The organism is Bradyrhizobium sp. INPA03-11B (assembly GCF_040446015.1).
Lineage (GTDB): Bacteria > Pseudomonadota > Alphaproteobacteria > Rhizobiales > Xanthobacteraceae > Bradyrhizobium > Bradyrhizobium macuxiense_A.
This window is the reverse complement of the sequence record NZ_JASGSR010000031.1, coordinates 1-55,412: the sequence shown is the minus strand read 5'-3', so window position 1 is coordinate 55,412 and position 55,412 is coordinate 1. Positions and strand designations below refer to the sequence as shown.

General features: G+C 65.6%; 55 protein-coding genes and 1 riboswitch (1 of these 56 running past the window's edge). Of the genes, 33 read left to right on the top strand and 22 right to left on the bottom strand.

Going from position 1 to position 55,412, the window contains the following annotated elements:
* From QMZ05_RS15745 to cobU, 6 genes are all read right to left on the bottom strand, one after another.
* On the bottom strand, window positions 1-483 hold the start of the coding sequence (locus tag QMZ05_RS15745; RefSeq protein WP_353701580.1) for a LacI family DNA-binding transcriptional regulator. It extends 564 nt beyond the left edge of the window; only the first 483 of its 1,047 coding nucleotides appear in the window; it begins with the start codon at window positions 481-483; its stop codon lies off the left edge, out of view.
* 132 nt (window positions 484-615) lie between these two features.
* On the bottom strand, window positions 616-1,353 hold the full coding sequence (locus QMZ05_RS15740; protein WP_353701579.1) for a CbtA family protein: 738 nt from the start codon (window positions 1,351-1,353) through the stop codon (window positions 616-618).
* A 10-nt stretch (window positions 1,354-1,363) separates the two neighbouring features.
* Window positions 1,364-1,555 carry a CbtB-domain containing protein gene (locus tag QMZ05_RS15735; protein WP_021082128.1) on the bottom strand — a complete coding sequence of 64 codons (192 nt, stop codon included), beginning with the start codon at window positions 1,553-1,555 and terminating at the stop codon, window positions 1,364-1,366.
* Complete coding sequence (locus tag QMZ05_RS15730) at window positions 1,552-1,896, bottom strand: hypothetical protein (RefSeq protein WP_353701578.1); 345 nt, start codon at window positions 1,894-1,896, stop codon at window positions 1,552-1,554. Before QMZ05_RS15730 ends, QMZ05_RS15735 begins: the two co-directional genes overlap by 4 nt.
* A complete protein-coding gene (bluB, locus tag QMZ05_RS15725; RefSeq protein WP_353701577.1) occupies window positions 1,874-2,506 on the bottom strand; it encodes a 5,6-dimethylbenzimidazole synthase in 633 nt (210 codons plus the stop codon). The genes QMZ05_RS15730 and bluB overlap by 23 nt, the downstream gene beginning before the upstream one ends.
* A 31-nt stretch (window positions 2,507-2,537) precedes the next feature.
* Window positions 2,538-3,041, bottom strand: coding sequence for a bifunctional adenosylcobinamide kinase/adenosylcobinamide-phosphate guanylyltransferase (gene cobU / locus QMZ05_RS15720; protein ID WP_353701576.1), 504 nt, complete (start codon window positions 3,039-3,041; stop codon window positions 2,538-2,540).
* Between the two features lie 169 nt (window positions 3,042-3,210).
* Between cobU and cbiB the strand changes: the two genes are divergently transcribed.
* A complete protein-coding gene (gene cbiB, locus QMZ05_RS15715) occupies window positions 3,211-4,134 on the top strand; it encodes an adenosylcobinamide-phosphate synthase CbiB (protein ID WP_353701597.1) in 924 nt (307 codons plus the stop codon).
* An 11-nt stretch (window positions 4,135-4,145) separates the two neighbouring features.
* The gene (gene cobD, locus QMZ05_RS15710) at window positions 4,146-5,111 is read left to right on the top strand and encodes a threonine-phosphate decarboxylase CobD (protein ID WP_353701575.1); all 966 of its coding nucleotides are present in this window, start codon (window positions 4,146-4,148) and stop codon (window positions 5,109-5,111) included.
* Between the two features lie 54 nt (window positions 5,112-5,165).
* Here cobD and QMZ05_RS15705 read toward each other — a convergent pair whose 3' ends face one another.
* Both QMZ05_RS15705 and cobO read right to left on the bottom strand, forming a co-directional pair.
* A complete protein-coding gene (locus QMZ05_RS15705; protein ID WP_353701574.1) occupies window positions 5,166-6,614 on the bottom strand; it encodes a cobyric acid synthase in 1,449 nt (482 codons plus the stop codon).
* 11 nt (window positions 6,615-6,625) lie between these two features.
* Window positions 6,626-7,279 carry a cob(I)yrinic acid a,c-diamide adenosyltransferase gene (gene cobO, locus QMZ05_RS15700; protein ID WP_353701573.1) on the bottom strand — a complete coding sequence of 218 codons (654 nt, stop codon included), beginning with the start codon at window positions 7,277-7,279 and terminating at the stop codon, window positions 6,626-6,628.
* A 36-nt stretch (window positions 7,280-7,315) separates the two neighbouring features.
* A riboswitch (cobalamin riboswitch) is annotated at window positions 7,316-7,531 on the top strand.
* 93 nt (window positions 7,532-7,624) lie between these two features.
* On the opposite strand from cobO, the gene QMZ05_RS15695 reads away from it, so the two are divergent.
* The 7 genes from QMZ05_RS15695 to cobJ are packed head-to-tail and all read left to right on the top strand — an operon-like array spanning window position 7,625 to window position 15,532.
* Complete coding sequence (locus tag QMZ05_RS15695) at window positions 7,625-7,999, top strand: DUF1636 domain-containing protein (RefSeq protein WP_353701572.1); 375 nt, start codon at window positions 7,625-7,627, stop codon at window positions 7,997-7,999.
* Entirely contained in the window at window positions 7,996-9,030 is a 1,035-nt protein-coding gene (gene cobW / locus QMZ05_RS15690) for a cobalamin biosynthesis protein CobW (RefSeq protein WP_353701571.1), read from the top strand. The genes QMZ05_RS15695 and cobW overlap by 4 nt, the downstream gene beginning before the upstream one ends.
* A complete protein-coding gene (gene cobN, locus QMZ05_RS15685) occupies window positions 9,030-12,278 on the top strand; it encodes a cobaltochelatase subunit CobN (protein ID WP_353701570.1) in 3,249 nt (1,082 codons plus the stop codon). Before cobW ends, cobN begins: the two co-directional genes overlap by 1 nt.
* The gene (cobG, locus tag QMZ05_RS15680) at window positions 12,275-13,438 is read left to right on the top strand and encodes a precorrin-3B synthase (protein WP_353701569.1); all 1,164 of its coding nucleotides are present in this window, start codon (window positions 12,275-12,277) and stop codon (window positions 13,436-13,438) included. Before cobN ends, cobG begins: the two co-directional genes overlap by 4 nt.
* A complete protein-coding gene (locus QMZ05_RS15675; RefSeq protein ID WP_353701568.1) occupies window positions 13,438-14,067 on the top strand; it encodes a precorrin-8X methylmutase in 630 nt (209 codons plus the stop codon). Before cobG ends, QMZ05_RS15675 begins: the two co-directional genes overlap by 1 nt.
* Before the next feature lie 2 nt (window positions 14,068-14,069).
* Window positions 14,070-14,801 (top strand): precorrin-2 C(20)-methyltransferase, encoded by a 732-nt coding sequence (locus tag QMZ05_RS15670; protein ID WP_353701567.1) that lies wholly within the window; start codon window positions 14,070-14,072, stop codon window positions 14,799-14,801.
* Complete coding sequence (cobJ, locus tag QMZ05_RS15665) at window positions 14,798-15,532, top strand: precorrin-3B C(17)-methyltransferase (RefSeq protein WP_353701566.1); 735 nt, start codon at window positions 14,798-14,800, stop codon at window positions 15,530-15,532. The genes QMZ05_RS15670 and cobJ overlap by 4 nt, the downstream gene beginning before the upstream one ends.
* Here cobJ and QMZ05_RS15660 read toward each other — a convergent pair.
* Window positions 15,508-16,257 carry a cobalt-precorrin-6A reductase gene (locus QMZ05_RS15660; protein WP_353701565.1) on the bottom strand — a complete coding sequence of 250 codons (750 nt, stop codon included), beginning with the start codon at window positions 16,255-16,257 and terminating at the stop codon, window positions 15,508-15,510. The genes cobJ and QMZ05_RS15660 overlap by 25 nt on opposite strands.
* Between QMZ05_RS15660 and cbiE the strand changes: the two genes are divergently transcribed.
* Genes cbiE through cobF form a run of 6 tightly spaced genes read left to right on the top strand, consistent with a single transcriptional unit; the run spans window position 16,256 to window position 21,385 of the window.
* On the top strand, window positions 16,256-17,437 hold the full coding sequence (gene cbiE / locus QMZ05_RS15655) for a precorrin-6y C5,15-methyltransferase (decarboxylating) subunit CbiE (RefSeq protein ID WP_353701564.1): 1,182 nt from the start codon (window positions 16,256-16,258) through the stop codon (window positions 17,435-17,437). The genes QMZ05_RS15660 and cbiE overlap by 2 nt on opposite strands.
* Window positions 17,434-17,802, top strand: a complete 369-nt coding sequence (locus QMZ05_RS15650; RefSeq protein WP_353701596.1) for a cobalamin biosynthesis protein — start codon at window positions 17,434-17,436, stop codon at window positions 17,800-17,802. The genes cbiE and QMZ05_RS15650 overlap by 4 nt, the downstream gene beginning before the upstream one ends.
* Window positions 17,799-18,596, top strand: coding sequence for a precorrin-4 C(11)-methyltransferase (cobM, locus tag QMZ05_RS15645; RefSeq protein WP_353701563.1), 798 nt, complete (start codon window positions 17,799-17,801; stop codon window positions 18,594-18,596). The genes QMZ05_RS15650 and cobM overlap by 4 nt, the downstream gene beginning before the upstream one ends.
* Entirely contained in the window at window positions 18,593-19,903 is a 1,311-nt protein-coding gene (locus tag QMZ05_RS15640) for a cobyrinate a,c-diamide synthase (RefSeq protein WP_353701562.1), read from the top strand. Before cobM ends, QMZ05_RS15640 begins: the two co-directional genes overlap by 4 nt.
* A complete protein-coding gene (cobA, locus tag QMZ05_RS15635; protein WP_353701561.1) occupies window positions 19,900-20,628 on the top strand; it encodes a uroporphyrinogen-III C-methyltransferase in 729 nt (242 codons plus the stop codon). The genes QMZ05_RS15640 and cobA overlap by 4 nt, the downstream gene beginning before the upstream one ends.
* A 7-nt stretch (window positions 20,629-20,635) precedes the next feature.
* Window positions 20,636-21,385, top strand: coding sequence for a precorrin-6A synthase (deacetylating) (cobF, locus tag QMZ05_RS15630; protein WP_353701560.1), 750 nt, complete (start codon window positions 20,636-20,638; stop codon window positions 21,383-21,385).
* Between the two features lie 128 nt (window positions 21,386-21,513).
* On the opposite strand, the gene QMZ05_RS15625 is transcribed toward cobF, so the two are convergent.
* From QMZ05_RS15625 to QMZ05_RS15615, 3 genes are all read right to left on the bottom strand, one after another.
* Window positions 21,514-21,705: a hypothetical protein gene (locus tag QMZ05_RS15625; RefSeq protein ID WP_353701559.1), complete on the bottom strand. Its 192-nt coding sequence runs from the start codon at window positions 21,703-21,705 to the stop codon at window positions 21,514-21,516.
* A 362-nt stretch (window positions 21,706-22,067) separates the two neighbouring features.
* On the bottom strand, window positions 22,068-22,574 hold the full coding sequence (locus QMZ05_RS15620) for a DUF417 family protein (protein WP_353701558.1): 507 nt from the start codon (window positions 22,572-22,574) through the stop codon (window positions 22,068-22,070).
* Between the two features lie 35 nt (window positions 22,575-22,609).
* Window positions 22,610-23,146 carry a peroxidase-related enzyme gene (locus tag QMZ05_RS15615; RefSeq protein WP_353701557.1) on the bottom strand — a complete coding sequence of 179 codons (537 nt, stop codon included), beginning with the start codon at window positions 23,144-23,146 and terminating at the stop codon, window positions 22,610-22,612.
* Between the two features lie 133 nt (window positions 23,147-23,279).
* On the opposite strand from QMZ05_RS15615, the gene QMZ05_RS15610 reads away from it, so the two are divergent.
* The gene (locus QMZ05_RS15610; RefSeq protein WP_353701556.1) at window positions 23,280-24,242 is read left to right on the top strand and encodes an AraC family transcriptional regulator; all 963 of its coding nucleotides are present in this window, start codon (window positions 23,280-23,282) and stop codon (window positions 24,240-24,242) included.
* A gap of 8 nt (window positions 24,243-24,250) precedes the next feature.
* On the opposite strand, the gene QMZ05_RS15605 is transcribed toward QMZ05_RS15610, so the two are convergent.
* Together QMZ05_RS15605 and QMZ05_RS15600 are read right to left on the bottom strand one after the other, a co-directional pair.
* Window positions 24,251-25,177: a response regulator gene (locus tag QMZ05_RS15605; RefSeq protein ID WP_353701555.1), complete on the bottom strand. Its 927-nt coding sequence runs from the start codon at window positions 25,175-25,177 to the stop codon at window positions 24,251-24,253.
* Window positions 25,167-28,538 carry an ATP-binding protein gene (locus QMZ05_RS15600; protein WP_353701554.1) on the bottom strand — a complete coding sequence of 1,124 codons (3,372 nt, stop codon included), beginning with the start codon at window positions 28,536-28,538 and terminating at the stop codon, window positions 25,167-25,169. Before QMZ05_RS15600 ends, QMZ05_RS15605 begins: the two co-directional genes overlap by 11 nt.
* A gap of 169 nt (window positions 28,539-28,707) precedes the next feature.
* On the opposite strand from QMZ05_RS15600, the gene urtA reads away from it, so the two are divergent.
* The 7 genes from urtA (at window position 28,708) to QMZ05_RS15565 (ending at window position 35,569) form a co-directional block, all read left to right on the top strand.
* Window positions 28,708-29,970 (top strand): urea ABC transporter substrate-binding protein, encoded by a 1,263-nt coding sequence (gene urtA, locus QMZ05_RS15595; RefSeq protein ID WP_028331438.1) that lies wholly within the window; start codon window positions 28,708-28,710, stop codon window positions 29,968-29,970.
* 119 nt (window positions 29,971-30,089) lie between these two features.
* A complete protein-coding gene (gene urtB, locus QMZ05_RS15590) occupies window positions 30,090-31,016 on the top strand; it encodes an urea ABC transporter permease subunit UrtB (RefSeq protein ID WP_353701553.1) in 927 nt (308 codons plus the stop codon).
* 17 nt (window positions 31,017-31,033) lie between these two features.
* Window positions 31,034-32,167 carry an urea ABC transporter permease subunit UrtC gene (gene urtC, locus QMZ05_RS15585; RefSeq protein ID WP_076866856.1) on the top strand — a complete coding sequence of 378 codons (1,134 nt, stop codon included), beginning with the start codon at window positions 31,034-31,036 and terminating at the stop codon, window positions 32,165-32,167.
* Window positions 32,168-32,179: 12 nt separating this feature from the next.
* The gene (gene urtD / locus QMZ05_RS15580; protein ID WP_146991973.1) at window positions 32,180-32,935 is read left to right on the top strand and encodes an urea ABC transporter ATP-binding protein UrtD; all 756 of its coding nucleotides are present in this window, start codon (window positions 32,180-32,182) and stop codon (window positions 32,933-32,935) included.
* A 189-nt stretch (window positions 32,936-33,124) separates the two neighbouring features.
* Window positions 33,125-33,814: an urea ABC transporter ATP-binding subunit UrtE gene (gene urtE, locus QMZ05_RS15575; RefSeq protein ID WP_146991974.1), complete on the top strand. Its 690-nt coding sequence runs from the start codon at window positions 33,125-33,127 to the stop codon at window positions 33,812-33,814.
* 89 nt (window positions 33,815-33,903) lie between these two features.
* Window positions 33,904-35,133, top strand: a complete 1,230-nt coding sequence (gene fmdA / locus QMZ05_RS15570; protein ID WP_050400074.1) for a formamidase — start codon at window positions 33,904-33,906, stop codon at window positions 35,131-35,133.
* 88 nt (window positions 35,134-35,221) lie between these two features.
* On the top strand, window positions 35,222-35,569 hold the full coding sequence (locus QMZ05_RS15565; protein WP_353701552.1) for a zinc ribbon domain-containing protein: 348 nt from the start codon (window positions 35,222-35,224) through the stop codon (window positions 35,567-35,569).
* A 15-nt stretch (window positions 35,570-35,584) separates the two neighbouring features.
* Here QMZ05_RS15565 and QMZ05_RS15560 read toward each other — a convergent pair whose 3' ends face one another.
* The 5 genes from QMZ05_RS15560 to QMZ05_RS15540 form a co-directional block, all read right to left on the bottom strand.
* Window positions 35,585-36,370 (bottom strand): ABC transporter ATP-binding protein, encoded by a 786-nt coding sequence (locus QMZ05_RS15560; RefSeq protein WP_353701551.1) that lies wholly within the window; start codon window positions 36,368-36,370, stop codon window positions 35,585-35,587.
* On the bottom strand, window positions 36,367-37,140 hold the full coding sequence (locus QMZ05_RS15555; RefSeq protein ID WP_353701550.1) for an ABC transporter permease: 774 nt from the start codon (window positions 37,138-37,140) through the stop codon (window positions 36,367-36,369). Before QMZ05_RS15555 ends, QMZ05_RS15560 begins: the two co-directional genes overlap by 4 nt.
* Window positions 37,140-38,084: an ABC transporter substrate-binding protein gene (locus QMZ05_RS15550; protein WP_353701549.1), complete on the bottom strand. Its 945-nt coding sequence runs from the start codon at window positions 38,082-38,084 to the stop codon at window positions 37,140-37,142. The genes QMZ05_RS15555 and QMZ05_RS15550 overlap by 1 nt, the downstream gene beginning before the upstream one ends.
* A gap of 135 nt (window positions 38,085-38,219) precedes the next feature.
* Window positions 38,220-38,963, bottom strand: coding sequence for a histidine utilization repressor (gene hutC / locus QMZ05_RS15545; RefSeq protein WP_353701548.1), 744 nt, complete (start codon window positions 38,961-38,963; stop codon window positions 38,220-38,222).
* The gene (locus QMZ05_RS15540) at window positions 38,960-40,318 is read right to left on the bottom strand and encodes a formimidoylglutamate deiminase (protein WP_353701547.1); all 1,359 of its coding nucleotides are present in this window, start codon (window positions 40,316-40,318) and stop codon (window positions 38,960-38,962) included. The genes hutC and QMZ05_RS15540 overlap by 4 nt, the downstream gene beginning before the upstream one ends.
* A gap of 85 nt (window positions 40,319-40,403) precedes the next feature.
* Here QMZ05_RS15540 and hutI point away from each other — a divergent pair, with 85 nt between their 5' ends.
* The 3 genes from hutI to hutU are packed head-to-tail and all read left to right on the top strand — an operon-like array spanning window position 40,404 to window position 44,863.
* Window positions 40,404-41,618: an imidazolonepropionase gene (gene hutI, locus QMZ05_RS15535; protein WP_353701546.1), complete on the top strand. Its 1,215-nt coding sequence runs from the start codon at window positions 40,404-40,406 to the stop codon at window positions 41,616-41,618.
* Entirely contained in the window at window positions 41,615-43,174 is a 1,560-nt protein-coding gene (hutH, locus tag QMZ05_RS15530) for a histidine ammonia-lyase (RefSeq protein WP_353701545.1), read from the top strand. Before hutI ends, hutH begins: the two co-directional genes overlap by 4 nt.
* Before the next feature lie 18 nt (window positions 43,175-43,192).
* Window positions 43,193-44,863 carry a urocanate hydratase gene (gene hutU, locus QMZ05_RS15525; protein ID WP_353701544.1) on the top strand — a complete coding sequence of 557 codons (1,671 nt, stop codon included), beginning with the start codon at window positions 43,193-43,195 and terminating at the stop codon, window positions 44,861-44,863.
* Between the two features lie 45 nt (window positions 44,864-44,908).
* On the opposite strand, the gene QMZ05_RS15520 is transcribed toward hutU, so the two are convergent.
* Together QMZ05_RS15520 and QMZ05_RS15515 are read right to left on the bottom strand one after the other, a co-directional pair.
* Window positions 44,909-46,120 carry an ABC transporter substrate-binding protein gene (locus QMZ05_RS15520; RefSeq protein WP_353701543.1) on the bottom strand — a complete coding sequence of 404 codons (1,212 nt, stop codon included), beginning with the start codon at window positions 46,118-46,120 and terminating at the stop codon, window positions 44,909-44,911.
* A 41-nt stretch (window positions 46,121-46,161) separates the two neighbouring features.
* Window positions 46,162-47,301, bottom strand: a complete 1,140-nt coding sequence (locus QMZ05_RS15515; protein ID WP_353701542.1) for an acyl-CoA dehydrogenase family protein — start codon at window positions 47,299-47,301, stop codon at window positions 46,162-46,164.
* Between the two features lie 82 nt (window positions 47,302-47,383).
* On the opposite strand from QMZ05_RS15515, the gene QMZ05_RS15510 reads away from it, so the two are divergent.
* Genes QMZ05_RS15510 through QMZ05_RS15495 form a run of 4 tightly spaced genes read left to right on the top strand, consistent with a single transcriptional unit; the run spans window position 47,384 to window position 52,566 of the window.
* Window positions 47,384-48,250, top strand: coding sequence for a GntR family transcriptional regulator (locus QMZ05_RS15510; RefSeq protein WP_353701541.1), 867 nt, complete (start codon window positions 47,384-47,386; stop codon window positions 48,248-48,250).
* 55 nt (window positions 48,251-48,305) lie between these two features.
* Window positions 48,306-49,115: an enoyl-CoA hydratase-related protein gene (locus QMZ05_RS15505; protein WP_353701540.1), complete on the top strand. Its 810-nt coding sequence runs from the start codon at window positions 48,306-48,308 to the stop codon at window positions 49,113-49,115.
* A gap of 9 nt (window positions 49,116-49,124) precedes the next feature.
* Window positions 49,125-51,362 (top strand): acyl-CoA dehydrogenase, encoded by a 2,238-nt coding sequence (locus QMZ05_RS15500; protein WP_353701539.1) that lies wholly within the window; start codon window positions 49,125-49,127, stop codon window positions 51,360-51,362.
* 10 nt (window positions 51,363-51,372) lie between these two features.
* Entirely contained in the window at window positions 51,373-52,566 is a 1,194-nt protein-coding gene (locus QMZ05_RS15495) for a CoA transferase (protein ID WP_353701538.1), read from the top strand.
* An 8-nt stretch (window positions 52,567-52,574) separates the two neighbouring features.
* Here QMZ05_RS15495 and QMZ05_RS15490 read toward each other — a convergent pair whose 3' ends face one another.
* A complete protein-coding gene (locus tag QMZ05_RS15490) occupies window positions 52,575-53,069 on the bottom strand; it encodes a MarR family winged helix-turn-helix transcriptional regulator (RefSeq protein ID WP_353701537.1) in 495 nt (164 codons plus the stop codon).
* 194 nt (window positions 53,070-53,263) lie between these two features.
* Here QMZ05_RS15490 and QMZ05_RS15485 point away from each other — a divergent pair, with 194 nt between their 5' ends.
* The 3 genes from QMZ05_RS15485 to QMZ05_RS15475 form a co-directional block, all read left to right on the top strand.
* Window positions 53,264-53,590 (top strand): hypothetical protein, encoded by a 327-nt coding sequence (locus tag QMZ05_RS15485; RefSeq protein ID WP_353701536.1) that lies wholly within the window; start codon window positions 53,264-53,266, stop codon window positions 53,588-53,590.
* A 13-nt stretch (window positions 53,591-53,603) separates the two neighbouring features.
* The gene (locus tag QMZ05_RS15480) at window positions 53,604-54,923 is read left to right on the top strand and encodes a Rieske 2Fe-2S domain-containing protein (protein WP_353701535.1); all 1,320 of its coding nucleotides are present in this window, start codon (window positions 53,604-53,606) and stop codon (window positions 54,921-54,923) included.
* Window positions 54,920-55,412, top strand: a 493-nt coding sequence (locus tag QMZ05_RS15475) for a ferredoxin reductase (RefSeq protein ID WP_353701534.1), incomplete at its 3' end; no start/stop codon positions are given. The genes QMZ05_RS15480 and QMZ05_RS15475, both read left to right, overlap by 4 nt.

Here is a 55,412-nt window from a genome sequence, read left to right as displayed (position 1 = left end):
CGGGACGCTGCCCGGGACCTCACGGTCGACGGTGACGCAGGGCAGGTCGAGCGTCGCGAGCCCCTTCATGAAATCCTTGTGCGAATTGTCGCCGGCGAACAGCAGCAATCCATCCATCTGGCGGCGCCGCACCGCCGACAGGAACGCGGCCTCGCGCGCCTCCTCATGCTTGGTCGCGGCCAGCATCAGGAGGAAGCCGGCGCGCTGGAATTCCTCCTCCGCCGCGCTCACCATGCCGGTGTAGTGCGGATTGGAGAAATCGGCCACCATGCAGCCGATCGTGTTGGAGGCCCGCGAGCGCAGCGCCTGCGCTGCCTGGTCGGGCTCGAAGCCGAGACGCTTCACCGCGCGCATGATGCGGGCATGCAGCTCCGCGCTGGTGTAGATGCCGCCGTTGAGCGTGCGGCTGACGCTTGAGACGGAGACGCCGGCCTCCGCCGCGACGTCACGAATCGTCGGTCGTGTCCGTCGCGCCTTTGTCATTCGTGGTGGTCCTGTCGGTTCGGCGTTGCCGTAGGCAGGCGCGGCGATTGCGGCGCGTGCGGACGACGTAGCCGATCCTAATCAGGCTCGGCCACGAATCTCAAATGATTCCTGTCGCTGCGGTTGCGGCGCTTAAGCCGACGCGGGCCGGTCGAAATAGGCGAACGCGGCGCTGGTCAGGCTGCCCAGCAGCGACCAGAACACCAGGCTGGTCAGCGTGACCGCGACCACGAACTGATGCGACAGCGACGACGGCACGTTGGTCTCGACATGCTCGAGCTCCGGCGCGCCGATCAGATGCGGCAGCATGATCAGGACCACGCCCGCGACGGCGGCCGGCATCGAGCGGCGGAACACGATCAGCCCGAGGCCGGCTGCTGTCGCCAGCACCGCAATCGTCCACCAGATCTGGCGCGACAGCAGCGGGGCAGCAGGCACGCCGGGCAGTTCAGGCGGCAGCCCAAGGCCCGGCGCAATTGTGAAAACAGCAAAACCCGCGAGGCCCCACATCAGGCCTTCGTGCCACGAGATCGGCTCGCCGGTCGCGCCACTGCGGACCGCAAGGAAGCCGCAGAGCAGAAGCGCAAAACCGATCGCAGTCAGGATGTTCGCGCCGGCCGTATAGAGATTGCGCTCCAGCCCGTCCTTCGGCTCCCAGGCCTCGGCGCCGTGATCATGATCGGCATGATCGTGGACGAGGATGGCCTGCGGCTGCGCTGAGGCTTCGTGCTTGTGCTCGGCCGCCTTCTCATAGACCTCGGCCCTGAGGATCAGGGGAACGGTGCCGAACTGCTGGGCCGCGGTGACGATCAGGCCGACGATGAAACCCGCGATGACCGACGAGAAGACGATCGAGCGAAACGTGCTCATGCCGACGAGGTCAGTGGCAGGGGAATGCGTTGGAGTGGCGCACATCGTGCGCGGCGTTGTGGATCACGTCGATGTGCGAGAAGCCGACCACGCCGACGATGAACAGGCCGAGCGTCATCGCCATCAGGGACTGGGCAAGCCTGCCGACCTGTCGGGTGGCGACCGGCAGATGCTGGGCTTGCGCGGTCTGGGACTGGCTCATGATCGTTCTCCACGTTCGATTTGGTCGGCTTCTAGCAGCTTTCGGGCGATGTCGCGACTGGTAAGATGCAGATTTGTTCCAACAGGGATGCGCTTGCGCAGGATCTTGGCGTGAGCCGCGGCCCTGAATGCGTCTGTATGGCGCTCGAAATAGCCGAGGCAGGCCTCCGGCACCGGCTCTGCGCCGAGCAGAGTCCGAAACGCGCCCCGATGCACCGCGCAGATCGCTTGGTGCTCCGGGATGGGAAACGCCAGCGAGGCGATGTCGGCGCGCCAGTGGGCGGAGCTGTTCGCAGCGCCGCTGCCGGCCGGAGATTGGTCAGCGCCGGATGGTGAATTCACCGGGACCTCGCCGCGATTCCCACTTGGCCTGCTCGAGCTCGGGACGGTCGCACTCTGCCTGGGGGTAGCCGATGCAGAGGTAGCCGATAAACTTCCAGCCGTCCGGTAGCTCCAGGATCTCACGAACGCGGCCCGGATTGAGGATCGATACCCAGCCGAGTCCGATACCTTCGGCACGTGCGGCAAGCCACATCGAGCAGATCGCGGCCACCACGGAATATTCGGATGTCTCCGGCATCGTCGCGCGGCCGAGACCGGCGCCGATCTGGTCGCTCTTGTCGGCAAACACGGCGAGATGGCCCGGCGCCTCTTCGAGGCCCGATAGCTTCAGTGATGCGTATTTTGCGGCACGCTCGCCGGAATAGGAGCGCAGGGCGTCAGCGTTGCAGGCCTTGAAGTCCTCGATCACAGCACGGCGCCGTGCTGCGTCGTTGACGATGACGAACCGCCAGGGCTGGCTCAATCCCACCGAAGGCGACAGGCAGGCGATCTCGATCAGCCGCTCGATTGACCCATCCGGCAGTGGATCGGTCCGGAAGCGCCGCACGTCGCGCCGCCACACGAACAGCTCATGCAGTTGCCGGCGAAACGTATCGTCGAATGAGATCATCGCGGGGCCTTGATCCGCTCGATAGCGGACATCATTTGAGCTTCATCGGCAAGCCTGCCACGACGAATTCCACTTCCTCAGCCACACCTGCGATGGTCTGGTTCATGAGGCCGGCGGCGTCGCGAAAAGTTCGCGCCAGTGCGTTGTCGGGCACGATGCCGAGGCCGACCTCGTTGGTGACCAGGATGACCGGGCTGTGCTGGCGCGGCAACGCCTGCGCAAGGCGCGTCACCTCCTGCGACCAGTCGCGCTCCGCATGCAGCAGGTTGGACAGCCACAGCGTCAGGCAATCCACCAGCCTGGCGCCGGCACGATCGGTCTCGGACAGCACGTCAACCAGATCGAGCGGCACCTCGCGTTCGATCCAGTCGCCGCCGCGCCGTGCGCGATGCCCGGCGATCCGTTCGTCCATTTCAGCATCGAGTGCTTCGGCGGTCGCAACATAGACCGGCTGACCTGGAAAGCTGCGCGCGCGAAGTTCGGCGCGCCGGCTCTTTCCGGACCGGGCTCCGCCGGTGATCAGAATGACGGTCATATGGTCTCCTGTTGCGAACCGGGACCCGCTTCGCTCGAAAACGCTCTAACCACCAATCGCGGTAAAATACAAAGCCGAAATCCGCCCGCGGAGGGCTTGCGCTCGCTCGATGTCTTGCGCATCAGGGGGATCGCGGCGAGGAGAGGGTCAAGTGGGATTTGCGGGAGCGATGGCGGTGGCGATGGCTGTGGATGCCTTGATCGGCTGGCCGGCGTGGCTGTTTGCCCGCATCGGTCATCCCGTGACCTGGCTCGGCCGCTTGATCCATTTCCTCGATACCAGCTGGAACCGGGCCTCCGATCCTCCGGCGCTGCGTCGCACCGCCGGTGTTGCGGCGGCCGTGCTGGTGATCGCGCTGGCGACGGCGCTGGGCTGGGTCGTTCAGTCCGCGCTCGCATCCGGATGGCTGCATGTCGTTGTTGTCGGTATGCTGGCATGGCCGCTGGTGGCGCTGCGCTCACTGCATGACCATGTCGCCGCGGTGGCCCATCCGCTTGTCTCTGGCGACATCGCGGCCGCGCGTTCAGCAGTCGCGCAGATTGTCGGGCGCGATCCGGCCACGCTCGATGACGCCGGCATCGCGCGCGCGACCATCGAGAGCCTTGCCGAGAATGCATCCGACGGCATCGTGGCGCCGGTGTTCTGGGGCGCGCTGTTCGGGTTGCCGGGAATCCTCGGCTACAAGGCGATCAACACGCTGGACTCCATGATCGGCCATCGCACCGAGCGGCACGAAGCCTTTGGCTGGGCCGCGGCGCGGATCGACGATGTTGCCAATCTCATTCCGGCGCGGCTGACCGCTGTCTTGTTCGTGCTGCTCGCGCCAAACCGCTCGCAGGCGTGGTCATGCATGCTGCGCGATGCGCATCGGCATCGCTCGCCCAATGCCGGGTGGCCGGAAGCGGCGATGGCCGGCGCGCTCGGCGTCCGGCTCAGCGGGCCGCGCATCTATCACGGCAGCGTCGCGCACGAGCCTTGGCTGAACGAGGGTGCGCGCGATCCGGCTGCTGCTGACGTCCTCACCGGGCTGAAACTCTATCGTTACGCCATGATGCTGCTGGCCGCGGCCTTCGTGGCCCTGGCGCTGGCGTGAAGGAGCGGCGCATGCGTGAGCATGGCGGGAATCTCGACGTCGCCCAGCAACGCTACGGCGGCGCAGCGGAAGACTGGATTGATCTGTCGACCGGGATCAATCGCGTGCCTTATCCAGACGTCAGTGTGGAGGCGCGGCAATGGAGCGTGTTGCCGTCGCGATCCGAAATCGAATCCCTGCACGACGCGGCGCGGCGGGCCTACGCTACCAGTGCGCCGATCGTGGCGATGGGCGGTGCGCAGGCCGCCATTCAGTTGCTGCCTAGTCTGGCGTCGCGCGGGCGAGCGCGCATCCTGGCGCCCACATATAATGAGTATGCCGGCGTGTTGTCGGCGGCGGGCTGGGAGGTTGCCGAGGTGTCCGAGGTTGCGGCGCTTGCGGGAGCCGATGTTGCCGTCGTCGTCAATCCGAACAACCCCGACGGAAGACGCCATGATCGGGACGAACTGCTTGCGCTGTTGCCACGTGTTGGCCGGCTCGTGATCGACGAGAGTTTTGCGGACGCCGTACCCGGCATCTCGCTTGCAGCAGAAGCAGGACGCGCGGGGCTCGTGATCCTGCGCTCATTCGGCAAGTTTTACGGGCTTGCCGGCTTGCGGCTCGGCTTCGCTGTTGGCGGCGCAGCTGATATCGCCGCGCTCTCCGCAATGACCGGGCCATGGCCGGTTTCGGGGGCCGCGATCGCGATCGGGCGGCGGGCCTTGCTCGACCACGACTGGGCGAGGGCAACGACCGCACGGCTGGCGGACGACTGCGTCAAGCTCGACGCGGCGGCGCAATCGCGGGGTTGGACGCTGGTCGGCGGCACGCCGCTGTTCCGGCTTTACGAGACCGGCGATGCGCTCGCCGCGCAGGAGACGCTTGCCCGCGGACGGATCTGGTCGCGCGTCTTCCAGCACAAGCCGGGATGGCTGCGCCTCGGTCTGCCCGGCAATGAGGCTGAATGGTCCCGGCTTTCCGCCGTGTTGTCGCGCTGATTTCTTGACGCGTTTTCTTCACGCGAACTGGTGTCGACTTCGCTCGAAACGCCCTTAGCGCGCCAGCGCGAGCAGGCCGTCGACATCGAGATGGGTCTCGATGTGCTCGGCAAGCGCGTCGAGCGCGCTCTCGACCCTGGCGCCGTAAGGCTGATCCGCCGCAGGGATATCGAGCTGCGCAAGGAAGGCCTTACGAAATTCGTCCGACGTGAACAGGCCGTGCAGATAGCTGCCGTGAACGCGTCCGTCAGGCGACATGGCACCTTCCGGCGAGCCGTCAAGTATTGAAAACGGCCGGACGCGATCCGGGCCGTCGGTGCGTCCGATGTGGATTTCGTAGGCGCTGATCGGCTGACCGGTCGCAGCATGCACGGCGCTGACGCGGGTCAGCGTCTTCTGCTCGGTCATGGTGGTGGTGACATCGAGCAGCCCGAGCCCGCGCGTTTCGCCCGCGGGACCCTCGATCCCATCGGGATCGGCGACCGCTTGTCCGAGCATCTGGTATCCGCCGCACAGGCCGAGCACGTGCCCGCCGCGGCGATGATGCGCCAGGAGATCGATGTCCCAGCCCTGCGCGCGCAGGAAGGCGAGGTCGCCGCGGGTCGATTTCGAGCCGGGCAGGATGACGAGCCTGGCATCACCGGGGATGGCTTCGCCCGGACGGACCATCACCAGATCGACGCCGGGTTCGAGCTTCAGCGGATCGAGGTCGTCGAAATTCGCAATCCGCGACAGGGCCAGAAACGCGATCTTGCACTGGCCGGGCTTGCGCGCGTCGCCGAGCCCGAGCGCGTCTTCGGCCGGTAATTCGCCGGCGCGAGCGAACCAGGGCAGCACGCCAAAGCCGCGCCACGCGGTGCGGTCCTCGATCAGGCGGTAGCCGTCGTCGAACAGCGAGGGATCGCCGCGGAATTTGTTGATGACGAAGCCCTGGATCATCGCGGCATCGTCGGGATCGATCACGGTCTTGATGCCGACGAGCTGCGCGATCACGCCGCCGCGGTCGATGTCGCCGACCAGCACCACGGGCACGTCGGCCCGGCGCGCAAAGCCCATATTGGCGATGTCGGCCTTGCGCAGGTTGACCTCGGCGGGACTGCCGGCGCCTTCGACCAGCACGAGGTCTGCGCGCGCCTTCAGGCGCTCAAAACTCTCCAGCACTGCGCCCATCAGCTGTGGCTTCATGCCGGCATATTCCCGCGCGCGGGCGGTCGCGATCCGCTTGCCGTGCACGATGATCTGGGCGCCGACATCGGTTTCGGGCTTGAGCAGCACCGGGTTCATGTCGGTGTGCGGCTCGACGCCGGCGGCGAGCGCCTGCAACGCCTGCGCGCGTCCGATCTCGCCGCCATCGATGGTCACGGCCGCATTGTTCGACATGTTCTGAGGTTTGAACGGCAGCACGCGCAGGCCGCGCCGCGTGGCGGCGCGCGCAAGCCCCGCGACGATGAGCGATTTGCCCACGTCCGAGCCGGCTCCCTGGATCATCAATGCGCGCGCCATGGCGATGTCTGTCAGAATTCGACGCCCGGCTGGGCCTTGATGCCGGAGCGGAACGGATGCTTCACCAATGTCATCTCGGTGACGAGATCGGCAATCTCGATCAGCTCCTTCTTGGCGTTGCGACCGGTGAGCACGACATGCGTCATCGGCGGCTTCGACGTCGTCAGGAATTCCACGACGTCAGCGACCGCGAGATAGTCGTAGCGCAGCGCGATGTTGATCTCGTCGAGCACGACCATGCGCAGGCTCGGATCTGCGATCAGCTGCTTGGCCTTTTCCCACCCGGCTTGCGCTGCTGCGATATCGCGGGCGCGATCCTGGGTCTCCCAGGTAAAACCTTCGCCCATCGCGTGGAATTGACAGAGCTCGCCGAAATGCCCGGTGAGCAGCCGGCGCTCGCCGGTATCCCAGGCCCCCTTGATGAATTGCACCACGGCACAGGGAAAGCCGTGCGCGACGCAGCGGACGATCATGCCGAAGGCGGAGGACGATTTTCCTTTGCCGGCGCCGGTATGAACGATGATCAGACCCTTTTCGCCGCTCTTGGTCGCCATGATGCGATCCCGGGCGGCCTTCTTTTTCGCCATCTTGTCGGCATGGCGCGCGTCCAGCGATGGGTCGGTGCCGACAGCGCCGTCCTCAGCGTCGTTTCCATCAGAAATCATCACGTTCCTTCGGCTTGACAAGTGCGAGGCTTGGACGAATGGTGGGCCTGCGTTGGTTCCTGTCCTACGACAGGCGAACAGGGAATGCGATAGGGCTGAGACCGCAAGGTCGGCCCAAAACGCAGCCGCCCCCGCGACCGTGACCGGAGAGATGCCCAGGCCACTGATTCCGTAAGGAGTCGGGAAGGTGGGCATCAAAGGAGAAATCCTACTCCGCAAGCCGGGAGACCTGCCAGCGCAGCATGTTGTGAGACCGGCGGACGGGGTGTTCCGCGACGGGGAACGAGCCGATCCACAATCGGTTCGTGTGCCTCATCGCTTCCCGCTGTCAATCCAGGAAGGCCGATGAGCGTTACCCTTCATGTCTGTATCACCTGCCGCGCCGGCCAAACGTTGGCGGAAGGTGACGTCGCGCCCGGTGCGCGCCTGCATGCCGCGCTTCTCGAGGCCGGCGTGCCCGATGGCGTCGATCTGGTTCCCGTCGAATGCCTGTCGGCTTGCAGCCAGGGCTGCTCGGTCGCGCTCAGCGCGCCCGGCCGGTGGTCCTATGTCTATGGGCGCCTGTCCGAAGCCAATGCCGGGGATGTGATCGCAGGCGCCTCCGCCTATGCGGCGGCACCTGACGGCATCGTGCCGTGGCGCAGCCGTCCTGAAATCTTCCGCAAGCAATCGCTTGCCCGCATTCCACCTCTTCCCGTCGTGCCGGAGGCCGCAGAATGACTACACTCGCCAAGGTTCCGGTTACCGTCGTGACCGGCTTTCTCGGGTCCGGCAAGACGACGCTGATCCAGCATCTGATCCGGAACGCCAACGGCAAGAAGCTCGCGGTGCTGGTGAATGAATTCGGCAGCGAAGGCGTCGACGGCGACATCCTGAAATCCTGCGCCGATGCCAATTGTCCGACCGAGAACATCGTCGAGCTCGCCAATGGCTGCATCTGCTGCACTGTCGCCGACGATTTCATCCCGGCGATGGAGCAGTTGCTCGCGCGCCCGGTGAAGCCCGATCACATCGTGATCGAGACCTCGGGGCTCGCACTGCCGAAGCCGTTGCTCAAGGCGTTCGACTGGCCGGAGATTCGTTCGCGGATCACGGTCGACGGCGTGATCGCGCTGGCCGATGCGGAAGCCGTTGCAGCCGGCCGCTTTGCGCCGGATCCGGCCGCGGTGGATGCGCAGCGCGCGGCCGACGACAATCTCGATCACGAGACGCCGCTGTCCGAAGTGTTCGAGGACCAGATCGCCTGCGCCGATATCGTGCTGCTGACCAAGGCCGATCTCGCCGGCGCGGAGGGGATCAAGGCGGCCAAGGAGGTGATCGCGGCCGAGATGCCGCGTGAGGTGCCGATGTTGCCCATCGTCGACGGCACCATCGACGCGCGCGTGATCCTGGGGCTCGGAGCTGCGGCGGAAAATGACCTCGCGTCGCGGCCGTCGCATCATGACGGCGAAGAGGAGCACGAGCACGACGATTTCAATTCGGTGGTGATCGATCTTCCGGAGATTGTCGACATCGATGCGCTGGTCGCCTCGATCAAGGGCCTGGCGCGGGAGCAGAACGTGCTGCGCGCCAAGGGCTACATCGCGGTCGAAGGCAAGCCGATGCGCTTGCTGGTGCAATCGGTCGGCGAGCGGGTGCGGCATCAGTTCGACATGCCCTGGGGCGCGCGGACGAGACAGTCGAAGCTCGTCGTGATCGGCGAACACGGCGATATCGATGAAGCCGCCATCAGGGCACGGCTTGGTGTCTGATGCACGTCGTTTTCCGCGAGAGCCGCGGCCTTGAGGAGACCGCGACACCAAGGGACCTCGGCCAGGATCCGGCCGATCTCGTGGTGCTGTCGTTTTCCGACAGTGATCTCGCGGCGTTCGCGGCCGGCTGGCGGCGCGGCCGCGCCGCATTGCCGTCGCTGCGGCTCGCCAATCTCGCGGAACTGCGCCATCCGCTGTCGGTCGACACCTATATCGAGCGGACGCTGTCGCACGCGCGCGGCATTTTGGTACGGCTGATCGGCGGCGAACCTTATTGGGCCTACGGGCTGTCAGCGGTGCATCGGGTGGCGAAGGAGCGCGACATCGCTCTGGTGGTGCTGCCGGCGGATGGCCGCGACGATTTGCGGCTGGATGAATTCTCGACCTTGCCGGTCTCGACGCTGCGCCGTCTGAAGGTGTTGTGCGACAAGGGCGGCCCCGTTGCCGCGCAGGCCGTGATCGCGCAATTGGCACTGGCGTCCGGGCTCTATGCCGGGCCTGTGGTCGGTGAGATCGATCTTCCCGAGATCGGCGCCTACGATTCCCGTCGCGGCGCCATCGCTGCGCTGCCGGCGCCGGATGGCCGGCCGCGGGCGCTGGTGACGTTCTATCGTTCCTATCTCGCGGCCGGCGACGCCGCTCCGGTCGATGCATTGATCGATGCGTTGCGCGCGAAGGGGTTTGATGCCCACGGTGTCTTCGTCACCTCGTTGAGGGCGGCAGGCGTTGCCGACTGGTTGCGCGTTCAGTTCGAGCAGTGCCCGCCTGCCGCCATCGTCAACGCGACTGCGTTCTCCGCGGCCGGTGACGACGGCACGACGCCGTTCGATGCCGTGTCGTGCCCGGTTTTCCAGGTCGCGCTGTCCACGGCGCGGCGCGAGGATTGGGCCCTGTCGTTGCGCGGCCTGTCGCCCGGCGATCTCGCGATGCATGTGGTGTTGCCGGAAGTCGATGGTCGCCTGTTCACTGGTGTCGTAAGCTTCAAGTCGCCCGGCGAGCGCGATCCGGATCTGCAATTCGCGCATCTTGCGCATCGGCCGGACGCCGAACGCGTCGCGGCGATTGCCGCGCGGGTCGCCGCCTGGCACCGGCTTGCCGGCAAGCCGGCGCACGAGAAGCAGCTTGCGCTCGTGCTGTCGAACTATCCGGGCCGCCCACACCAGATCGCGCATGCCGTCGGCCTCGATGCACTTGCCTCGGTCGGGGTTTTGCTGACCGATCTCGCGGCTGCGGGTTTTGATCTTGAACCGACGGCGTCGCTGGGCGACGTGCTCCTGCGCCGGAAGCTGACATGGGACGTGGCCGAATATCGCGCGGTGCTCTCCAGCCTCTCGCAGCAGCTTCAGGACGATCTCGCGCGCGCATGGGGCGCGCCGGAGGATGATCCCGATTGCCGTGACGGCGTGTTTCATTTCGCCGCGATCCAGTGCGGCAAGTCGATCATCGCGGTTCAGCCGGAGCGCGGTGAGGCCAGTCATCGCGACGCCGACTATCACGATCTCTCGCGCACGCCGCGCCATGCCTATGTCGCGTTCTATTTGTGGCTCAGGCAGCAGGGCCTCGACGCCGTCGTCCACATGGGCGCGCATGGCACGCTGGAATGGCTGCCCGGCAAATCGGTTGCGCTGTCATCGGCGTGCTGGCCGGAAGCGCTGATCGGCGATCTGCCCGTCGTCTATCCCTTCATCGTCAACGACCCCGGCGAGGCGGCGCAGGCCAAGCGCCGGATCGGTGCCGTGACGATCGGCCATCTGCCGCCGCCGCTGGCGCAGGCAGCGGTGCCGGAAGGGTTGCGCCGGCTCGAGCGTTTGCTCGATGAATATTCGACCGCCGACGGTCTTGATCCGGCCCGGCGGCAGCGGCTGATTACCGCGATCCGCGAGGAAGCGCGCATTGCCGGACTGGAGGACGATCTCGGTCTCGCCGCGTCGGTCTCGGCGGCTGAGGCCATTCCGCAGATCGATCGCTTCGTCTGCGATCTCAAGGAAAGCCAGTTCGGCGACGGTCTCCATGTGTTCGGGCAGGGCGTCTGCGGCGATGCGGAGAAGGCAGCCTTGCGCGACGCACTCGCCGGCCGGCGTGTCGCGCCGGGGCCGTCGGGCTCGCCCTATCGTGGGCGCAGCGACGTGCTGCCGACCGGGCGCAATCTATTCGCGGTCGATCCGCGCGCGGTGCCGACGCCGTCTGCGCATGCGCAGGGCGTGAAGCTCGCCGAGGAACTGCTGCGTCGTCATTTGCAGGATCATGGCGATTGGCCAAAAGGGCTCGTCGTCGACCTCTGGGGCTCATCGACGATGCGCACCGCGGGCGAGGACTTTGCGATGGCCCTGCATCTTGCCGGCATCGCGCCGCGCTGGGATCACGGATCGGGCCGGGTGTCGGGCTACGACATCATCGCGCCCGCGGAGCTCGGCCGTCCCCGCATCGACGTGACGCTGCGCGTGTCGGGATTGTTCCGCGACGTCTTTGCGGGTCTTGCGCAGTTGTTCGAAGCTGCGACGGAGGCGCTGTCCGAACGCAGCGAGGAGGCGGACGAGAATCCCTATCGGCAGCGCGTCGCGCGCGTGTTCGGTCCGCGCCCCGGGCACTATGGCGCCGGCATTGCGTCGATTCCGGATGTCTTCACACCAGAGGCGCGCGAGGCGGCCGGCGAAGCCTGGCTGTCGGCGTCATCCTGGGCAATCGCGTCCGATGGCGAGATCCGGCCTGATCGCGCCGGTATCGAGGCAAGGCTCGCTGCTGCCGACAGCTTTGTTCATACCCAGGATTTACCGGAGACTGATCTGCTGCTGGCGGCGGACTACGCCGCGCATGAAGCGGGCATTGCAGCGGCGACCCAGCACCTCGGCGCAAAAGTCCCGTCGCTCTATCACCTCGATGCAACGCGGCCGGATCAGCCGCATGCGCGATCGCTGACCGAGGAGATCTCGCGGGTGGTGCGGGCGCGCGCCGCCAATCCGGCATGGATCGCGGGCATGATGCGCCACGGCTTCCGCGGAGCCGCCGAGATCGCGGCAACGCTGGAGCACATGGCCGCGTTCGCGCATCTTGCCGGCGCGGTGCCGCCGCATCTGTTCGACCTCTATTACGACGCGACGCTCGGCAATGACGAGGTTCGCGACTTCATCGCGCGCGAGAATCCGGCGGCGCTGGCGGCGATCGAAACCTGCTTCACCCGGCTGCATGACGCCTCGCTCTGGCAGACGCGGCGCAATTCGATTGCAGCCGCACTGCAGGAGGCCTCATGAGCGCGGTCGCGATCAAGGGCTGGTGCCCCGGCGCGCTGCGGCCGATGCAGTCGGGCGATGGCCTCGTGGTGCGCATTCGCCCGCGCGGCGGACGGCTGGACGCGACGCGGGCGGCGGGAATCGCTGAGCTATCCGCGCGACACGGCAACGGCCTGATCGATCTGACCAGCCGAGCCAATCTCCAGATCCGCGGCGTCAGCGAAGAGGGTTATCCGGCCTTGATCGACGGGCTCGGCGAGCTCGGATTACTGGACGCAGATTCGGAAACCGAAGCGCAACGGAACATTCTGGTCACGCCGTTCTGGACTGCCGGTGACGACACGCACGCGCTCGCTGCCGAGCTTGAGCGGGCGCTCGCCAGCGCGTCACTCGATCTTCCAACCAAGTTCGGCTTCGCAATCGATGACGGCAGCGCGCGGGTGCTGGCTGGCGCATCGGCTGATGTCAGGATCGAGCGCAATCGCAATGGTGGCTTGCTGGTGCGTGCCGATGGCGTGCAGTTCGGGCTCTCCGTCACGCGGGGCGAGGCCGTGCAGGTCGCGTTGGGGCTCGCTGAATGGTTCGTCGCATCCGGCGGACCCCGGGGTGAGAGGCGGCGAATGGCGGCGCATCTGGCAGGAGGCGCGAGCGTGCCCGAGTCTCTTCGCGGCGACGCCGAGCCCGTGGCTCGATCGGCAAGCCCTGTGCCCGGCCTCACTCCGGCCGGTGCGATGGTTGGCGTGGCCTTCGGGCAAATGACGCACGAGATGCTCAGCCATCTCGCCGCGTGCGCGCAGGCGCTGCGCGTGACGCCGTGGCGGATGGTGCTGGCGGAGGGAATGCATGAGATGCCCCGTGGGGCGGACCTCGTCACCGATGCGGACGATCCGGCGCTCCGCGTCATCGCCTGCAGCGGCGCGCCGCGCTGCGGCGAGGCGCATGCCGATACGCGCAAGCTGGCAACGGCGCTCGCACGGCATATCCCACCCGATGCCCGGCTTCACGTCTCCGGCTGCGCCAAGGGCTGTGCCCATTCCGGTACTGCGGATGTCACCCTCGTGGCTACGCATGAAGGCTTTGATCTGATCCGTCACGGCACGGTGCATGATGCGCCTGTCCTGCGCGGGCTGACCGGTGCCGGCATCATCGCAAATCCCTCCGTGCTGACGGGAGGCCATTGATGCCGCATGTCTATGAGACCGATGGCGCGGCGATCTACCGCCAGTCCTTTGCCACCATCCGGTCGGAGGCCAACCTTGCGCGCTTCACGCCCGACGAGGAGCCGGTGGTGGTGCGCATGATCCATGCCGCGGGCATGGTGGGCCTGGAAGCCCATATTCGCTTCACGCCCGGCATGGCCGCGCGCGCACGAGCAGCCTTGCAGGAGGGCGCGCCGATCCTCTGCGACGCGCGCATGGTGTCGGAGGGAATTACGCGCGCGCGGCTGCCGGCCCGCAACGAAGTCATCTGCACGCTCGGTGACGCCAGGGTTCCCGCGCTCGCGCAATCGATGCGCAACACGCGCTCGGCCGCTGCGCTGGAGTTGTGGCGGTCGCATCTGGCCGGGGCGATCGTCGCGATCGGCAACGCGCCGACGGCGCTGTTTCATCTGCTCAACATGCTCGAGGAGGCCGACTGCCCAAGGCCGGCGGCGATCATTGGCTGCCCGGTCGGCTTCGTCGGCGCCGCCGAGTCCAAGGCGGCATTGATGGCCGAGCCGCCGGTGCCGGCGCTGACGGTCGAGGGACGTCTCGGCGGCTCGGCGATCACGGTTGCCGCCGTCAATGCGCTGGCGAGCTGGAGCGAATAGCGATGGGACGCATCATTTGCTGCGGTCTCGGCCCAGGCGATCCGGATCTGATGAGCGTGCGCGCCGACCGGATCGTGCGTGCGGCCAAGCATGTCGCCCATTTTCGCAAGAAGGGGCAGCTCGGACAGGCGCGCCGCATCGTCGAAGGCATGCTCGCGGATGGCGTCAGCGAATATCCGATGGAGTACCCGGTCACCACGGAGATTGCGTTCGACAATCCCGAATACGCGCGGCTACTGGCCGATTTCTACGATGCATGGGCGGAGCGGCTGGCGCGGCTTGCGCGCGAGATCGACGTCGTCGTGCTCTGCGAAGGCGATCCCTATTTCTATGGCTCCTTCATGCATCTTCACGCGCGCTTGCAGGGCCGGGTCGAGATCGAGGTGATCGCCGGCATTCCAGGCATGGTCGGCTGCTGGAATGCGGTCGGCGAGCCGATCGCGCTGGCCGACGATGTCACCACCGTCCTGATGGGCACGCTGCCGGAGCCTGAACTCGTGCAGCGGATGCGCAGTTCCGACGCGCTGGTCGTGATGAAGACCGGCCGCAATCTTCCGAAGATCCGCCGCGCGCTCGTGTCCGCGGGTCGTCTCGACGATGCGTGGCTGGTCGAGCGCGGCACCATGCCGGATCAAAGGGTCACCCGGCTCGCGGATCTCGCCGAGGCCGACTGTCCGTATTTTGCGATCGTGCTGGTGCACGGGCAGGGGCGGCGCCGGGAGGCGGCGCCATGACCGGCACGCTCACCATCGCGGGCCTTGGGCCGGGCGACGAGGCGCTGATCACGCCGGAAGTCTCCGCTGCGCTCGCGGCGGCGACCGACATCATCGGCTATGCATCCTATGTTTCGCGCGTGCCGCCACGCGCCGGCCTGACGCTGCACCCGTCCGACAATCGTGTGGAATTGCAGCGCGCCGGCGAGGCGCTGCGGCTCGCGTCCGAGGGGCGACAGGTCGTCGTGGTGTCGTCGGGCGATCCCGGCGTGTTCGCGATGGCATCCGCCGTGTTCGAAGCGCTGGAGGACATGCCGCAATGGCATGACCTGCCGATTCGCGTGCTGCCTGGTGTCACCGCCATGCTGGCGGCGGCGGCGAGTGCGGGTGCACCGCTCGGCCATGATTTCTGTGCGATCAATCTGTCCGACAATCTCAAGCCGTGGTCGCTGGTCGAGAAGCGCCTGCGGCTCGCAGCCGAAGCAGATTTCGCGATCGCGATGTACAATCCGCGCTCGGCGAGCCGGCCGGAAGGCTTTAGCCGTGCGCTCGATATCTTGCGCGAAGCGGGCTGTGGCGACCGGATCGTGATTTTCGCGCGCGCCGTCTCTACATCAGACCAGCGAATCGAGACGGTCGAACTGCGCGACGCCCGGCCCGAGATGGCCGACATGCGGACGCTCGTGATCGTCGGCAACTCGGCGACGCGGCGGGTCGGCCGCTGGGTCTATGCGCCGAGGCAGGTCCGATGACCGAGCCATTCCATCACGTCGCCGACACTTTCCACCCGCGGCCTCTCGGGCAGCAGCGGCCGCGTGATCATGATGACGGGAAGGCCAAGCGCGCGGGCAGCGTCGATCTTGGCGCGCGCGCCGGTTCCGCCGGAGTTGCGGGCGACGATCCACGCGATGCGACGTGCGCGCATCATCTCGAGCTCGGCCTCGAGTGTGAACGGTCCGCGCGAGACGATGACGTCTGCATCGGGCAATGGCAGCGTTTCGCCGGGCGGGTCGACGAAACGCAACGTGTAGGCATGCTGCGGCCGGGCGACGAAGGGCGCGATGTGCTGGCGGCCGATCGCGAGGAACACATTGGCGCGGCCGTCCGGCAACGCCGCGGCCGCGGCTACGACGTCCGCGACCTCGATCCAATGATCGCCGGAGGTTTTATCCCACGGCGCGCGTTCGAGCGCGAGCAGCGGCGTTGTGGTTTGCGCGCAGGCGGCGATCGCGTTGCGGCTCATCTCGGCCGCGAACGGATGCGTCGCATCGATCACATGCGTGATGCCTTCGCCCCGCAGATAGTCTGCAAGACCGCTGATGCCGCCGAAGCCGCCGATCCGGGTCGGCAGAGGTTGTTCGGCAGGGGCGGCGGTGCGGCCGCCATAGGAATAGACGGCGTCGATCCCGGCGCGCGCGATCGCAGCGGCAAGCAAATTGGCGTCGGCCGTTCCGCCCAGGATCAGGGCGCGTATCATGGGTAATCCCTGGTTGACCATCATCGGCATCGGCGAAGATGGCCTTGCGGGGCTGTCGGACGCAAGCCGAAAGGCGCTTGGTGAAGCCGAAACAGTTTTCGGCGGGGAACGGCACCTTGCGCTGGCCGGCATCACCGACCGTGGCCGCGCGTGGCCGGTGCCGTTCGATGCGGAGATCGTGCTTGAATACCGCGGACGTCCGACCGTGGTGCTCGCCTCGGGCGATCCGTTCTGGCATGGCGTCGGTGGAACCCTTGTCGGGACATTGCGGACAGGCGAATGGATTGCGCATTCCGCGCCATCGACGTTCTCGCTGGCCGCGGCACGGTTGGGTTGGCGGCTCGAGAATGTCGTCTGCCTCGGCCTTCATGCCGCGCCGTTCGAACGGCTGTTGCCGCATCTTTCGCGCGATGCACGGATCATCTGTCTGGTGCGTGACGGTAGAGCGGCTTCCGATCTCGCGCGCTGGCTCGCGGACCATGGCTGGGGATCGTCAGCGATGTGGACGCTGTCCGCGCTGGGCGGCCCGCGTGAATCCATCACGCAGCATTGTGCTGGCTCGTATGCGGGCGATTCGGGCGACAGCCTGGTCGCGGTCGCGCTGGAGGCGAGGGGAGCGCAAGGACTCGCACGCAGCTCGGGTCTTCCCGACGCACTGTTTGTGCATGACGGGCAACTCACAAAGCGACCGGTCCGCGCGCTTGCGCTGTCGGCGCTTTCGCCGCGGCCCGGTGAGCGACTGTGGGATATCGGCGCCGGCTCCGGCTCGATCTCGATCGAATGGGCGCTCTGCGGCGGCACGGCGGTCGCTATCGAGGCGCGCGGCGAACGCGTCGCCAACATCCGCAGCAATGCCGCGAGCTTCGGCCTGAGCCACCGGATCACAATCGTCGAAGGCGAGGCGCTCGGCATCCTGTCGGACCTCGAAGCGCCCGATGCCGTGTTCATCGGTGGCGGCCTCGATGCCGATATGTTCGATGCGATCTGGTCGCGCATCGCTCCGGGCACGCGGCTGGTTGCGCATGCGGTGACGCTGGAAACCGAGGCGCTGCTCTCCGGCCTGCACCAGCGCCGTGGCGGCGAACTGATGCGCGTCGAGATCGCGCAGGCCGAGCCGCTTGGCCGCTTTCGTTCCTGGAAGGCCGCGCGGCCGATCGTGCAATGGAGCGCGATCAGATGAAGGTCGCCGGTCTGGGATTCAGGCGCGATGCCAGTGTCGCGTCCTTGCGCGAAGCGCTCAATGCCGCCGGCGGCTCCGAAGGCCTTGCGGCGGTTGCCACGGTGAGTGACAAGGCGGATGCGGCAGCATTGAGAGCGCTGGCACAGGAATTGGGGTTGCCGATCCGCGGGATTCCCGCCGAGATGTTGGCGGAGATCGAAACGATGACGCAGTCAGAACAGATCGCTGTCAGGTTCGGCACGGGCTCCGTCGCTGAAGCCGCGGCGCTCGCGGCAGTGGGACGAGGTGCACGCCTGACTTCAGCTCGACGCGTCTCGCAGGATCGGATGGCCACCGCAGCGATCGCGGAAGGAGACGGCGAATGACGGTGCATTTCATCGGCGCAGGGCCAGGCGCCGCCGATCTTCTGACCTTGCGCGGACGCGATCTGATCGCCTCGTGCCCGGTCTGTCTCTACGCCGGATCGCTGGTGCCTTCAGGCGTTCTGGCGCATTGCCCGAAGGATGCGCGCATCGTCAACACTGCGCCGCTGTCGCTCGACGACATCATCGCCGAGATCGCCGCAGCGCATGCCGAGGGCAAGGACGTCGCGCGGCTGCATTCGGGCGATCTCTCGATCTGGTCGGCGATGGGCGAACAGCTGCGCCGGTTGCGTGCGTTGAATATTCCGTATTCGGTGACGCCCGGCGTGCCGGCGTTCTCGGCGGCTGCGGCGGCACTGGAGGCCGAGCTCACGCTGCCTGGCCTTGCGCAATCCGTGGTGCTGACGCGCACGCCGGGCAGGGCGAGCGCGATGCCTGATGGTGAGACGCTCGCGGCGTTTGCTGCGACCGGTGCGGTGCTCGCGATCCACCTCTCGATCCATCTGCTCGACAAGGTCATCGCCGAGCTGACGCCGCACTATGGCGCGGACTGTCCGGTGGCGATCGTCTGGCGCGCGAGCTGGCCGGACCAGCGGATCGTGCGGGCCACGCTCGCGGCGCTCGATGCGGCAATCGGCCCCGAACTGGAGCGCACCGCGCTGATCTTGGTCGGCAAGACGCTCGGGTCGGGCGACTTCGCAGAGAGCCGTCTCTATGCCGCCGACTATGACCGCCGCTACCGCCCGGTCGGTGCCGCGCCGCGCTTTCCGGAATCAACGCCGGAATCATCGCAATGACCGCGGGGCTCGTGATCTCGGCACCGGCGTCGGGCGTCGGCAAGACGACGCTGACCCTGGCGTTGGCGCGCGCCTATCGCAGTCGCGGGTTGAAGGTGCAATGCCTGAAGAGCGGGCCCGACTATATCGATCCCGCCTTTCATGCGGTGGCGACCGGACGCGCTTCCGTCAACGTCGATAGCTGGGCGATGGCATCAGATGCGATCGCATCTCTGGCAGGCCGCGGCGCGGATGCCGATCTCGTGCTGGCCGAAGGCTCCATGGGATTGTTCGACGGCGTCGCGGCGCGCGGCGTCTCAGGCACCGGAGCCACTGCCGACATCGCCGAGATGATGGGATGGCCGGTGCTGCTGGTGATCGACCCCTCCGGCCAGGCCCAGACCGCGGCGGCGATCGCGGCGGGGTTGCGCGATTTCCGCGCTGGCGTGCGGCTTGCCGGTGTCGTTCTCAACCGCGTCGCCAGCGCGCGGCACGAAGCGCTGGTGCGCGATGCCATGACAGGGGCGGGCATTCCGGTGCTGGGTGCGCTGCCGCGCCACGCCGAGATCGCCTTGCCGAAGCGTCATCTCGGCCTGGTGCAGGCCGAAGAGCAGGCTCAGATTGACGGTCTGATCGACGAGGCCGCGCGCTTCGTCGTCGCGCATGTCGATCTCGATGCCGTGCTGCAATCGGCGCGCGCTTGGTCGCCGCAATCGGCCGCGCGCGGCCCGAACGTCACGCCGCCTGGCCGGCGCATTGCGCTGGCGCGCGATGCCGCGTTCTCCTTCGTCTACCCGCATATGGTGGAAGCCTGGCGCGCGGCCGGCGCAGAGATCGTGACGTTCTCGCCGCTTGCCGACGAAGGCCCCGATGTGGATGCCGATGTGTGCTGGCTGCCTGGTGGCTACCCTGAACTGCATGCCGGCCGTCTTGCCGCCAACAGGCGATTCCTCGGCGGGTTGCGCGCCTTCGCCGAGATGAAGCCGGTGCATGGCGAGTGCGGCGGCTACATGGTGCTTGGCGCCGCACTCACCGATGCCGAAGGCGCGCGCCACGAGATGGCGGGGCTGCTCGGCCTCGAGACGAGCTATGCCAAGCGTCGCATGCATCTGGGCTACCGGCTCGCCGAGCTTGCCGCGCCGATGCCGGGGCACGGTCCAGGCGTGCGCCTGCGCGGTCACGAATTTCATTACTCGACGATCATCGCGCAGCCGGACACGCCGCTTGCGGTGGTGCGCGATGCGACCGGCGCGATCGTTGCGGAAACCGGATCGCGGCGAGGTAACGCAACGGGGACATTCTTCCATCTGATTGCGGAGGACCGATGAACGGGTTCGTCTCCTTCGTCTCGGCCGGTCCCGGCGATCCCGACCTCCTGACCATGAAGGGAGCCGCGCGGCTGCGCGAGGCCGACGTGGTGCTGTACGACGATCTCGCCTCGGGCGCGATCCTCGATCTCGCGCGCTCCGGCGCCAACCTTGTCGCGGTCGGCAAACGCGCCGGCCGTCTCTCGACGAAGCAGCATCATGTCAGCCGGCTGCTGGTTGACTACGCGGCGGCGGGCGTGCGGGTGGTGCGGCTGAAATCCGGCGACGCCGGCATCTTTGGGCGCCTCGAAGAGGAGATCGAGGCCCTGCGCAACGCAGGCATCGGCTACGAGATCATTCCCGGCGTGACCTCGGCTTCGGTTGCCGCCGCGCAGGCCGGCATTCCGCTGACGCGACGGCTGACCTCGCGCCGGGTGCAGTTTGTCACCGGCGCCGATGTCACCGGCGGGTTGCCCGCGGATCTGAATTGGGCGGCGCTGGCCGACCCGGAAGCGACCACGGTGGTCTATATGGGCCGACGCACGTTCCCGGCTCTGGCCGCAGGACTGATCGCGCATGGTCTCGCCCCCGACACGCCGGCGCTGCTGGCGGAGTCCCTCGGCCATGCCGACGAGCAGCTTCATCGGACCACGATCGCGGGGCTGGCCGAACAGCTCGCGCATGCCGGCGCAGCGACGGCGGCTTCCATTATTCTGTTCGGCGCGCTGGCACCGGAAGAAAAGTGATGCGGCCATGTTGACGCTGACCCTGATCGGTATCGGATGTGGCGATCCGCAGCATCTCACCCTCGCTGCGATCGACGCGATCAACGCTGCCGATTTGATCCTGATCCCGCGCAAGGGCACCGCGAAGTCCGATCTCGCCGAGCTGCGCCGAACGATCTGCGCGCAAGCGTTGAGCAACGATCGCACGCGCATTGCCGAGTTCGACCTGCCGGTACGTGACGCCGGCGAGGAGGACTATCGCAAGGGCGTGGACGATTGGCACGATGCGATTGCCGCGACCTGGTCGCAGGAAATCGCGCGGCATCTCGGCGGCGAGGGGCGCGTCGCCTTGCTGATCTGGGGGGATCCCTCGCTCTACGATTCAAGCCTGCGGATTGCGCAACGGCTCGATCCGTTGCCGTCGATCGAAACGATCCCGGGCATCACGTCGATCCAGGCGCTGTGCGCGGCGCACGCGCTGCCGCTCAACGAGATCGGCGAGCCGTTCATGGTCACGACGGGCCGGCGGCTGCGCGAGGGCGGCTGGCCGGCCGGTGTCGACACCGTCGTCGTGATGCTCGACGGCGGCGCCGCCTTCCAGACGCTCGATCCTGCCGGCATAAGGATCTGGTGGGGCGCCTATCTTGGCATGCCCGATCAGATCATTATGGCGGGGGAGCTCGCGGAGACAGGCCCGCGCATCGTCGCCATTCGCCGGGATGCGCGCGAACAGCACGGCTGGATCATGGACAGCTATGTCTTGAAGCGGAGGTCGTGATCCGGAGATTGCCTGCAGCGGGCGCTGCCAGAGCATGATCCGGAAAAGTGCGAAGCGGTTTTCCGAAAAGATCATGCGCAAACAAAAGGCTAAAGCGCGATGACGATTCAACCCAATCTCATCGCGCTTTAGGTTTTCAACCCGCGAATCGAGGGCTGGATGGTCAGGCGGTAGGCGACGAGCTTGTCACCGTCAAACTGCTCGAGTGTCGTCTCGCAGACCGGGCAGCGATACTCGCCCTTGCTTGCTGATCCGGTTGCCAGCTCAAGGCGTCGGAATCCGGCCCCGCAGCGCGGACACGTGACGTCGTCCTTCTTCATCAACTCACCCCAGAACAACACCGGCGGTCCTTCTTTAGCGCAGACTGCGCGGCGGAACTATGTTCACGAGCAGAGAACTACGGATCATTCCTGCATGGGAATAAACGATGCGTCCGCGTCGAGCGGGAGGCCGCGCGAGTGAACGCGCTGAACGGGTGGTCGATTTCAAGGCATTCCGCAAATTCGGCAATGGGTTACGGCGCGGCCTTAAAGGGCGATAGGCGATCGGATTTGCGCGGCGATACTAGTTGTCATGTTGCGGCGCTCGAGGCAGATGTTGCGTCTGCTCAATCGCTCGGTAACGCGAAATCGCCGGCGAACGCAGGGTTCGCCGGCGATCCATCGCCGTCAGCGGATGCCACCTATTGCCGCGTCAGGCGAACCACGTCCTGCCTCAGCAAATAGAGCGAGACCGCGAGCAGAACGACGTCCTTCATCAGGAAGGGCACGTTGCCCGTCATCGCGGGGAAGCCGCCCGCGGCAACATCCCAGCCGTCCGGCATGAATGGGATGATGGTGACCGTCGCGATGAACGTGCCGGTCGAGCCGAGCGCGCCGAGAATGCCGAGCCGCTTATCCCAGAAGCCTGCCAGAAGCAGCGAGCCGAACGTCCATTCCGATGCGCCGAGGAAATAGCTGGCGCCGGCGTGGCCGAAGACCGGGTATAGCCACCAGATCAGCGGCCCGTTGCTGATGAACGGGACCAGCCGTTCGAATTCGTACGGAAACCATTTCTGGTAACCGAAGAACAGGAACATGATGACCATCGCGGCCCGAACGACGTGGTAGTCGAGATCCTCCGCGAGCAGGCCGGACCTGTAGAGCGCGCGGACAAGCGGATTTTGCGTGGTGATGGAAAGCGTGGTCATGGTCGTGACCCTTTCGTTTGACATCGCCCGCCGCTTCACGCGACTGCAGGGAAGTCGATGTCGGTGTCGTTGATGCGGTTGAAGACGTTGGTGAAGACGATGGTTGCAAACGCCAGGCTGATCTCGACCAGCTGCGCATCGCTGTAGCCGGCGGCCTTGATCGCGGCGAAATCCTCGTCGCTGACGGTGCCGCTCGACTGCGCGAGCTTGCGAACGAAATCGATCAGCACATCGTAGTTGGCATCGCCGGTCGGCTCGCCGTCGCGGATCTGCTTCAGCGCGTCGGCCTTCACGCCGGCGAGCTTGGCGAGGTGAGAATGCGCGGCGACACAGTAGTCGCAACCGCCGGCAGCGCTGACCACGATCTTGATGATCTCCCGATCACGCTTGGACAGGCTGCCGCCGGCGAGCACCGCATCGGCGGCGACCATCGCCTTGAGCGCGGCCGGGCCGTGGGCGGCGATGGCTGCATAGGCATTCGGGACGCTGCCGGCCGCCTTCTTGATCTGGGCGTAGATCTGGCCCGACGGGCCGGTGTCGGTTTCGAGATTGGGGACTGAAAGACGGGACATGGTGGCACTCCTTGTTGGGGTTGGTGAACGATTGCGGAGTGGACAATAGGAGCGGGCTCTGAGACATTGAATGTTCATATATCTCGATTATATGCTCGATCGTCTCATGAAGCCCCTTGAGGGAGGATCGGCCATGGATTGGCTCAGCCGGCTGTTCGAGATGATGCCGGTGCGCGGGCGGCTCGATATTCGCTGCAGCTACAGCGTCCCCTGGCGTATCGAGCAGGGTCCAGGCGCGACCAACGAGATTCCCTATCATGCGGTGCTGGCCGGCTCGGCGATCCTGGACGATCCCGCGGATGGTCGGCCGCTGCTGCTGAAGACCGGCGACATTCTTCTGCTGCCGGGCAACCCGCGACACGTGATGCATGACGGCAGCGGAGCGGCACCGCTGTCGCCGCGTAACCGGGCGGCGCAGAATTTCACGATCAGCGAAAACCTGGGTTCGGACGAACGGCTCGACCTGCTGTGCGGACACTTCGCGATTGCACCTCCGCACGACCGTCTCTTGAGCAGCTATCTGCCGCCGCGTCTTGTCGTGCACGCCGGTCCGCGGATCGGAAAGGGGACAGCCGCACAGCTCGCCGTACTTGTGTCGCTCATGCGCGGCGAAACCGCGGACGATCATCTCGGGGGGCGCGCCATGCTCAACGCGCTGTCCACGGCGATGTTTGCGCTGGTACTGCGGCTCGCGAGCGAGAGCGACGCCACGTCACGCGGTCTGCTTGCGCTGGCCGGTGATCCTCGCCTTGCGCCGGCGGTGGCCGCCATGTTCAACGAGCCCGCGCGCGCATGGTCGCTGCCGGAGCTCGCGCGTCTGTGCAACATGTCGCGCGCTACGCTGGCCCGGCAGTTCCAGGACAAGCTCGGGCGATCGGCCAGCGATCTGCTCACCGATATAAGGATGACGCTTGCGGCGAACGAGTTGCGGAGTTCATCGCTTTCGACCGGCGCGGTTGCCGAGACCGTCGGTTACCAGTCCGAGGCCGCCTTTCAGCGGGCGTTCAAGAGCCACATGGGCGTAACCCCGGCGCAGTGGCGAAAAGCGCAGCCGCCGGAGCAGGACGTGTCGTTGGAGCCTGCCCGCACCAATTGATCCGGACGCTACGACTTGCGATGCCTGGCGTTGACCGCGATCGCGGCGGCGGCGGTGCGGTTCTCGACGCCGAGCTTGGCGTAGATCTGCTCGAGATGCTTGTCGACGGTGCGCGGACTGAGTCCGAGGATCTGCGCAATGTCGCGGTTGGTCTTGCCCTTGGAGAGCCAGGACAGCACCTCGCCCTCACGGGTGGTCAGGCCGAGCTCGCTGGAGAACTCGGCCGGCATGTCGCCGCTGGTGTCCTTGGCGAGCCGCAGCAGGAATTCGTTCGGACCAAGCTTGCCCATATACTGCAGCCGCAGCTGCTCATTGCCGGGGAATGACGCCACCGTCGCGGTCTTCTTTCCCGCCGCACCTTTCTGCGCCTGTTCGAGCCATTGCGGCATCGGCTCCGGCAGCACGAAGTTGTCAGCGGTATCGGCGAGGGTGTCCGACAGCAGGCGCTGTGCCTGCGGCGTCGCCCACAACAGCGCGCCTGCGCTGTTGACCGCGAGCAGATAGCGGCCGGAAACGTCGAGCGCGGCACGGGCGCTCTGCGTCATCCGCGCATTGGCGAGATGGACCCGGATCCGCGCCAGCATCTCCTCGACCACGATCGGCTTGGTCACATAGTCGACGCCGCCGGCCTCCAGCCCACGCACGATGTGCTCGGTCTCAGCCAGCCCCGTCATGAAGATGATCGGCACGCCGTCGAACCCGGCATCGCGCTTCAGCCGCTTGCAGGTCTCGAAGCCGTCCATGCCGGGCATCACGGCGTCGAGCAGCACGATATCGGGCGTGATCTGGTCGACGATGCGCATCGCGGAGGCGCCGTCGAGCGCGACCATCACGGTCATCCCGGCGCCGTCGAGCGCGTCGGTGAGCAGGCGCAACGTCTCCGGCGAGTCGTCGACGACGAGCGCGACATCGCGCTTTCTCTGTTCAATGGTCATAGCTGTGCAATGTCTTCAACGTCGCCATATATTGATCGAGATCGAACCGGTCGATCAGCGCGCGCATCTGGCCGACGAAATCGGCATGTTCGGGATGTTCGTTGCCGATCTCGTCGAGCTTGAGCTGGATCGCCCTGATATAGCCGAGCTGGCCGAGGCTGATCAGCTCTTCGACATGTTTCACCGGCGGTCGCGAGCCGCTGTCAGGCTTCCATTGCGGAGGCGGCGGCGCCTGCTCGGCCTCATACTGCCACTCGATCTTGAGCAATCGGCGGATGGTCTCCAGCAGCCGCGGGATGTCGATCGGCTTCATCAAATAGCCGTCGTGGAAGGGTTGCGCCAGCGGTGCACCGTGGGCCTCCAGCGCGCTTGCCGAGATCATCAGGATTCGCGCCTGGTGATGGCCTTCGGAGCGCAGGGTTTCGGCGACCGTCCAGCCGTCCATACCCGCCATCGAGATGTCGAGCAGGAACATGTCCGGCCGGCAATGCTGCGCCAGCGCGAGGCAACCCGGTCCGTCAGGCGCGCTGAGCAGGATGAAGCCGAGCGGCGCCAGGATCTCGCGCAAGAGGTCGCGGTGGGTCGGGTCGTCGTCGGTGATCAGGATCGTCTTGCGGGGGCCGTGATAGCCGTACACGGGAGCGTCGACCGGCGCATCGCGGCGCGGATTGGTGACTTCGGACAGCAGCAGCTTGACCTTGAAGGTGCTGCCGGTGCCGACCGTGCTCAACACCTTGATGTCGCCGCCCATCACGCCCGCGAGCAGGCGGCTGATGGTGAGGCCAAGCCCGGTGCCGGTTTGCGGCTGGGTGACGCCGAGCGCGCCGCGCTCGAACGGGGCGAAGATCCGCTCGAGATCGTCCGGCTGGATGCCGGGTCCGGTATCGATCACCTCGAACTCGGCGACCGGGCTGCGGTAATGCACCACGAACTGCACCTGGCCTAATTGGGTGAACTTGATCGCATTCGAGAGCAGGTTGATCAGAATCTGCCGCAGCCGTTTCTCATCGGCATAGACCACGACCGGCAGCACGGCTGGCCGCTTGAACACGAAGTCGATGCCCTTGGCTGCGGCCTGCAGGCGGAACATGCCGACCAACTGCTCCAGGAAGTCGTTCAGCCGCACCTCGTCGCGCGACAGATAGAGGCGGCCGGCCTCGATCTTGGAGATATCGAGGATGCCGTCGATCAGCCCCGAGAGATGGTCGGCGCTGCGCCGGACCACGCGCACCTGCTCGCGCGGGCGCACCTGCAGGCTATCGTCCTGCTCCAGCAGTTGCGCGTAGCCGGAGATCGCATTCAGCGGCGAGCGAAGCTCGTGGCTGAGGCCGACCACGTAACGGCTCTTGGCGAGATTGGCGGACTCCGCCACCTCCTTGGCGCGCTGCAGTTCGGCATCGGTGCGCTTGTGGGCGTCGATCTCCTGGATCAGCAGCGTGGTCTGCCGGCGGGTTTCGTCTTCGGCGGCGCGCCGGCTCTGCTGCGCCAGCACGAACAGCCAGGCGACGACGCCGATGATGAGGGTCAGCGCAAAGAACACCTTCCACAGCACGTCGGCCAATAATTCGTTGGCGTTCACAGCCGCGGTGGTTTGCAGGTAGATCAGGCCGAGCACCAGCGCCACCAGGCCGGCCGAGACCGCGAACACGCCGAGGTAATGGCCGAGCTGCGAATTGATGCGGGCGTAGATCGGCTCTGGCATCACCTTGCCCAGCGCGTCCGAGACCTGCGCGCCGATCCGGCCATGCGGCTTGCAGAGGTCGTGGCAGCGAGCATCAAGCGAGCAGCACAGGGAGCAGATCGGGCCGGCATAGGCCGGGCAGGCGGCCATGTCCTCGGGCTCGAACGCATGCTCGCAGATACAGCACTGGATCGATTCAATGTTCTGCCAGCTTCGTTTCGGCTTGCGGGCGATGTAGTACTTGCCGTCGGTCGCCCAGGCAATCAGCGGCGCCGCGATGAACGCGACCGCGAGCGCGACGAAGGCGGAGAGCGCCTTTGCGGTGGGCCCGAACAGGCCGTAGAACGCGCTGATCGAGACCACGGTCGCGATCGTCATGGCACCGACGCCGACCGGATTGATGTCGCAGAGATGGGCGCGCTTGAACTCGATATGCTGCGGCCGCAGGCCGAGCGGCTTGTTGATGACGAGATCGGCGACCAGCGCGCCGACCCAGGCGATCGCGACGTTGGAGTAGAGCGCCAGCGTCTGCTCCAGCGCCTTGTAGACGCCGATCTCCATCAGCAGCAGCGCGACCACGACGTTGAACACCAGCCACACCACGCGGCCGGGATGCGAGTGGGTGAGGCGGGAGAAGAAGTTCGACCAGGCGATCGAGCCGGCATAGGCGTTGGTGACGTTGATCTTGACCTGCGACAGGATCACGAACGTCCCGGTCAGCGCCATCGCGAGGTCCGGCTGTGACAGCACGTAACGGAAGGCCTCGAGATACATGTTGGCGGGCTCGGCCGCATGTTCGGCCGAGACGCCGTGGCTGAGCGCGAAAAAGGCCAGGAACGAGCCGGCCAGCAGCTTGAGCGCGCCGAGCACGATCCAGCCGGGACCGGCGGAGAGCAGCGCGATCCACCAGGCCTTGCGCGAGGTGCGGCGATCGCGCGGCAGGAAGCGCAGGAAGTCGACCTGCTCGCCGATCTGCGCCACCAGCGCGAACACGACGGAGGCCGCGGTGCCGAACAGCAGCAGGTCGAGATTCCCTGCGGGATCGCCGTGCTCGCCGGCGAATTTGCGCCATTCGGTGAAGGAATGCGGATTGGCCCAGGCGATCGCCGCGAACGGCATGATGTGGAGGATGATCCACAGCGGCTGGGTCCAGAGCTGGAAGCGGCTGATCAGCGTGATGCCGTAGATGACCAGCGGAATGATCACGACCGCGCTGATCAGATACCCGATCGGCCGCGGAATGCCGAAGCACATGTCGAGCGCGCTGGCCAGGATCACCGCCTCGATCGCGAAGAAGATGAAGGTGAAGGAGGCGTAGATCAGCGAGGTGATGGTCGAGCCGATATAGCCGAACCCGGCGCCGCGGGTCAGCAGGTCGATGTCGATGCCGCTTTTCGCGGCATGGTAGGCGATCGGCAGCCCGCACAGGAAGATGATGACACTGACGACCAGGATCGCCGCGGAGGCGTTGATCGCGCCATAGTTCAGCGTGATGGTGCCGCCAATCGCCTCCAGCGCGAGGAAGGAGATCGCGCCAAGGGCAGTATTGGCGACGCGGGCGGCGGACCAGCGCCGCGCGCTCTTGGCGGTGAAGCGCAGCGCGTAGTCTTCCAGCGTCTGGTTGGCGACCCATTGATTGTATTGGCGCCTGACGCGGTCTATCCGCTGCCGCCCTGCCACTCGTTCTTACTCCTGGTCCACGATGCGCTGATCGCGGGCAAATCCCGTACCAAAAACCTACGTCGCTATTTTGCGGTGCAGTATACGCGATCTCACGTATCAGTGCGGTGCACAAAAGTAAGCAATCCTCGCCTCATCAATCAGCGTTCTCGAACCAGATGGGGTGCTCATGTCAGACGAAACCAAACCAGGCTTGAAGTCTCCGCTCCGGCGCAAGCTCTTGATGGGAATGGCGGCATTGCCGGCCGTCTCGATGCTGGGACGCCCGGCCTTTGCCGACGTTCCTGCAACCTCCGCGGTCAACACCACGGGGCTTGCAGTCACCGATAGCGAAGTCACCGTCGGCATCCTGCATTCCGTCACCGGCACCATGGCGATCTCCGAGACCGGGTCGGTCGAGGCCGAGAAGCTCGCGATCGAGCAGATCAACGCCGCCGGCGGCGTGCTCGGCCGCAAGATCAAGTTCATCCAGGAAGACGGCGCCAGCGACTGGCCGACCTTCGCGGAAAAGGCGAAGAAGCTCCTGGTCAACGACAAATGCGCGGCCGTGATGGGCTGCTGGACCTCGGCCTCGCGCAAGGCGGTGCTGCCGGTGTTCGAGCAGTACAACGGCATGCTGTACTACCCGACCTTCTATGAAGGCCTCGAGCAATCCAAGAACGTGATCTACACCGGCCAGGAGGCGACGCAGCAGATCATCGCCGGCCTCGACTGGGTCAACAAGACCAAGGGCGCCAAGAGCTTCTATCTGCTCGGCTCGGACTACATCTGGCCGCGCACTTCGAACAAGATCGCGCGCAAGCACATCGAGAACCACCTGCAGGGCTGCAAGGTGGTCGGCGAGGAATACTTCCCGCTCGGCTCGACCCAGTTCAACTCTGTCATCAACAAGATCAAGCTGACCAAGCCGGACGTGATCTACGCGATCATCGTCGGCGGCTCGAATGTCGCGTTCTACAAGCAGCTCAAGGCGGCCGGCATCGACCTGTCCAAGCAGACGCTGCTGACCATCTCGGTGACTGAAGACGAGATCGACGGCATCGGCGGTGAAAACATCGCGGGCGCCTATGCCTGCATGAAGTACTTCCAGTCGCTCGACAATCCGAACAACAAGGCCTTCGTGCCCGCATTCAAGAAGATGTGGGGCGAGAAGACCGTGATCGGCGACGTGACGCAGGCTGCCTATCTCGGCCCGTGGCTGTGGAAATTGACGGTGGAGAAGGCGCAGAGCTTCGACATCGACAAGATCGCGGCGGCATCTCCCGGCGTCGAGTTCAAGGGCGCGCCGGAAGGCTACGTCCGGATCCACGAAAACCATCATCTCTGGTCGAAGACCCGCGTCGGTCGCGCCAAGGCCGATGGCCAGTATGAGCTGATCTACGAGACCGCCGATCTCGTCGAGCCGGATCCGTTCCCCAAGGGCTACCAGTGAGGCTGCGCGTTTAGAGCGCAATTTCACCTCAACGCATCGCGGCGTGGACGTTAACGCCCACGCCGCCGATCGGGCGCCGCTTTGTCGCGGCGCATGGCCCTTGGACTGGAGGACGACAGATGTTCGGCGACCATTCGATCAGCGATCTCGGCGCCATCCTTGCGATGCAGGGATTTGCCGGGCTCATCCTGTTCTCCGTCTACGTGCTGATGGCGCTGGGGCTTGCCATCATCTTCGGCCAGATGGGCGTCATCAACATGGCCCATGGCGAGTTCATGATCCTGGGTGCCTACGTCACCTGGATGACCTCGAACGCCGTTCAGCACACGGCGCCGTGGCTGTTCCCGGGCTACTTCTTCATCGCAATGATCCTCGCGTTCATCGCCTCCGGCGCGCTCGGCATGCTGGTCGAGTGGGCGTTGATCCGCCATCTCTACAAGCGGCCGCTCGATACGCTGCTCGCGACCTGGGGCCTCAGCCTGATGCTGCAGCAGGCCTATCGTTCGATCTTCGGCGCGCGCGAGGTCGGCGTCGAACTGCCGGAATGGATGATGGGCTCCTGGCAGGCGACCGACTCGATCCAGATCCCGATCAACGGCATGTTCGTGATGGGGTTGACGATCCTGATCACGATCGTCGTCTTCTACATCCTGTTCTGGTCGAGCTGGGGCAAGCAGGTGCGGGCCGTGGTGCAGAACCGCGTGATGGCGGGCGCCGTCGGCATCAACACCGAGAAGGTCGACCGTTACACCTTTGGCCTCGGCTGCGGCATCGCGGGGATCGCGGGCTCGGCCTTCACCATGATCGGCTCGACCGGGCCGACCGCCGGCCAGCTCTACATCGTCGACACCTTCCTGGTCGTCGTGTTCGGCGGCGCGGCCTCGCTGTTCGGCACCATCGCCTCCGCCTTCTCGATCTCGCAGACCCAGTCGACGCTGGAGTTCTTCCTGTCGGGATCGATGGCCAAGGTGATCACGCTCTTGACCATCGTCGCGATCCTGATGGTGCGTCCGCAGGGGCTCTTCGCGCTCAAGGTCCGCAAATAAGAACAAGCAGGCTGGTCATGATCAACTCGCGCTTTTTCAATCGCTCCGAACTGCTCGGCTTCCTTGCGCTCGCGGTGCTGCTGTTTCTCATCCTGCCGCTGTCGCTGGATATCTTCCGCCTCAATTTGGTCGCTAAATATCTGACCTACGCCTTCGTCGGCATCGGCCTCGTGCTGTGCTGGGGCTACGGCGGCATCCTGAGTCTGGGGCAGGGCGTGTTCTTCGGCCTCGGCGGCTACTGCATGGCGATGTACCTCAAGCTCGAGGCGTCGTCGGTTGCGAACACCAAGATCCAGTCGACGCCGGGCATCCCGGACTTCATGGACTGGAACCAGCTCACCGCGCTGCCGTTCTTCTGGAAGCCGTTCCACAGCTTTCCGATCACGCTGCTGGCGATCCTGTTGGTTCCCGCGTTCTTCGCGCTGATCATCGGCGCTGCGATGTTCAAGCGCCGGGTCGGCGGCGTGTACTTTGCGATCATCACGCAGGCGATCGCCGCGATCCTCACCATTCTGATTGTGGGGCAGCAGGGCTACACCGGCGGCATCAACGGCATTACCGACTTGCGCACGCTGCACGGGTGGGACATCCGCACCGATCACGCCAAGTTCATTCTGTATTTCGTCGAGGTTGTGTTGCTGTTCGGATGCATCGTCGCCGCGCAATTCATCCGGCTGACAAAACTCGGGCGCATCCTGGTGGCGATGCGGGAGCAGGAGGATCGTGTGCGTTTCTCCGGTTACAGCGTCGCCAATTTCAAGATCTTCGCGTTCTGTGCCGCGGCGGTGTTCGCTGCGATCGGCGGCGCCATGTTCACGCTCGAGGTCGGCTTCATGTCGCCGTCCTTCGTCGGCATCGTGCCGTCGATCGAGATGGTGATCTACACCGCGGTCGGCGGCCGGATGTCGATCTTCGGCGCGGTCTGGGGCGCGCTGCTGGTCAACTTCGCCAAGACCAGCCTCTCGGAATCCTTCCCGCAGCTCTGGCTGTTCGGCCTCGGCGCGCTGTTCATCGCGGTCGTGCTTGCCTTCCCGAACGGGCTCTCCGGCATCTGGGCGGACCACGTCCAGCCCCGCATCGACCGCCTGTTGGCATCACGCAAATCGAAATCGGCGGCCGGCATGATCGCCGACGGCGCTCCGGCCGAGTGAGGAGGGACCATCATGCTCGTCGGCCATCAACCAAAAGACTTCCTGCTCGCGGTCTCCGGCCTCACCGTGTCCTTTGACGGCTTCAAGGCGGTCAACGATCTCTCCTTCTATGTGGAAGAGAACGAGATCCGCGTCATCATCGGCCCGAACGGCGCCGGCAAGACCACGGTGCTCGACCTGATCTGCGGCAAGACCCGCGCGACATCAGGCTCGATCCAGTTCCGCGGCCAAGAGCTGACGAGATTGCGCGAGAACGAGATCGTGCAGGCCGGCGTCGGCCGCAAGTTCCAGACGCCGTCGGTGTTCGAGGATCTCACCGTGTTCGAGAACCTCGAGATTTCCTTCCCGCGCGGCCGCACCGTGTTCGGCTCGCTGACCTTCCAGCGCGATGACACGGTCAAGCAGCGTGTCGAGGAGGTCGCCGAGATGATCTTCCTGAAGGACCGGCTCAATACCTATGCCGACCAGCTCAGCCACGGCCAGAAGCAGTGGCTCGAGATCGGCATGCTGCTGATCCAGGACCCGGACCTCTTGATGCTGGACGAGCCGGTCGCCGGCATGAGCGTGTCCGAGCGCGCCAAGACTGCCGAGTTGCTCAACCGCATCATCAAGGACCGTTCGGTGCTGGTGATCGAGCACGACATGAAGTTCGTCGAGGACATCGCCCATAAGGTCACCGTGCTGCACCAGGGACAGATTCTGTCCGAGGGAACGATGGAGCACGTCAAGAACGATCCCAAGGTGATCGAAGTGTATCTGGGGCACTGATCGATGATCGCGCGACATCGAGCCACGAACTCGATCCACCTCTCCCAGAGGGAGAGGTCGAATTGCCAAGCAATTCGGGTGAGGGGTTTCGCTCTCTCGTGGGACCTGAAGGCCCTCACCCGGCGCTGCGCGCCGACCTCTCCCCGAGGGGGAGAGGTGAAGACAAGCACGTACGTTTAGGAGCGACCGATGCTGGCAATCAATGATCTTCATGTCGCCTATGGCCAGAGCGAGGTGCTGCATGGCCTCAACGTCTCGGTTGCGCCCAACGAGATCGTCGCGATCATGGGCCGTAACGGCATGGGCAAGACCACGCTGATGAAGTCGCTGATGGGCATCCTGCCGGCCAAGAGCGGCAAGGTGACCATGGACGGCGCCGAGCTCGGCGCGATGAAGAGCTACGAGCGGGTGGCGAAAGGTCTCGCCTACGTGCCGCAAGGCCGCATGATCTTCTCCACCATGACGGTGAAGGAGAACATCGAGACCGGGCTCGTCGTCTCAGGCGGCTCCGAGGTGCCGGGCGATATCTACGAGCTGTTTCCGGTGCTGCTCGAGATGAAGGGTCGCCGCGGCGGCAATCTCTCCGGCGGGCAGCAGCAACAGCTCGCGATCGCCCGTGCGCTCGCGACCAAACCGAAGGTGCTGCTCCTCGACGAGCCGACCGAAGGCATCCAGCCGTCGATCATCAAGGACATGGCGCGCACCTTGAAGCGAATCCGCGACGAGCGGGGCCTGTCGATCGTCGTCTCCGAGCAGGTGCTGAGTTTCGCGCTCGACATCGCCGACCGCGTGCTGGTCATCGAGAACGGCGAGATCGTCCGCGACGATCCGCGCGACAGCGTCGATGCCGCGCAGATCTCGAAATATCTGTCTGTGTAACTACAGAGCGTGATCCGGAAAAGTGTGAAGCGGTTTTCCGACAAGATCACGCTCAACTTTCAACCTAGTAAACGAAGGGGAGCAATGCGATGCCAGATACACTGATCAAGGTCGATCTCAGCAAGTCGGCCTATGAAAACGACAAGATCCACAACCGCTGGCATCCCGAGGTTCCGATCGTCGAGTGGGTCAGCCCCGGCGACGACTTCATCATCGAGACGGTCGACTGGACCGGAGGCTTCATCAAGAACAACGATTCCGCGGATGACGTGCGCGATATCGATCTGTCGATCGTGCACTTTCTGTCCGGCCCGATCGGCGTCAAGGGCGCCGAGCCCGGCGATCTCCTCGTCGTCGACCTGCTCGATGTCGGTCCGCTCAAGGAGAGCCTGTGGGGCTTCAACGGCTTCTTCTCCAAGCAGAATGGCGGCGGCTTCCTCACGGATCATTTCCCGCTGGCGCAGAAGTCGATCTGGGATATCAAGGGCCTCTACACGTCGTCGCGGCACGTTCCCGGCGTGAACTTCGCCGGCCTGATTCATCCCGGTCTGATCGGCTGTCTGCCCGACGCCAAGATGCTGGCGGCGTGGAATGCGCGCGAGGCCGAGCTGATCGCGACCAACCCGACCCGCGTGCCGGGTCTCGCCAATCCGCCGTTCGCGCCGACCGCGCATGCCGGCCAGGCCAAGGGTGACGTCAAGGCCAAGATCGGCCTCGAAGGCGCGCGCACCGTGCCGCCGCGCGAGCATGGCGGCAATTGCGACATCAAGGATCTGTCGCGCGGCTCGAAGATCTATTTCCCGGTCTATGTGCCGGGCGGCGGGCTCTCGATGGGCGACCTGCACTTCAGCCAGGGCGACGGCGAGATCACCTTCTGCGGCGCCATCGAGATGGCCGGCTGGCTGCACATCAAGGTCGACGTCATCAAGGACGGCGTGTCGAAATACGGCATCAAGAACCCCGTGTTCAAGCCGTCGCCGATCACGCCGAACTACAAGGACTATCTGATCTTCGAGGGTATCTCGGTCGACGAGGCCGGCAAGCAGCACTATCTCGACGTCCACATCGCCTATCGCCAGGCCTGTCTGAACGCGATCGAATATCTGAAGAAGTTCGGCTACTCCGGCGCCCAGGCCTATTCGATCCTCGGCACCGCACCCTGCCAGGGCCACATCTCCGGCGTGGTCGACGTGCCCAACGCCTGCGCCACGCTATGGCTGCCGACGGAGATCTTCGACTTCGACGTCATGCCGTCGTCGGCGGGACCGATCAAGCACATCAAGGGCGACGTGCAGATGCCGATCTCGCCCGACAAGTGAATCCCTGCGCGAAGGGTGCGGGACGGCGCAGTCTTGGCCGCCCCGCATCCATCGCCGGATGTCACACGACTGCGCAAGGATTTAGACAATGCCGATCTACGAATATCTCTGCAACGACTGCGGCCCGTTCACCGACATGCGCCCGATGGCGGAATGCGATCTACCGCAGGATTGCCCGCAATGCGAGACGACGTCGCCGCGCGTGATCCTCACCGCTCCGGCGTTCTTCTGCATGCCGTCGGACAAGCGCAAGGCCCATGCCACCAACGAGCAGAGCCGGCACGCGCCGAAGACGTTGGATCAATACAAGGCTGCGCACGGCCCGGCTTGCGGCTGCTGCTCCACCGGAAAGAAGAAGCCGGCGCGGCTGATGACGAAGACCAAGAGCGGTGCCAAGGGCTTTCCGACGGCGCGTCCCTGGATGATCAGCCACTGATAAGGAGGCTGGTCATCAGGCCTGCTCGGCGACCTTCAGGGCTTCGGTGCGGATCTCCTCGACCAGCCGCTCCTTCAGCGCGACGAATTCGGGCGTGGTCTTGATCTTGTAGGAGCGGGGATGCGGCAGGTCGACCGCGATCTCCGCCTTGATGCGCCCGGGACGCGCGCTCATCACGATGACGCGGCTGCCGAGGAAGATCGCTTCCTCGATGTCGTGGGTGACGAACAGCACCGTCTTCTGGTCGCGCTCCCAGATCCCAAGCAGCATCTCCTGCATCAAGGCCCGGGTCTGGTTGTCGAGCGCGCCGAACGGCTCGTCAAGCAGCAGGATCTTCGGATCGTTGGCCAGCGCCCGGGCGATTGCGGTGCGCTGCTGCATGCCGCCCGACAGCTGCTTGGGCCAGTGATTTTCGAAGCCCGACAGCCCGACCCGGCGAATCAAGGCATCGGCGATGTCGTGGCGTTTCTTCTCCGGCACGCCACGTTCGCGCAGCCCGAAGGCGATGTTCTCGCGCACGGTCAGCCACGGAAACAGCGTGTAGGACTGAAACACCATGCCGCGATCGGCGCCGGGGCCGGTGACCTCGCGCCCGTCAAGCGTGACGCGTCCGCTGGTCGGCCGGTCGAGCCCTGCGATGATCCGCAGCAGCGTGGACTTGCCGCAGCCGGAGGGGCCGAGGATGGTGACGAAGTCGTTGTCGCCGACATCGAGCGTTGTCGGCTCCAGCGCGCGGGTCGGTGCGTTGCCGGCACGGGCGGGGAAGGTTCGCGAGACCTGATCGATCCGAAGCAGGGTCATGCGAGCTTCCAAGGGAATAGCCAGGCGTTGAACGCCTTGAACAAGAAATCGGAGATCAGGCCGATCAACCCGATCACGATGATGCCGAAGATGATCTGGCCGGTGTTGAGCAGCGCCTGGCTGTCGGTGATCATGTGCCCGATGCCCGACGACGAGCCGATCAGCTCGGCGACGATGACGTAGGTCCATGCCCAGCCCAGCACCAGGCGGAGGATCTCGGCAATCTCGGGCGCGGCGGAGGGCAGCAGCACGCGGCGGATGATGCCGCCGTCGCGCGCGCCGAGCGTGTAGGCAGCCTCGACCAGGTCGCGCCGTGTAGCGCCGACGGTGACGGCCACCATCAGGATGATCTGGAACACCGCGCCGATGAAGATCACCAGCAGCTTTTGCAACTCGCCGATGCCCGCCCACAGGATCAGCAGCGGGATGAAGGCGGACGCCGGCAGATAGCGCGCAAAGGACACGAACGGTTCGAGAAGGGCTTCGATCGGCTTGTACGCCCCCATCAGCACGCCGAGCGGCACGGCGATGACGGCGGCAAGCACAAACCCGCCGATCACGCGCCAGATCGTCATTCCGATGTCGAACAGGAAACCCTGCTTGGCGAGCAGTTCATAGCCTTCCTGCACCATGGTCAGCGGGTTGGCGAGGAAGGTCTTCGATACATGGCCGCCGAACGTCGCCCAGGACCAGAGGGCGACGAACAGCACGAAGAACGCGAGGCCATAGGCCACGCGCTGCTTCGATGAGGTGGGCTCGAGAGGACGCATTACTTGATGAAGCTTGCGTCGTAGATGTCGTCGACCTTCGGCGCGGCCTTGATGATGCCGACCTCGAGCAGCAGCTCTGCAGCATCCTTGTTGAAGGTGAGGAAGTCGCCGGCGAAGAACTTCTGGTTGGCGGCCTTGTCCTGCCAGCGCAGATACTTTGCCGAATTGCCGAACTGCTCGCCGCTCTGCTTCACGTCAGCGCCCATGATCTCGTAGGCCTTGGCCTGATCCTTGGCGATCATGTCGAGCGCCTCGAAATAACTGTTGGCCAGCGCCTGCGCCGCCTTCGGATTGTCGGTGAGGAATTTAGGGGTGCAGCCGAAGGTGTCCATCACGATCGGATAGTCGAGCGTGGTGGCGATGATCTTGCCCTTGTCGGGCGCGGCACGCACGGTCGAGAGATAAGGCTCGTAGGTCATCGCGGCATCGTTCTGGCCGGAGACGAATGCCTGTGCTGCGGCGGCGGGCTCCAGATTGACCACGGTGACGTCCTTCACCGAGAGGCCGTTCTTCTTCAGCATCCAGGCCAGCGCGAAATAGGGCGAGGTGCCCGGCGCCGATGCCGCGACGGTCTTGCCCTTGAGGTCCTTGATCGCGGCGACGTCGTTGCGCACGGCCATGCCGTCGGCGCCATAGCTCTTGTCGAGCTGGAAGATCTGCTTGGTCGCGACGCCATTGGCGTTCCAGGAGATCCAGGTTTCGACCGTAGTTGCGGCGCACTGGATATCGCCCGAGGCAATCGCGAGATGCCGGTCCTTCTGCGGGATCTTCTTCAAGGTCACGTCGAGGCCGTTCTTCTTGAAGATGCCGGCCTCCTTGGCGAGCGTCAGCGGCGCGAAGCCGGTCCACCCGGAGATGCCGACGCCGACCTTGACGTCATCCGCGAACGCAGCGGTGGCCGCGAGCAACGCGACCATTGCGGGCAATAGCTTGAAGGAACGCATGATTGTTGACCCCTTGAACGATGGATTGAACCCTGTTGATTGCTTTCACGTCAGTCGCGGCGGATTGCCGCATCACGAACGTTGGTGGATGGTGGCCTATGATGCATTGCATGAAACATGCCGCGCAAGACGTCCTCAACCTCCCTTGAAGCGCGCCACCAAGCGGTGCGTCTCGCCCGGATAATGCAGCCGCACTGCGGTCACCGTGCGCGCGCTGCGCCAGGTGTAGCGGTCGATCACAAGGCAGGGCGCGCCGACCGCGATGTCGAGGGCCTCTGCCGTGCGATCATCAGCGACGACGGCGCTGATCGTATGTTCAGCCTCGGTCCACGGCACATGATGCAGCAGCCATGATCCCGGCGGTTCGCTTGCAAAATCGGCGGTTGCGGCCTCCGGAACGGTGGAGAGATTGATCAGCCTGTCCTCGACGGCAAACGGCACATTGTCGGCGCTGTGGCGGCAGGCGATCGCGATCACTTTGCCGGCCGTGCTCACGCCGAGCCGGGCGCGATCGGCCGATGTCGCCGTGCGCCGCCGGCAATCGATCAGCTGATAGCCGTAAGCGCGGCCGAGCGCGGTGATCTCCGCGCGGATGTCGGCGATCTTGAGCACCGCGGACATATGCTGCGGACGGCGCACGAATGAGCCGGCCCGCCGTCGCCGCTCGATCAGGTCGGCCTGCGCCAGTTCCGACAGCGCCTTGTTCACGGTCATGCGCGAGCAGCGATAGCGCGCCATCAGCTGGTGCTCGAACGGGATGCGGTGGCCGGGTGGCCACTCGCCAGTCAGGATCCGTGTCTCGATATCGAGCCGGATGCGTTTGTAGAGCGTCGGCTTTTCGGCTGCGCGCGGCTTGGTGCGATCGGAAGCAAGGCTCATGCGACGAGCCTCCGGACGCTGGCATTGAACCGCTCCCGCGCCTTGTCGCGCAGCCGGTGCCGTCCACCTGCGACCACCCTGTCGCCGCCGGCCCACACGCAATCGATCGCGTCGCTGCCGGCCGCGAATAGCCAGCCGTCGAGCACGGCATCGCCCGACCGCCCCGCCAGGGACGGGTGCGTGGTGTCGAGGCTGACGACATCGGCGCGCGCGCCGGGCACGAGCCCAGCGTTGGTCTGCGCCAGGGCTTGCGCACCGCCCGCGAGGGCGTGATCGAACAGAGCGCGGCCGGTGGATGCGCCGGGACGACCCGACAGCACATTGCGCTCGCGGTGCTTCAGCCGCTGGCCGTATTCGAGCTGACGCAGTTCGTCGGCGACACCGACCAGCACATTGGAATCGGTCCCGACGCCGAACCGGCCGCCGGCAGCAAGGAATTCGCGCGCCGAAAAGATGCCGTCGCCGAGGCTTGCTTCAGTGATCGGGCAAAGGCCGGCGACTGCACCGCTGCCGGCGAGTGCGGTGACTTCACTATCCGTCATGTGGGTCGCGTGGATCAGGCACCAGCGCTGATCGACAGGCGCATGGTCGAGCAGCCATTCGACCGGCCGCCGTCCAGACCAGGCGAGACAATCCTCGACCTCACGCACCTGTTCGGCGGCATGGATATGGATTGGCGCTCCCTCGGCAAGCGGAATGATCGCCTTCAGTTCATCGGGAGCCACGGCGCGCAGGCTGTGCGGGGCGATGCCGATATTGGCGCCGGGCAGTGTTCGGATCGCCTCGCGCGAGGCGTCCATCAGCGCGGCAAACTGATCGACCGAGCAGATGAAGCGGCGCTGCCCGGCATGCGGTGCTGCACCGCCGAAAGTGCCGTGGGCATAAAAGCTCGGCAGCAGCGTGAGCCCGATGCCGGAAGCCTCGGTCGCCTCCGCAATGCGCACGGCCATCTCGGCGGGGTTGGCGTAAGGCGAGCCGTCGCGATCATGATGGAGATAGTGGAACTCGCCGACGCGGGTGAAGCCGCGTTCGAGCATCTCGACATAAAGCAGGGTCGCGACGGCTGCGACGTCGTCCGGCGTCATGGTCAGCGCGAAGCGATACATCGTCTCGCGCCAGGTCCAGAACGTGTCGGTCGTATCGCCGCGCAATTCGGCAAGGCCGGCCATGCCGCGCTGGAACGCGTGGCTATGCAGGCTCGCCAATCCGGGAACCGCCAATTGGTGACGTTCATCGCCGGCGGCGGGCGCAACGCCTGCCGTCACCGACGCGATCGCGCCGCCGGTGAGCTCGACCCGCACGTCATTGGCCCAGCCCGAGGGCAGCAGCGCGAATGCGAAATGCAGTCGTGTCATTTTTCCATGCCGGCTGGACAGAACCGTGACACGATTATATGTCTAGACATATAAGTCAAGCATCCCGCCTTGAGGGGACGATCGCATGGCAGAGCGCTTCGACCGTATCTGGCACAACGCCCGGCTCGCCACGATGCGCGGCGATCGCGCCGATCTCGGCGAGATCGAGCAGGGCCTGATCGCGGCGCGCGACGGCCGCATCGTCTATGCGGGCGCGCAGGCGGATTTTCCTGTGGATGCGGACGCCGTCGAGTGGATCGATTGCGCGGGCCGATGGGTCACGCCCGGACTGGTCGACTGCCACACCCATCTCGTCTTCGGTGGCAATCGCGCGCATGAGTTCGAGCTTCGCCTGAAGGGCGCGAGCTACGAAGAAATCGCGCGCGCAGGCGGCGGCATCGTCTCGACCGTTGCGGCAACGCGCAAGGCGACCGAGGCCGAGCTCGTGGCGAGTGCGTTGCCGCGGCTCGACGCGCTGATCGGCGAGGGCGCGACCACCGTCGAGGTCAAGTCCGGCTATGGCCTCGATGCCGAGACCGAGATGCGGCAGCTCGCCGCGGCACGCAGCCTCGGCCGCCTGCGCCAGGTCGCGGTCCGCACGTCGTTTCTCGGTGCGCATGCCCTGCCGCCGGAGGCCAATGGCGACAAGGACCGCTATATCGATCTGGTCTGCAACGAGATACTGCCGGCCGTGGCCAAGGCCGGCCTCGCCGATGCCGTCGATGCCTTCATGGAGGGCATCGCATTCTCCGGCGAGCAGACGGCGCGGGTCTTCGCGGCTGCGCGCGCGTTGGGGCTGCCCGTGAAGCTGCATGCGGATCAGCTGTCGAATCTCGGCGGCGCGGCGCTCGCCGCAAAATTCTCTGCGCTGTCGGCCGATCATCTGGAGCACTCGGATGAAGCCGGCGCCGCCGAAATGGCGAAGGCGGGAACGATCGCCGTGTTGCTGCCCGGCGCATTCTACTTCATTCGCGAAACGCAGAAGCCGCCGGTCGAACTGTTCCGCAAGCACGGCGTACACATGGCGCTGGCGACCGACTGCAATCCCGGCAGTTCGCCGCTGACCTCGCTGTTGCTCACGATGAACATGGGGGCGACGTTGTTCCGGATGACGGTCGCTGAATGTCTCGCAGGCGTAACGCGGGAAGGGGCGCGCGCGCTCGGCATGCTCGCCGAGACCGGCACGCTCGAAGCCGGCAAGTGGTGCGATCTGGCGATCTGGGACGTCGAGCGCCCCGCCGAACTGGTCTACCGGATCGGCTTCAATCCGCTGCACCGTCGGGTGTGGAGGGGACAATGAGCGCTTCCGACGCGCCTGATATCGTCACGCCCGGCACTGTCGGGCTCGACGTCCTGGCGCGCGTGCTCGCGGGTGCGACGATCGAGCTCGATCCATCGTTCTGGCCGCGCGTCGAGGCGGCGGCGGAGATCGTGGCGAATGCGGCGCGGATCGACATTCCTGCCTATGGCATCAATACCGGTTTCGGGAAGCTGGCATCGACGCGGATCGCGCCCGACCAGACGGCGCTGCTCCAGCGCAACCTCATCCTGTCGCATTGCTGCGGCGTAGGCCCAGCCACGCCGGAGCCGATCGTGCGGCTGATGATGGCGCTAAAGGTGATCTCGCTCGGCCGCGGTGCCTCGGGCGTGCGCCGCGATGTCATCGAGCAATTGCAGGGCATGCTGGCGCGCGGCGTCACGCCGCTGGTGCCGCAGCAGGGCTCGGTCGGCGCCTCCGGCGATCTCGCGCCGCTGGCGCATATGACCGCGGTGATGATCGGGGAGGGACAGGCCATCCTTGATGGCAAGGTCGTGCCGGGCGGCGAAGCGCTTGCCGCGGCCGGCCTCGCACCGTTGACGCTCGGTCCCAAGGAGGGGCTTGCGCTGATCAACGGCACGCAGTTTTGCACCGCCTACGCCATCTCCGGCCTGCTGCGCGCGCATCGTCTTGCCTGCGCAGCACTGGTGACGGGCGCGTTGTCGGTCGATGCGGCGATGGCCTCCACGGTGCCGTTTCGTCCTGAAATCCAGTCCTTGCGCGGCCATGACGGGCAGATCGCCGCGGCTGCGACCTTGACCGCGCTGCTCGACGGCAGCGACATCAGGCAATCGCATCTCGAAGGCGACGAGCGCGTGCAGGATCCATACTGCCTGCGCTGCCAGCCGCAGGTCGCGGGCGCCGTGCTCGACCTGCTCGCGCAAGCCGCGCGCGGACTGACCATCGAAGCCAATGCCGTGACCGACAATCCGCTGGTGCTGGTCGAGACCGGCGAGATCGTGTCCGGCGGTAATTTCCACGCCGAGCCGGTGGCATTCGCCGCCGACCAGATCGCCCTTGCGCTCTCGGAGATCGGCGCGACCAGCGAGCGCCGGATCGCGACCCTCGTCGATCCCGCCTTGAACTTCGGCTTGCCGCCGTTCCTGACGCCTGAGCCCGGCATCAATTCCGGATTCATGATCGCCGAGGTCACGGCGGCCGCGCTCTATGCCGAGAACAAGCAGCGCGCGATGCCGTGCTCGATCGATTCCACGCCGACCAGCGCCAACCAGGAAGATCACGTCTCGATGGCCGCGCATGCCGCGCGCCGGCTGTCCGACATGGCCGACAATCTCGCGGCGATCCTCGGCATCGAGCTGTTGGTCGCGGCGCAGGGCATCACGCTGCGCGCGCCGCACTCAACGAGTGCACCGCTCGCCGCAGTGATTGCCGCGTTGCGCGCGCAGGTTCCGGCACTCGCCGCCGACCGCTACATGGCCGACGACCTCGCGCGGGCCGCGTCGCTGATCGAAGCCGACGCGTTGCCCGCCGTCGCGATCGCGGCCCTTTCGACCGATCCGTTTCCAAAACTTGCTTAGCCGACAGGGACACCCGTCATGAACCGCCGACTGGACAACGAACGTATCATCCGCGCTCCCCGCGGCAGCGACATCAGCGCGAAGAGCTGGCTGACCGAAGCGCCGCTGCGCATGCTGATGAACAATCTGGATCCCGATGTCGCCGAGCGCCCAAGCGAGCTCGTGGTCTATGGCGGCATCGGCCGGGCGGCGCGCGACTGGGAGAGTTTTGACCGGATCGCCGCATCCTTGCGCACGCTGGAAGGCGATCAGACGCTGCTGGTGCAATCCGGCAAGCCGGTCGGTGTCTTCCGCACCCATGCCGATGCGCCGCGCGTGCTGATTGCGAACTCGAATCTGGTGCCGCATTGGGCGACGCTCGACCACTTCAACGAGCTCGATCGGCAGGGTCTGATGATGTTCGGCCAGATGACGGCGGGCTCGTGGATCTATATCGGCAGCCAGGGCATCGTGCAGGGGACCTACGAGACGTTCGTCGAGGTCGGCCGCCGGCACTATGGCGGCAGTCTCGCCGGCAAATGGATCCTCACGGCCGGCCTCGGCGGCATGGGTGGCGCGCAGCCGCTGGCCGCGACCATGGCGGGCGCCTCGATGCTCGCGGTCGAGTGCCAGCCGAGCCGCATCGAGATGCGGCTGCGCACGGGCTATCTCGACCGCCAGGCGACGACGCTCGATGAAGCGCTGGCGATCATTGCCGACGCGACCAAGAGCGGGAAGCCTGTCTCGGTCGGCCTGCTCGGCAACGCGGCCGAGATCTTTCCCGAGCTGGTTCGCCGCGGCGTGCGCCCGGACATCGTCACCGACCAGACCAGCGCGCATGATCCGATCAACGGCTATTTGCCGAAGGGATGGACGCTCGCCGAATGGGAGGCAAGGCGCGCGGCCGATCCGAAGGCGGTCGAGACCGCGGCCAAGACCTCGATGGTCGATCACGTCCAGGCCATGCTGGATTTCCACGCGCAGGGAATCCCGACGCTCGACTACGGCAACAACATCCGCCAGATGGCCAAGGACATGGGCCTGAAGCAGGCGTTCGATTTTCCGGGCTTCGTTCCGGCCTATATCCGTCCGCTGTTCTGCCGCGGCGTCGGTCCGTTCCGCTGGGCGGCGCTATCGGGCGATCCGGAAGACATCTTCAAGACCGACGCCAAGGTCAAGGAGCTGATGCCCAACGATGGCCATCTGCACAATTGGCTCGACATGGCGAAGGCGCGCATCAAGTTTCAGGGGCTGCCGGCGCGAATCTGCTGGGTCGGCCTCGGCGACCGCCATCGGCTTGGCCTCGCCTTCAATGAGATGGTGGCGCGGGGCGAGCTCAAGGCGCCGATCGTGATCGGCCGCGATCATCTCGACAGCGGCTCGGTGGCGAGCCCGAACCGCGAGACCGAAGCGATGCGGGACGGCTCCGATGCGGTGTCCGATTGGCCGCTGCTCAACGCGCTGCTCAACTGTGCGAGCGGCGCCACCTGGGTGTCGCTGCATCACGGTGGCGGCGTCGGCATCGGCTATTCGCAGCACGCCGGCATGGTGATCGTCGCCGACGGCACGTCGGAGGCGGCGCGCCGGCTCGAACGCGTGCTGTGGAACGACCCGGCGACCGGCGTCATGCGCCACGCCGACGCCGGCTATGAGACCGCGATCGAATGCGCCCGCGCCAATGGGCTCGATCTGCCGAGCTTGCGCGCGTGAAGTGACGTCGGCGAGAGCCGCCGAAGACGGTTCTCGCCAACCGGCCTAGTCGGCCGACAGCGGCTCACCGGTCAGCGACCAGCTCTCGCCGTCGAACGTTGCGATCCGCAAGGTTCGGAACGGCGTGTAGTCGCCGGGCCGGGTGCCGATCGAGACGCCCGGCAGCATCATCGGCAGCCGCGCGCCGCTCAGCGAGGTCGCCTGCTTGATCAGGTTCTCGCGGGTCAGGTCGTCGCCGCATTTGCGTAGCGCCAGCTCCAGGGCGTGCACGTTCATGTAGGCAACGAGCACGGAATAGTCGTCCGGGTTCGCTGAGGGTGCGTACGTCTTGAGAAACTCCTTGTAGGTCTTGACCTCGTCGTCATTGGCCCAGGCCGGGTCGCCCGGCTGCTTGAGGAATTGCGTGGTGACCAGCCCCTTCGATGCTTCGAGGCCCGCCGGCTTCAGGATGGTTTCGACCGATGCCGTCGAGCCGCCGATCACGTGCAGCGGTTTCCAGCCGAGCTCGTAGACCTTGCGGATCGATTGCGCGGCGGCCTTGGACGACGACTGTTCGATCAGCGTGTCGACGCCGGCGGCCTTGAGCTGGACGATCTGCGAGTCGATCGTCGGGTCGGCGAGCTCATAGGAGGCCTGGGCGACGATCAGCTCGGCCTTCGGACCGAGACCGGCGCGTAGGCCTTTGAGGTAGTCTTTGCCGTAGTCGTCATTCTGGTAGAGCACGCCGATCCTGGCGTCGGGCTTTGCGGTCAGGATGTACTTGGCGACGACGCGGCCTTCGGTCTCGAAGTCCGGATAGAGCGGGATCGTCCACGGGAAGGCTTTGGGATCGTTGAAGCGGCGTCCGCCGGCGGTGATGAAGAGCTGCGGCACCTGCTTGGCGTTGAGATATTTCTGGATCGCGACGTTCGGTGCGGTGCCGATCGTGCCGACCTCGGCCAGGACGCCGACATCCTCGATCAGCTTGCGCGACTGCTCGACGGCCTTCGGCGCGCTGTAGGCGTTGTCGAGCTGGGTGAAGTTGATCTTGCGGCCGTTGATGCCGCCTTTCGTATTCAGCATCTCGAAATAGCCGACCACGGCGCGCCCGGCGCCGGCGCCGAAGGCGGAGGCCGGGCCGCTGAGCGGCGTCGACTGGCCGAGCTTGATCTCGGTATCGCTGACGCCGGGACCATAGGCGTTCTGCGCGTAGCCGGGCGCCGCCAGCAGGGCCGACAGCGCGCCGGCTATCAATGCCCGGTTGATGATGTGGTTCAAGGTCGTTTCTCCCTGTAATTCGTTTCTTGTTGAAATCGGCGCTAGCGCAGCAGCTCACGGGCGATCACCACGCGCTGGATCTGGTTGGTGCCTTCGAAAATCTGGGTCAGCTTGGCGTCGCGCATCATGCGTTCTACGGGATAGTCCATCGTGTAGCCGTAGCCGCCGAAGATCTGGACCGCGTCGGTCGTCACCTTCATCGCCATGTCGCTGCCGACGCATTTCGCCATGCTGGCAAGCACGTTGAGCCGCTTCCAGTCGCCGGCATCGCCGGCGCGCGCGCATTCATAGACCAGGGCGCGGGCCGCCTCGATCTGCATGGCCATGTCGGCGAGCATGAACTGCACGCCCTGGAACTCGGCGATCGGCTGCTTGAACTGCTTGCGCTCCTTGGCGTAGGCGATGCAGGCATCGAGCGCGCCTTGTGCAAGGCCGACGGACTGCGCGCCGATGGTCGGGCGGTTGAGGTCGAGCGCGCGCATCGACGCGCGAAAACCCTTGCCTTCCTCGCCGACGAGATTTTCGGCCGGGACCCTGACATTGTCGAAGAAGATCGGGGTGTTGGGAGCGCCGCGAAAGCCCATCTTGCGCTCATGGCGGCCGAAGGTGATGCCCGGCATCTTTTTCGGCTCGACGATGAAGGCGCTGATGCCATCCGCGCCGGCGCCGTCACTGGTTCGCGCCATCACCACGATGTAGTCGGCGACGACGCCGTAGCTGCACCACTGCTTGCGGCCGTTCAGGATATAGCTGTCGCCGTCTTTCCGGGCGCGGGTGTTGAGCGCGGCGACGTCGGAGCCGGCCTGCGGCTCCGAGATCGCGATCGCCGTGACCACGCCGCCCTGGGCGATGATCGGCAGGTATTTCTGGCGCTGCTCTTCCGAGCCGAAATGCAGCAGCGGCATGATGAACATGGTGTTGAGCGCCGCGATCGATGCGCAGGCGGGCGAGACCTTCGAGATCTCCTCGCGCGCGATGCAGGCCATGGTCAGGTTGCCGTTCGGGCCGCCATAGCGCTCCGGCACCCAGAGCTGCATCAGCCCCATCTCGCCGAACAGCTTGACCAGCTCAAGTGGAAAGCGGTCGGTTTCGTCGATCTCGGCGGCGATCGGCGCCACATGCCTCGCGACCATCCTGCGTACGTTGTCGCGGAAGGCGACCTGCTCCTCGGAAAAACTCATACCGGCTCCCGTTACGTTTTCTTTGCTGGACGCCAAAAAAGGGGCTTCCATTGAATGGGTGATCCATTTAATAATTCACCGCATGAGCACCAAGTCAAGCCCTCGCGCGCCGCAGCGCTCCCGTGCCGCCTCGCCGAACCGGCGGGAGCGGGCTGTCGATCATCGGGCAGCCGGCGCCGCGGCCGCACCGACATTCAAGCCGATCCACACCAGGCGGACGTTCGAGGAGATCTGCGAGCGGATTCGCGAGCAGCTGGCGCTCGGCGTGCTGAAGCCCGGCGACAAGCTGCCGGCCGAGCGCGAGCTCGCGCAGCAGCTCGGCGTCAGCCGCAATGTGCTGCGGGAAGCGTTGCGCAGCCTGGAGATGGCCGGCGTGCTGCGGCTGCAGAAGGGCGTCAAGGGCGGCGCCTTTATCCAGCAGGGCGATACCCGTCGCATGAACGAGGTCATGCGCGACATGCTGAGCCTCGGGACGATCTCGGTGCGGGAATTGTCGGAGGCGCGGGTCCACGTGCTCGACCTCGTGGTGCAACTCGCCTGCGCGAACGCGCGCCGGGTCGACCTCGATGCGCTGGAAGCCAATATCGAGCGGACGGAGCTTGCTACCAAGGAGGGTCGGCTGCTCGACAGGGTCGAATGTTCGCGCGAGTTCTACAAGCTGCTGGCGGCCTCGACCGGCAACAAGGTGATTGCGATGATCGTGGATTCGGTCACCGAGATCCACATGCGCTTCGTCTACGCCAAGGTCGCCTCGAGCGGGGTCGCGATGGCGCGGCTGGCGGAGAAGCGGCGGCAGTTCCTAGCGGCGCTCAGCGAGCGAGATGTGGCGCTGGCAAGCCGGCTGCTGCGGTCGCACCTGGAATCCGTGCAGCGGATGCTGGAACAGGATCCGGGTGCGATGTCGCTGCATGTCGCGTTGGCGGACGTACAGCCGGGAATGCGCCGGTAGCGCAGATCTCGCAAACAAATCAACACGCAAAACAGCAATGACAATGGAGGCAAACGTGTCCAATTACGCCAAGTATGAATGCCTGACGGTCGAGGTCGCGGACAAGGTCGCGACCGTGACCTTGAATCGCCCGCAGGCGCGCAATGCCATCAATCAGAAGCTGATCCGCGAGTTGCGGACGATATGGGACGATCTCGCCGACGACCACGCCGTCAACGCCGTGGTGCTGACCGGCGCCGGCGACTTCTTCAGCGTCGGCGGCGATGTGAAGGCGATGTCGGAGCGGCCGGGCGGCGACGTGCTCGAAGAGGGCGAGGTGCACGACCCCATGATCAGCCGGCGCGGCGTCACCCGGCAGCTCGAGCTCGACAAGCCGATCATCGCGGCGATCAACGGCGACGCCATCGGCCTTGCGGCGACCCACGCGCTGCTCTGCGACATCACCGTGATGGCGGAGGATGCGCGGATCGGCGACACCCATGTCTCGCGCGTCGGCCTGGTTGCAGGCGACGGTGGCACCGTGATCTGGCCGCTTTTGATCGGCATCAACAAGGCCAAGGAATTCCTGATCCGCGGCACGCTGCTGAAGGGCAACGAGGCGGAGCGGATCGGGCTGGTCAACCATGTCGCGCCGCGCGCGGAGGTGTTGGCCAAGGCCCGTGCGATCGCGGTCGAACTCGCCAACGGTCCGACCTGGGCCATCCGCTGGACCAAGCTGTCGATCAACCAGATCGTCAAGGAGCGCGTCAACATGCTGCTGGAGGCCTCGATGGCGCTGGAGCAGGTGACGTTCGAGACCGCCGACCACAAGGAAGCGACCATGTCGTTCAAGGAGAAGCGGAAGCCGAGGTTTGGTCAGCCATAGGCCGGGCTCATGGCGGCAACCGAAGTGTCGAGCGACGATGTCACTGGAATGCTGCGCGATTCCTTGCGCGGATTCCTGGACGAGCATTGGCGTCCGCGTGGTGCAACGGCGTCGTCCTCGCCGGACGAGGTGTCGGCGATCTGGCGCAAGCTGGTCGGGCAGGGCGTCGCCGCGCTCGGTGCCGATGGTAGCGAGGGCGGGCTCGCCGAAATCCTCGTCGTCATGGAGGAGATTGGCCGCGCCGGCTGCCCGGCGCCGATGTGGTCTGCCGCGCTCACCAATCTTGCGATCGCCGGATCAAAGCTCGAGATCGTGGCAGATCTCGTGGAGCGGCTGCATTCGGGGGAGGCGATCGTCGCCTTCTCGTTCGGCGCTCTGGATCCCGACGTCGGCACTGGCTCGGTTGAGGTCGCCGACTTCAAGGCAACAGGCGTGCTTCGCTTTGTCGAGGCTGCGGGGAGCGCGACGCACCTTCTGGTCGCGCTCGATCGGGCCCATCTTGCGCTGATCGATCTCAGCGGTCCCGGTATCGAACGCGTCGCGTCGCGCGCGATGGGGGCCTGGGGACATTACGAAGTCGGGCTGAACGCGGCGCCGTTCATACGTATTCCCCTGGGGACGCTCGACCTTGACGATCTCCGCATCACGGGCAAGGTCGCGCTGACCGCGCGCGCCTACGGCGCGGCGCTGCGTGCGTTTGAGCTGGCGGTGGACTACGCGAAGGAGCGGCACCAGTTCGGGCAGCCGATCGGCAAGTTTCAGGCCATCCAGCACAAGCTCGCCAACTGCCTGATCGCGCTCGAAGGCGTCAGGCTGATCCTCGCGCATACCGCCAGATTATATGACCGCGGCGACGCTGACTGGCGCTATTTCGCCGATTGCGCATCGGCGTTCTCCGGCAGCGCGCTGCGGCAGGTCTCGCTGGAGACCCAGCATACGTTCGGGGCGATCGGCTATGCCGAGGAACACGAGGCGCCGATCCATTTCAAGCGCGTGCATCTCGATACGATCGCGCTCGGCGGCGCGTCGGATGCAAAACGCAGGTTGGCCGCGCAGCTTTTGGATGCCGGCGGCGACGGGCTGCCGCAATACGACCTCGGGACCGCCGGAAATGCGTTTCGCGAGCAGGCCCGGCTCTGGCTCGCGCAGAACTGGACCGGAGGCACGAAGCAGACGTTCGACCGGAGGCCGTTCGCCAAGCGCGAGTTCGATGCCGGCTTCGCCCGCGATATCGGCGAAACGGGATGGATCGGCCTCGGATGGCCGGCGCAATTCGGCGGCCAGGCCCGCTCGCCGCTGGAGCAGATCGCCTTCATGGAGACGATGGAGCAGGGCGAGGCGCCGCGGATCGGCGCTGCGATCCAGGCCAATGCGCTGATGATGTTCGGCACTTCCGAGCAGCAGCGGAAATATCTTCCGGAGATCCTGCGCGGCGAAGCCATGCACGGCATGGGCTACAGCGAGCCTCAGGCGGGCTCGGACCTCGCGGCGCTGCGTACCAGTGCCATCAGGGACGGCGATCACTGGGTGATCAACGGCCAGAAGATCTGGACCACCACCTGGTGGGGCAAATACATGTTCCTTGCCGCGCGCACCGACAAGGATGCACAGCCGCCGCATGCTGGCATCAGCATGTTCATCGTGCCGATGGATGCGCCGGGCATCACGATCCGGCCGTCCGCCACGATGTATGACGGCACGTTCGCCAACATCTTCTACGACAATGTCCGGATTCCCGCCGAGAACCTGGTCGGCGAGGTCAATGGCGGCTGGAAGGTGTTGACCGGCGCGCTGGCCTTCGAGCGCGGGCTGGTCGGCGGTGGGATCGTCCTGAAGGTCGCGCACGCCTTCGAGCAGCTGCGTTCGCACGTGACGGCGAAGCAGGGTGATCGGTCGCTCGCCGATGATCCCATCGTCCGCGACAAGGTGGCGACCTTGGCATCCGAGATCGAGATCGGCCGTCTCCTGATGATGCATTGTGCCGAGCTTGCCGCCGATGGCGTCACGCCGGCGGAGTATGGCGCGATCAGCAAGGTGTTTTCCGGCGAGCTGATGGAACGTTTCGGCGAGGCTGCGCTCGACATTCTCGGGATGCGCGCCGCGCTGTCCGAACAGATGCCGGGTGCGATCGACAACGGCCGCTTCGAGCAAAACCTGCGGCATTCGCTGATGTGGGTCATCAGCATCGGGACCAACGAGATCCAGCGCAGCCTGATCGCGCAACGCGCGCTCGGGCTGCCGAGATAGGAGAGATCGGATGCAGAAGGATGGCGACAGGGCGCCGCTCGCCGGGGTGCGGGTGCTGGATTTTTCCATCATGGTGGCGGGGCCGTATTGCGCGCGGCTGCTCGCCGACGTCGGCGCCGAAGTCATCAAGATCGAGCCGCCGGAAGGCGACGACATGCGGCTGCGCACGCCGCTGCGCGACGGCCACAGCACCTATTTCGGCCAGCTCAATGCCGGTAAGCGCAGTCTGGCGCTCGATCTGAAGAACGCCGATGCCATCAAGCTCGTGCATCGTATGGTCGCGGAAGCGGACATTCTCGTCGAGAATTTCCGCCCCGGTGTCATGGAGCGGCTCGGTCTTGGCTATGAGGCACTTCGCGAGATCAACCCGCGCCTGATCTATTGCTCGATCTCGGGCTATGGACAGTCGGGCCCCGCTGCCGAGCGGGCGGCTTATGCGATGATCGTGCACGCCGAGAGCGGATTCGATACCTCGCTGATGCGCTATGCCGGTGACCGCGAGCGTCCCGCGGCCGGCGCCATTTTTGTCGCCGATATCCTGGGCGGCATCTTCGGCTACTCCGCGATCCAGACCGCGATGGTTCAGCGTGAACGTACCGGGAAGGGGCAGCGCGTCGATGTGGCGTTGATGGACTGCATGCTCAACCTGCTGGTCTATGAGCTTCAGGAAGCGCAATTCCCGATCCGCGCGCCGCGTCCGACCTATGGACCTGTGCGCACGCGTGACGGCGATATCCTGATCGCCCCGGTGACGCCGCGCAATTTTGCCGCGCTGTGTGAAGTAACCGGACAGGAAGAGCTGGCGAACGATCCGCGCTTTGCGACCATTCCGGCGCGCGGCGCCAATTGGACCGCCATGATGCAGGTGATCGAGCAATGGACCGAGCGCCACACCGTCGCTGAATGCATCGCGGCGCTGGATCGCGCCGGTGTTCCCTGCGCCGAATACCGGACGCCGGGTGCGGCGCTGACCGATGCCCTTTTGCGCGAGCGTGGTGTGTTTGCGACGGTCTCGGATGGCGCCGGTGACTTCGTCGGCGTCAATGCGCCCTGGCAAATGTCCGGGGCCGACACGCCGATGGGAAGTCAAGTCCCCGGGATCGGCGCGCAGCGGGACGATGTGCTGTCGCGGATCCTCGGACTGTCGCCCGACGCAATCGCGGCGCTCGCGGCTGCGGGCACGTTCGGCAGAGCCCAGGCCTAGCCGCGATCTCAGGTATCGGACGGGGCGTCCGGCGGCGGAGCCTTCGCGATCGCCAGCAGGCATTTCAGGAAATGCGCGCGGTCTTCCTTGCGCAGGGGAGCCAGCATGATGTTTTGCAGCTCGGCCGCAGCCGGAATGACGGCCAGGAGCGCTTCCTCGCCCTTGGCGGTGATCTGCACCTGCAGCGAGCGGCGATCGTCCGGATTGTCCTTCTTTGAGACCAGTTTGCGCGCGACCATGCGCTGCAGCATTTCGCTCAGCGTGTTGCGGTCGCAACTGATCCGGTCGGCCAACACCGAGGGGGTGAGCGGACCCAACTGATACAGCGCCATCAGCACGCCGAACTGGCGCGGCGTGATGTCGCTCTGGCGCGTCATGCTCTGGTAGAGCCCGTCGTAGCGAGCCTCGAGCAGCCGCAGCAGAAATCCGACGCCGCCTTCGAGTTGCCAGTCGCGTGCAACATCTGCCGCCGAGCTCGTCTTCATACCCTTGTCGGCTGCCATGCCGTCGTTGGACTCCGATTTGCGAATTCGCGTCAGCCGTTATCAGCTTGGCCTGACGTCCTCAACCCTGCGGTGAACAGCGCCCCGGTCTGTTCCCACTACGATGCAATGTCTTTCGGCTCTTGTCAGCCTTCCCGCTATGTAGTACGTATACGTATCAAATGGCAAAGACGTCGTTCAGGGAGGTTGAAGCTTTGGACCTGCGTGAGCTGCTGTCGATTCCCTATCTGCTTGAGGCCGAGGCGGTCGAAACCGAGCCGGGGCAGTGGCGGGTTCGGCTGGCCTATCCGGAGCTGCCGGGATGCACGGCGGAAGCCGCCGTCGTCGAGGACGCATTGCGGGAGCTCGAGCGGCGTCGCATCGAATTGATCGTCGGCCTGGTGGAGCAGGGCAAGCAGCCACCGATTCCACGCAAGCCGCTGACCGCATCCGATCCGCTTTGGACCGCAAGGGATCTCGGACTGTCCGACCGTGTCGCTGCGCACCTCGGCGGCGTAGCCGCCCCGACCACACGCAATTGAAGGAGGCAAACCCATGCTCTCGCGCGAAGACAATGAACGCCTGGTGAGGGTCGGCAAGGGCACGCCGCTCGGCGACCTCTTTCGCCTGTACTGGATTCCCTTCCTGCCGTCGGCAGACCTCACCAAGGACGGACAACCGAAGCGCATCCGGCTGCTCGGCGAGGATCTGGTCGCGTTCCGCGACACCGAGGGGCGCGTCGGGCTGGTCGATCAGGCCTGCCCGCATCGCGGCGCGCCGCTGATCTTCGCGCGAAACGAGGATTGCGGGCTGCGCTGCGTCTATCACGGCTGGAAATTCGACGTCAGCGGCGCGGTGACCGACATGCCGGCAGAGCCGGTGCGCAGTCGCCTCAAGGAGCGGGTGCGGATCAAGGCCTATCCCTGCAAGGAGCGCAACGGGATGATCTGGACCTATATGGGGCCTGATCAGGCCGAGCTGCCGCCGCTGCCGAACCTGGAATGGAATCTGGTGCCGGCCGAGCAGGTGCACATCTCGGTTCGCGTCCAGGAGTGCAATTGGCTACAGGCCGTCGAGGGCGAGATCGACTCGGCGCATGCGCCGCTGCTGCACGGCAGACTGGATGCGCAGGGCACCACGAGCGCCTGGATCCAGAAGCGCGACCTGCGGCCGACCTTCGAATGCATCAAGCAGGATTTCGGCATGAGCATCGCGGCGCGACGCAACTACGATGCCGACACGCTGTACTGGCGGGTCAACCAGTTCCTGCTGCCGTTCTACACGCTGGTGCCTCCGCTGTCGCCGTTTCCGGATCTGAGCGGGCATGCCTGGGTGCCGATCGACGACGAGAACACGCTCTGCATCATGTTCTCCTATCATCCGTCGGAGCCGCTGCTGGAGAAGACGCGGCAGGTGTTCGCCGAGGGACACAAGGGCCGCGAGAGCGGTCACGCCAGCCGCCACGCGCTGGTCCAGCACCCGGTGACGGTGCCTTATGCGGGTTACTGGACCAAATACACTCCGCAGAACGGCTTTCAATTCGACTACGAGGCACAGCGGACCACCTGGTTCTCGGGCCTGCCGGGGCTCTGGGTGCAGGACGGCGCCTGCCAGAGCGGCGTCTCGCCGATCTTCGATCGCACCAAGGAGACACTCTGTTCCAGCGACACCGGCATCGCGATGACGCGGCGCTTCATTCTAGAGGCGCTCGGCGCCTATCGCGATCACGCGATCAGGCCGAAGGGCGTGTCCGACCCCGACGTGTTCATGGTGCGGGCGGTGTCGCTGCGGCTGCCGCCGGAGGATTCCTGGGTCGATGTCGGCGCACCGTTCATGCGGGCAAAGCTCGGTGCCGATTTCGGATACGAGCTGTGAACGCATCCAACCAGGAGGTCTTGGTCAAGCGCATCGGCTACGAGGCCGAGCGGATCCACTCCTATGAACTGATCGCGCGGACCGGCAGCGAGCTGGCCCCGTTCACGGCCGGCAGTCATATCGACCTGCATCTGCCGAATGGCATGATCCGCAGCTACTCGCTGGTCAACGACCAGCGCGAGCGGCATCGCTACGTCATCGCGGTCAACAAGGATGGTGAGAGCCGCGGCGGCTCCAGCTTCGTTCACGACACCGTCAGGGTCGGGGACGTGATGACGGTCTCCGGGCCGCGCAATAACTTCGCGCTTCATGAAGAGGCCGAGCATTCGGTCCTGATCGCCGGGGGCATCGGCATCACGCCGCTGCTGTCAATGATCCGGCGTCTGCAAGCGCTCGAACGCCGCTGGGAGCTGTTCTACGCCACCAGGACGCGCGGCGCGGCCGCATTTCTCGACGAGCTCGGCGCGTATCGATCGAGGGTACATCTCG

Bases quoted from the DNA above. Each gene is read 5' to 3' on its own strand.
- QMZ05_RS15490 (WP_353701537.1), bottom strand. From the start codon at position 53,069: ATGGCAGCCGACAAGGGTATGAAGACGAGCTCGGCGGCAGATGTTGCA.
- cobM (WP_353701563.1), top strand. From the start codon at position 17,799: ATGACGGTGCATTTCATCGGCGCAGGGCCAGGCGCCGCCGATCTTCTG.
- QMZ05_RS15510 (WP_353701541.1), top strand. From the start codon at position 47,384: ATGAGCACCAAGTCAAGCCCTCGCGCGCCGCAGCGCTCCCGTGCCGCC.
- QMZ05_RS15610 (WP_353701556.1), top strand. From the start codon at position 23,280: ATGGATTGGCTCAGCCGGCTGTTCGAGATGATGCCGGTGCGCGGGCGG.
- QMZ05_RS15740 (WP_353701579.1), bottom strand. From the start codon at position 1,353: ATGAGCACGTTTCGCTCGATCGTCTTCTCGTCGGTCATCGCGGGTTTC.
- QMZ05_RS15650 (WP_353701596.1), top strand. From the start codon at position 17,434: ATGAAGGTCGCCGGTCTGGGATTCAGGCGCGATGCCAGTGTCGCGTCC.
- cobF (WP_353701560.1), top strand. From the start codon at position 20,636: ATGTTGACGCTGACCCTGATCGGTATCGGATGTGGCGATCCGCAGCAT.
- QMZ05_RS15695 (WP_353701572.1), top strand. From the start codon at position 7,625: ATGAGCGTTACCCTTCATGTCTGTATCACCTGCCGCGCCGGCCAAACG.
- hutI (WP_353701546.1), top strand. From the start codon at position 40,404: ATGGCAGAGCGCTTCGACCGTATCTGGCACAACGCCCGGCTCGCCACG.
- QMZ05_RS15735 (WP_021082128.1), bottom strand. From the start codon at position 1,555: ATGAGCCAGTCCCAGACCGCGCAAGCCCAGCATCTGCCGGTCGCCACC.
- cobN (WP_353701570.1), top strand. From the start codon at position 9,030: ATGCACGTCGTTTTCCGCGAGAGCCGCGGCCTTGAGGAGACCGCGACA.
- hutU (WP_353701544.1), top strand. From the start codon at position 43,193: ATGAACCGCCGACTGGACAACGAACGTATCATCCGCGCTCCCCGCGGC.
- cobJ (WP_353701566.1), top strand. From the start codon at position 14,798: ATGACCGGCACGCTCACCATCGCGGGCCTTGGGCCGGGCGACGAGGCG.
- cobG (WP_353701569.1), top strand. From the start codon at position 12,275: ATGAGCGCGGTCGCGATCAAGGGCTGGTGCCCCGGCGCGCTGCGGCCG.
- cobA (WP_353701561.1), top strand. From the start codon at position 19,900: ATGAACGGGTTCGTCTCCTTCGTCTCGGCCGGTCCCGGCGATCCCGAC.
- QMZ05_RS15565 (WP_353701552.1), top strand. From the start codon at position 35,222: ATGCCGATCTACGAATATCTCTGCAACGACTGCGGCCCGTTCACCGAC.
- cbiE (WP_353701564.1), top strand. From the start codon at position 16,256: ATGGGTAATCCCTGGTTGACCATCATCGGCATCGGCGAAGATGGCCTT.
- cobO (WP_353701573.1), bottom strand. From the start codon at position 7,279: ATGATTTCTGATGGAAACGACGCTGAGGACGGCGCTGTCGGCACCGAC.
- QMZ05_RS15625 (WP_353701559.1), bottom strand. From the start codon at position 21,705: ATGAAGAAGGACGACGTCACGTGTCCGCGCTGCGGGGCCGGATTCCGA.
- bluB (WP_353701577.1), bottom strand. From the start codon at position 2,506: ATGATCTCATTCGACGATACGTTTCGCCGGCAACTGCATGAGCTGTTC.
- urtA (WP_028331438.1), top strand. From the start codon at position 28,708: ATGTCAGACGAAACCAAACCAGGCTTGAAGTCTCCGCTCCGGCGCAAG.
- hutH (WP_353701545.1), top strand. From the start codon at position 41,615: ATGAGCGCTTCCGACGCGCCTGATATCGTCACGCCCGGCACTGTCGGG.
- QMZ05_RS15620 (WP_353701558.1), bottom strand. From the start codon at position 22,574: ATGACCACGCTTTCCATCACCACGCAAAATCCGCTTGTCCGCGCGCTC.
- QMZ05_RS15660 (WP_353701565.1), bottom strand. From the start codon at position 16,257: ATGATACGCGCCCTGATCCTGGGCGGAACGGCCGACGCCAATTTGCTT.
- cobU (WP_353701576.1), bottom strand. From the start codon at position 3,041: ATGACCGTCATTCTGATCACCGGCGGAGCCCGGTCCGGAAAGAGCCGG.
- QMZ05_RS15605 (WP_353701555.1), bottom strand. From the start codon at position 25,177: ATGACCATTGAACAGAGAAAGCGCGATGTCGCGCTCGTCGTCGACGAC.
- QMZ05_RS15500 (WP_353701539.1), top strand. From the start codon at position 49,125: ATGGCGGCAACCGAAGTGTCGAGCGACGATGTCACTGGAATGCTGCGC.
- cobD (WP_353701575.1), top strand. From the start codon at position 4,146: ATGCGTGAGCATGGCGGGAATCTCGACGTCGCCCAGCAACGCTACGGC.
- QMZ05_RS15540 (WP_353701547.1), bottom strand. From the start codon at position 40,318: ATGACACGACTGCATTTCGCATTCGCGCTGCTGCCCTCGGGCTGGGCC.
- cobW (WP_353701571.1), top strand. From the start codon at position 7,996: ATGACTACACTCGCCAAGGTTCCGGTTACCGTCGTGACCGGCTTTCTC.
- QMZ05_RS15705 (WP_353701574.1), bottom strand. From the start codon at position 6,614: ATGGCGCGCGCATTGATGATCCAGGGAGCCGGCTCGGACGTGGGCAAA.
- QMZ05_RS15615 (WP_353701557.1), bottom strand. From the start codon at position 23,146: ATGTCCCGTCTTTCAGTCCCCAATCTCGAAACCGACACCGGCCCGTCG.
- QMZ05_RS15515 (WP_353701542.1), bottom strand. From the start codon at position 47,301: ATGAGTTTTTCCGAGGAGCAGGTCGCCTTCCGCGACAACGTACGCAGG.
- urtE (WP_146991974.1), top strand. From the start codon at position 33,125: ATGCTGGCAATCAATGATCTTCATGTCGCCTATGGCCAGAGCGAGGTG.
- QMZ05_RS15495 (WP_353701538.1), top strand. From the start codon at position 51,373: ATGCAGAAGGATGGCGACAGGGCGCCGCTCGCCGGGGTGCGGGTGCTG.
- QMZ05_RS15550 (WP_353701549.1), bottom strand. From the start codon at position 38,084: ATGCGTTCCTTCAAGCTATTGCCCGCAATGGTCGCGTTGCTCGCGGCC.
- QMZ05_RS15670 (WP_353701567.1), top strand. From the start codon at position 14,070: ATGGGACGCATCATTTGCTGCGGTCTCGGCCCAGGCGATCCGGATCTG.
- cbiB (WP_353701597.1), top strand. From the start codon at position 3,211: ATGGCGGTGGCGATGGCTGTGGATGCCTTGATCGGCTGGCCGGCGTGG.
- hutC (WP_353701548.1), bottom strand. From the start codon at position 38,963: ATGAGCCTTGCTTCCGATCGCACCAAGCCGCGCGCAGCCGAAAAGCCG.
- QMZ05_RS15555 (WP_353701550.1), bottom strand. From the start codon at position 37,140: ATGCGTCCTCTCGAGCCCACCTCATCGAAGCAGCGCGTGGCCTATGGC.
- QMZ05_RS15480 (WP_353701535.1), top strand. From the start codon at position 53,604: ATGCTCTCGCGCGAAGACAATGAACGCCTGGTGAGGGTCGGCAAGGGC.
- QMZ05_RS15675 (WP_353701568.1), top strand. From the start codon at position 13,438: ATGCCGCATGTCTATGAGACCGATGGCGCGGCGATCTACCGCCAGTCC.
- urtB (WP_353701553.1), top strand. From the start codon at position 30,090: ATGTTCGGCGACCATTCGATCAGCGATCTCGGCGCCATCCTTGCGATG.
- urtD (WP_146991973.1), top strand. From the start codon at position 32,180: ATGCTCGTCGGCCATCAACCAAAAGACTTCCTGCTCGCGGTCTCCGGC.
- fmdA (WP_050400074.1), top strand. From the start codon at position 33,904: ATGCCAGATACACTGATCAAGGTCGATCTCAGCAAGTCGGCCTATGAA.
- QMZ05_RS15560 (WP_353701551.1), bottom strand. From the start codon at position 36,370: ATGACCCTGCTTCGGATCGATCAGGTCTCGCGAACCTTCCCCGCCCGT.
- urtC (WP_076866856.1), top strand. From the start codon at position 31,034: ATGATCAACTCGCGCTTTTTCAATCGCTCCGAACTGCTCGGCTTCCTT.
- QMZ05_RS15640 (WP_353701562.1), top strand. From the start codon at position 18,593: ATGACCGCGGGGCTCGTGATCTCGGCACCGGCGTCGGGCGTCGGCAAG.